At 70.3% G+C, this 57,068-nt stretch carries 53 protein-coding genes (2 of these 53 running past the window's edge); 16 read left to right on the top strand and 37 right to left on the bottom strand.

Annotated elements, in window-relative coordinates:
- The 12 genes from ACWEVP_RS10210 to ddaH form a co-directional block, all read right to left on the bottom strand.
- Positions 1 to 904, bottom strand: partial view of a right-handed parallel beta-helix repeat-containing protein gene (locus ACWEVP_RS10210; RefSeq protein ID WP_452062260.1) — the 5' portion only. The gene continues 620 nt to the left of window position 1, outside the view; only the first 904 of its 1,524 coding nucleotides appear in the window; it begins with the start codon at positions 902 to 904; its stop codon lies beyond the left edge, outside the window.
- Positions 905 to 913: 9 nt separating this feature from the next.
- Entirely contained in the window at positions 914 to 2,860 is a 1,947-nt protein-coding gene (locus ACWEVP_RS10205) for an alginate lyase family protein (RefSeq protein ID WP_452062476.1), read from the bottom strand.
- 145 nt (positions 2,861 to 3,005) lie between these two features.
- Positions 3,006 to 5,183, bottom strand: coding sequence for a bi-domain-containing oxidoreductase (locus ACWEVP_RS10200; protein ID WP_452062259.1), 2,178 nt, complete (start codon positions 5,181 to 5,183; stop codon positions 3,006 to 3,008).
- Positions 5,180 to 7,090 (bottom strand): asparagine synthase (glutamine-hydrolyzing), encoded by a 1,911-nt coding sequence (asnB, locus tag ACWEVP_RS10195; protein WP_452062258.1) that lies wholly within the window; start codon positions 7,088 to 7,090, stop codon positions 5,180 to 5,182. The genes ACWEVP_RS10200 and asnB overlap by 4 nt, the downstream gene beginning before the upstream one ends.
- A 34-nt stretch (positions 7,091 to 7,124) precedes the next feature.
- A complete protein-coding gene (locus ACWEVP_RS10190) occupies positions 7,125 to 8,885 on the bottom strand; it encodes a Wzz/FepE/Etk N-terminal domain-containing protein (protein WP_452062257.1) in 1,761 nt (586 codons plus the stop codon).
- Positions 8,882 to 10,240, bottom strand: coding sequence for an exopolysaccharide biosynthesis protein (locus tag ACWEVP_RS10185; RefSeq protein WP_452062256.1), 1,359 nt, complete (start codon positions 10,238 to 10,240; stop codon positions 8,882 to 8,884). Before ACWEVP_RS10185 ends, ACWEVP_RS10190 begins: the two co-directional genes overlap by 4 nt.
- A 111-nt stretch (positions 10,241 to 10,351) precedes the next feature.
- Entirely contained in the window at positions 10,352 to 11,533 is a 1,182-nt protein-coding gene (locus ACWEVP_RS10180) for a glycosyltransferase family 4 protein (RefSeq protein WP_452062255.1), read from the bottom strand.
- Positions 11,523 to 12,839, bottom strand: a complete 1,317-nt coding sequence (locus ACWEVP_RS10175) for a nucleotide sugar dehydrogenase (protein ID WP_452062254.1) — start codon at positions 12,837 to 12,839, stop codon at positions 11,523 to 11,525. Before ACWEVP_RS10175 ends, ACWEVP_RS10180 begins: the two co-directional genes overlap by 11 nt.
- A gap of 185 nt (positions 12,840 to 13,024) precedes the next feature.
- Entirely contained in the window at positions 13,025 to 13,288 is a 264-nt protein-coding gene (locus tag ACWEVP_RS10170; RefSeq protein ID WP_452062253.1) for a helix-hairpin-helix domain-containing protein, read from the bottom strand.
- A 66-nt stretch (positions 13,289 to 13,354) separates the two neighbouring features.
- Positions 13,355 to 14,053: a glycoside hydrolase family 75 protein gene (locus tag ACWEVP_RS10165; protein ID WP_452062252.1), complete on the bottom strand. Its 699-nt coding sequence runs from the start codon at positions 14,051 to 14,053 to the stop codon at positions 13,355 to 13,357.
- Positions 14,054 to 14,246: 193 nt separating this feature from the next.
- Positions 14,247 to 14,897 (bottom strand): polysaccharide deacetylase family protein, encoded by a 651-nt coding sequence (locus tag ACWEVP_RS10160; protein WP_452062251.1) that lies wholly within the window; start codon positions 14,895 to 14,897, stop codon positions 14,247 to 14,249.
- A gap of 81 nt (positions 14,898 to 14,978) precedes the next feature.
- Positions 14,979 to 15,806 (bottom strand): dimethylargininase, encoded by an 828-nt coding sequence (ddaH, locus tag ACWEVP_RS10155; RefSeq protein ID WP_452062250.1) that lies wholly within the window; start codon positions 15,804 to 15,806, stop codon positions 14,979 to 14,981.
- A gap of 83 nt (positions 15,807 to 15,889) precedes the next feature.
- Here ddaH and ACWEVP_RS10150 point away from each other — a divergent pair, with 83 nt between their 5' ends.
- Entirely contained in the window at positions 15,890 to 16,336 is a 447-nt protein-coding gene (locus tag ACWEVP_RS10150; RefSeq protein ID WP_155548792.1) for an Lrp/AsnC family transcriptional regulator, read from the top strand.
- Positions 16,337 to 16,521: 185 nt separating this feature from the next.
- Here ACWEVP_RS10150 and ACWEVP_RS10145 read toward each other — a convergent pair whose 3' ends face one another.
- Positions 16,522 to 16,890, bottom strand: coding sequence for a hypothetical protein (locus ACWEVP_RS10145; RefSeq protein ID WP_452062249.1), 369 nt, complete (start codon positions 16,888 to 16,890; stop codon positions 16,522 to 16,524).
- Positions 16,891 to 16,912: 22 nt separating this feature from the next.
- Between ACWEVP_RS10145 and ACWEVP_RS10140 the strand changes: the two genes are divergently transcribed.
- The 4 genes from ACWEVP_RS10140 to ACWEVP_RS10125 all read left to right on the top strand — a co-directional run bounded on the left by ACWEVP_RS10140 (position 16,913) and on the right by ACWEVP_RS10125 (position 21,340).
- Positions 16,913 to 17,665 carry an enoyl-CoA hydratase gene (locus ACWEVP_RS10140; protein WP_452062248.1) on the top strand — a complete coding sequence of 251 codons (753 nt, stop codon included), beginning with the start codon at positions 16,913 to 16,915 and terminating at the stop codon, positions 17,663 to 17,665.
- Between the two features lie 262 nt (positions 17,666 to 17,927).
- Positions 17,928 to 19,853 carry a 2-oxoacid:acceptor oxidoreductase subunit alpha gene (locus tag ACWEVP_RS10135; RefSeq protein ID WP_452062247.1) on the top strand — a complete coding sequence of 642 codons (1,926 nt, stop codon included), beginning with the start codon at positions 17,928 to 17,930 and terminating at the stop codon, positions 19,851 to 19,853.
- On the top strand, positions 19,850 to 20,914 hold the full coding sequence (locus tag ACWEVP_RS10130; RefSeq protein WP_452062246.1) for a 2-oxoacid:ferredoxin oxidoreductase subunit beta: 1,065 nt from the start codon (positions 19,850 to 19,852) through the stop codon (positions 20,912 to 20,914). Before ACWEVP_RS10135 ends, ACWEVP_RS10130 begins: the two co-directional genes overlap by 4 nt.
- 96 nt (positions 20,915 to 21,010) lie before the next feature.
- Positions 21,011 to 21,340 carry a VOC family protein gene (locus ACWEVP_RS10125; protein ID WP_452062245.1) on the top strand — a complete coding sequence of 110 codons (330 nt, stop codon included), beginning with the start codon at positions 21,011 to 21,013 and terminating at the stop codon, positions 21,338 to 21,340.
- 2 nt (positions 21,341 to 21,342) lie between these two features.
- Here the strand turns inward: ACWEVP_RS10125 and ACWEVP_RS10120 are convergent, their stop codons facing one another.
- Together ACWEVP_RS10120 and ACWEVP_RS10115 are read right to left on the bottom strand one after the other, a co-directional pair.
- Positions 21,343 to 22,557 carry a sunset domain-containing protein gene (locus tag ACWEVP_RS10120; RefSeq protein ID WP_452062244.1) on the bottom strand — a complete coding sequence of 405 codons (1,215 nt, stop codon included), beginning with the start codon at positions 22,555 to 22,557 and terminating at the stop codon, positions 21,343 to 21,345.
- 17 nt (positions 22,558 to 22,574) lie between these two features.
- On the bottom strand, positions 22,575 to 23,627 hold the full coding sequence (locus tag ACWEVP_RS10115) for a polyprenyl synthetase family protein (protein WP_452062475.1): 1,053 nt from the start codon (positions 23,625 to 23,627) through the stop codon (positions 22,575 to 22,577).
- A 238-nt stretch (positions 23,628 to 23,865) separates the two neighbouring features.
- Between ACWEVP_RS10115 and ACWEVP_RS10110 the strand changes: the two genes are divergently transcribed.
- The 5 genes from ACWEVP_RS10110 to ACWEVP_RS10090 all read left to right on the top strand — a co-directional run bounded on the left by ACWEVP_RS10110 (position 23,866) and on the right by ACWEVP_RS10090 (position 27,636).
- Positions 23,866 to 24,522, top strand: coding sequence for a hypothetical protein (locus ACWEVP_RS10110; protein WP_452062243.1), 657 nt, complete (start codon positions 23,866 to 23,868; stop codon positions 24,520 to 24,522).
- 144 nt (positions 24,523 to 24,666) lie between these two features.
- Positions 24,667 to 25,092: a hypothetical protein gene (locus tag ACWEVP_RS10105; RefSeq protein ID WP_452062242.1), complete on the top strand. Its 426-nt coding sequence runs from the start codon at positions 24,667 to 24,669 to the stop codon at positions 25,090 to 25,092.
- Entirely contained in the window at positions 25,092 to 25,712 is a 621-nt protein-coding gene (locus ACWEVP_RS10100; protein WP_452062241.1) for a DUF3558 domain-containing protein, read from the top strand. The genes ACWEVP_RS10105 and ACWEVP_RS10100 overlap by 1 nt, the downstream gene beginning before the upstream one ends.
- Before the next feature lie 17 nt (positions 25,713 to 25,729).
- A complete protein-coding gene (locus ACWEVP_RS10095; RefSeq protein WP_452062240.1) occupies positions 25,730 to 26,968 on the top strand; it encodes a PPE domain-containing protein in 1,239 nt (412 codons plus the stop codon).
- A complete protein-coding gene (locus ACWEVP_RS10090) occupies positions 26,965 to 27,636 on the top strand; it encodes an ESX secretion-associated protein EspG (protein ID WP_452062239.1) in 672 nt (223 codons plus the stop codon). Before ACWEVP_RS10095 ends, ACWEVP_RS10090 begins: the two co-directional genes overlap by 4 nt.
- A gap of 30 nt (positions 27,637 to 27,666) precedes the next feature.
- Here the strand turns inward: ACWEVP_RS10090 and nuoN are convergent, their stop codons facing one another.
- The 18 genes from nuoN to ACWEVP_RS10000 form a co-directional block, all read right to left on the bottom strand.
- Positions 27,667 to 29,235, bottom strand: coding sequence for an NADH-quinone oxidoreductase subunit NuoN (gene nuoN / locus ACWEVP_RS10085; RefSeq protein WP_452062238.1), 1,569 nt, complete (start codon positions 29,233 to 29,235; stop codon positions 27,667 to 27,669).
- 2 nt (positions 29,236 to 29,237) lie between these two features.
- On the bottom strand, positions 29,238 to 30,788 hold the full coding sequence (locus ACWEVP_RS10080; protein ID WP_452062237.1) for an NADH-quinone oxidoreductase subunit M: 1,551 nt from the start codon (positions 30,786 to 30,788) through the stop codon (positions 29,238 to 29,240).
- A complete protein-coding gene (gene nuoL / locus ACWEVP_RS10075; RefSeq protein WP_452062236.1) occupies positions 30,788 to 32,689 on the bottom strand; it encodes an NADH-quinone oxidoreductase subunit L in 1,902 nt (633 codons plus the stop codon). Before nuoL ends, ACWEVP_RS10080 begins: the two co-directional genes overlap by 1 nt.
- Before the next feature lie 11 nt (positions 32,690 to 32,700).
- Positions 32,701 to 33,000 (bottom strand): NADH-quinone oxidoreductase subunit NuoK, encoded by a 300-nt coding sequence (gene nuoK / locus ACWEVP_RS10070; protein WP_003081840.1) that lies wholly within the window; start codon positions 32,998 to 33,000, stop codon positions 32,701 to 32,703.
- On the bottom strand, positions 32,997 to 33,863 hold the full coding sequence (locus ACWEVP_RS10065) for an NADH-quinone oxidoreductase subunit J (RefSeq protein ID WP_452062235.1): 867 nt from the start codon (positions 33,861 to 33,863) through the stop codon (positions 32,997 to 32,999). The genes nuoK and ACWEVP_RS10065 overlap by 4 nt, the downstream gene beginning before the upstream one ends.
- The gene (nuoI, locus tag ACWEVP_RS10060; RefSeq protein ID WP_003081846.1) at positions 33,860 to 34,384 is read right to left on the bottom strand and encodes an NADH-quinone oxidoreductase subunit NuoI; all 525 of its coding nucleotides are present in this window, start codon (positions 34,382 to 34,384) and stop codon (positions 33,860 to 33,862) included. The genes ACWEVP_RS10065 and nuoI overlap by 4 nt, the downstream gene beginning before the upstream one ends.
- Positions 34,371 to 35,711, bottom strand: a complete 1,341-nt coding sequence (gene nuoH / locus ACWEVP_RS10055) for an NADH-quinone oxidoreductase subunit NuoH (protein WP_452062234.1) — start codon at positions 35,709 to 35,711, stop codon at positions 34,371 to 34,373. Before nuoH ends, nuoI begins: the two co-directional genes overlap by 14 nt.
- 5 nt (positions 35,712 to 35,716) lie before the next feature.
- A complete protein-coding gene (locus ACWEVP_RS10050; protein ID WP_452062233.1) occupies positions 35,717 to 38,191 on the bottom strand; it encodes an NADH-quinone oxidoreductase subunit G in 2,475 nt (824 codons plus the stop codon).
- On the bottom strand, positions 38,188 to 39,471 hold the full coding sequence (nuoF, locus tag ACWEVP_RS10045; protein WP_452062232.1) for an NADH-quinone oxidoreductase subunit NuoF: 1,284 nt from the start codon (positions 39,469 to 39,471) through the stop codon (positions 38,188 to 38,190). Before nuoF ends, ACWEVP_RS10050 begins: the two co-directional genes overlap by 4 nt.
- Entirely contained in the window at positions 39,471 to 40,343 is an 873-nt protein-coding gene (gene nuoE / locus ACWEVP_RS10040; protein ID WP_452062231.1) for an NADH-quinone oxidoreductase subunit NuoE, read from the bottom strand. The genes nuoF and nuoE overlap by 1 nt, the downstream gene beginning before the upstream one ends.
- Positions 40,340 to 41,719: an NADH-quinone oxidoreductase subunit D gene (locus ACWEVP_RS10035; RefSeq protein WP_452062230.1), complete on the bottom strand. Its 1,380-nt coding sequence runs from the start codon at positions 41,717 to 41,719 to the stop codon at positions 40,340 to 40,342. The genes nuoE and ACWEVP_RS10035 overlap by 4 nt, the downstream gene beginning before the upstream one ends.
- Positions 41,716 to 42,465, bottom strand: a complete 750-nt coding sequence (locus ACWEVP_RS10030) for an NADH-quinone oxidoreductase subunit C (RefSeq protein WP_452062229.1) — start codon at positions 42,463 to 42,465, stop codon at positions 41,716 to 41,718. The genes ACWEVP_RS10035 and ACWEVP_RS10030 overlap by 4 nt, the downstream gene beginning before the upstream one ends.
- A 4-nt stretch (positions 42,466 to 42,469) precedes the next feature.
- Positions 42,470 to 43,018, bottom strand: coding sequence for a NuoB/complex I 20 kDa subunit family protein (locus tag ACWEVP_RS10025; RefSeq protein ID WP_086678877.1), 549 nt, complete (start codon positions 43,016 to 43,018; stop codon positions 42,470 to 42,472).
- Between the two features lie 4 nt (positions 43,019 to 43,022).
- Positions 43,023 to 43,442, bottom strand: coding sequence for an NADH-quinone oxidoreductase subunit A (locus ACWEVP_RS10020; RefSeq protein ID WP_125310189.1), 420 nt, complete (start codon positions 43,440 to 43,442; stop codon positions 43,023 to 43,025).
- Between the two features lie 433 nt (positions 43,443 to 43,875).
- Positions 43,876 to 45,162: a geranylgeranyl reductase family protein gene (locus ACWEVP_RS10015; protein ID WP_452062228.1), complete on the bottom strand. Its 1,287-nt coding sequence runs from the start codon at positions 45,160 to 45,162 to the stop codon at positions 43,876 to 43,878.
- Between the two features lie 10 nt (positions 45,163 to 45,172).
- Positions 45,173 to 45,862: a demethylmenaquinone methyltransferase gene (locus ACWEVP_RS10010; protein ID WP_452062227.1), complete on the bottom strand. Its 690-nt coding sequence runs from the start codon at positions 45,860 to 45,862 to the stop codon at positions 45,173 to 45,175.
- 23 nt (positions 45,863 to 45,885) lie between these two features.
- Positions 45,886 to 46,989, bottom strand: a complete 1,104-nt coding sequence (locus tag ACWEVP_RS10005; RefSeq protein ID WP_452062226.1) for a glycosyltransferase family 4 protein — start codon at positions 46,987 to 46,989, stop codon at positions 45,886 to 45,888.
- 1 nt (position 46,990) lies between these two features.
- Positions 46,991 to 48,061, bottom strand: coding sequence for a glycosyltransferase family 4 protein (locus ACWEVP_RS10000; RefSeq protein ID WP_452062225.1), 1,071 nt, complete (start codon positions 48,059 to 48,061; stop codon positions 46,991 to 46,993).
- Positions 48,062 to 48,238: 177 nt separating this feature from the next.
- Between ACWEVP_RS10000 and ACWEVP_RS09995 the strand changes: the two genes are divergently transcribed.
- Entirely contained in the window at positions 48,239 to 49,075 is an 837-nt protein-coding gene (locus ACWEVP_RS09995; RefSeq protein ID WP_125310201.1) for an inositol monophosphatase family protein, read from the top strand.
- Between the two features lie 30 nt (positions 49,076 to 49,105).
- Positions 49,106 to 49,696: a GNAT family N-acetyltransferase gene (locus ACWEVP_RS09990; RefSeq protein WP_452062224.1), complete on the top strand. Its 591-nt coding sequence runs from the start codon at positions 49,106 to 49,108 to the stop codon at positions 49,694 to 49,696.
- A 156-nt stretch (positions 49,697 to 49,852) separates the two neighbouring features.
- Here ACWEVP_RS09990 and ACWEVP_RS09985 read toward each other — a convergent pair whose 3' ends face one another.
- The 3 genes from ACWEVP_RS09985 to menD all read right to left on the bottom strand — a co-directional run bounded on the left by ACWEVP_RS09985 (position 49,853) and on the right by menD (position 53,630).
- Positions 49,853 to 50,302 carry a DUF3592 domain-containing protein gene (locus ACWEVP_RS09985; protein WP_452062223.1) on the bottom strand — a complete coding sequence of 150 codons (450 nt, stop codon included), beginning with the start codon at positions 50,300 to 50,302 and terminating at the stop codon, positions 49,853 to 49,855.
- A 22-nt stretch (positions 50,303 to 50,324) separates the two neighbouring features.
- Entirely contained in the window at positions 50,325 to 51,836 is a 1,512-nt protein-coding gene (locus ACWEVP_RS09980) for a M1 family metallopeptidase (RefSeq protein ID WP_452062222.1), read from the bottom strand.
- Between the two features lie 117 nt (positions 51,837 to 51,953).
- Positions 51,954 to 53,630, bottom strand: a complete 1,677-nt coding sequence (menD, locus tag ACWEVP_RS09975) for a 2-succinyl-5-enolpyruvyl-6-hydroxy-3-cyclohexene-1-carboxylic-acid synthase (protein ID WP_452062221.1) — start codon at positions 53,628 to 53,630, stop codon at positions 51,954 to 51,956.
- Between the two features lie 57 nt (positions 53,631 to 53,687).
- On the opposite strand from menD, the gene ACWEVP_RS09970 reads away from it, so the two are divergent.
- Genes ACWEVP_RS09970 through ACWEVP_RS09955 form a run of 4 tightly spaced genes read left to right on the top strand, consistent with a single transcriptional unit; the run spans position 53,688 to position 56,848 of the window.
- Positions 53,688 to 54,611, top strand: a complete 924-nt coding sequence (locus tag ACWEVP_RS09970) for a 1,4-dihydroxy-2-naphthoyl-CoA synthase (protein ID WP_452062220.1) — start codon at positions 53,688 to 53,690, stop codon at positions 54,609 to 54,611.
- A gap of 1 nt (position 54,612) precedes the next feature.
- Positions 54,613 to 55,746, top strand: a complete 1,134-nt coding sequence (gene menE, locus ACWEVP_RS09965; protein ID WP_452062474.1) for an o-succinylbenzoate--CoA ligase — start codon at positions 54,613 to 54,615, stop codon at positions 55,744 to 55,746.
- A gap of 51 nt (positions 55,747 to 55,797) precedes the next feature.
- Positions 55,798 to 55,941, top strand: a complete 144-nt coding sequence (locus ACWEVP_RS09960) for a hypothetical protein (protein WP_452062219.1) — start codon at positions 55,798 to 55,800, stop codon at positions 55,939 to 55,941.
- Between the two features lie 37 nt (positions 55,942 to 55,978).
- Positions 55,979 to 56,848: a 1,4-dihydroxy-2-naphthoate polyprenyltransferase gene (locus ACWEVP_RS09955; RefSeq protein WP_452062218.1), complete on the top strand. Its 870-nt coding sequence runs from the start codon at positions 55,979 to 55,981 to the stop codon at positions 56,846 to 56,848.
- On the opposite strand, the gene ACWEVP_RS09950 is transcribed toward ACWEVP_RS09955, so the two are convergent.
- Positions 56,845 to 57,068: the 3' portion of a PLP-dependent cysteine synthase family protein gene (locus ACWEVP_RS09950; protein ID WP_452062217.1), read on the bottom strand. Its footprint extends 862 nt past the window's final position; only the last 224 of its 1,086 coding nucleotides appear in the window; its start codon lies beyond the right edge, outside the window; the stop codon is at positions 56,845 to 56,847. The two genes, ACWEVP_RS09955 and ACWEVP_RS09950, sit on opposite strands and share 4 nt — an antisense overlap.

Here is a 57,068-nt window from a genome sequence, read left to right as displayed (position 1 = left end):
GGATCGTGTTGTCGCGGATGACGGCGTTGTAGCTGATCTCGTAGATGAGCGCGGCGCTGTCGTTGTTTTCGATGAGGTTGCCCTCGATGAGGAAGTCGTTGTTGTTCGTGTCGGCCCACAGCCCGGTGCCGTGGTTGTCGTGCACCCAGTTGCCGCGCACGTCGGCGCCGTTGACGTCCCAGAACTTGACGCCGCCGGTGCAGCCGCAGCCGTCGATCTTCGCTTCCCAGTTCCCGGTGTTGTTGCCGGCGATCTCGTTGCCCTCGACGACCAGCGCGGTGATCGGCGTGCTGCCGGAGAAGGCGTTCATCCCGTACTGGCCGTTGCGGCGCAGGCAGTTGCCGCGCACCTGCTGGCGCGCGCCCGCCATCAGGCCGGCGCCGTCGTTGTCCTGGATGGTCGAGTGCTCGATCACCCAGCCGTCGCCGGAGTCGTGGTTGACCACGCCCTCGTCGCGCGGCGCCGCGAAGCCCTGCACGGTCAGGTAGGTGAGCTTGACGTTCGCCCCGTGGCCGGTGAACGCGTACTGGTTGATCTTGCGGCCGTCGACGACCGCGCCGGGGGCGCCGACGTAGACGTCGCCGTCCTTGGGCGACACCTGGTCGTACTTGTCGTCGCCGAGGATGTGCTTGCCCGGCTTGAGCCAGAACGTCGTGCCCGAGCCGGCCGCCCGCGTCTTCGTGGCGAGGTCGCCCGGCACCGCCGGGTCGACGACGACCGCGCCCGGCGGCGCCGCGGCCGGGCCGGCCGGCTCCTTGTCGCACACCGCGGCGACCGACCCGCTGGGAGCCGGGGTCGCCTGCGCCGGGCCCTCGGTGTCGGGCCCGCTCGAGCACGCCGCGACCGTGAGGAGGACGCCGAGCAGCGGAGCGGCGCGGCGGAGTCGGAGGCGGCGGGCTGTCACGGGCGGGTCCTAACTGAAGCGGAGCAGGGTCGTGAGGTGTCGGGGGGTGCCGGAGCCGACGAGCGTGGTCGAGGGCTCCTTCCGGCCGAAGCCCGCGGAGTACCAGCCGAGGGGTGGCTCGATCTCACCGCGGTGGGCGGTCCACGACAACTCGGGCGGCAGTTCCATGACCGCGGTGTGCACCGGGGCCACGGAACCCGTGGCGGCACCCTGCCAGCGCAGGTGGGCCACGTTCCCCTCGAGCCGCGCGGTGATCGCCGGGCCGAGGTGGAACGCCAGGCGCCCGGCCGGGCCGAGGTCGCCGAGCACTTCGTCGACGATCTTCAGCACGTCGCCGTCGAGCTCGACCGTGCGGCGGTGGACCGCGGGTGCGTAGCCGTCGTGGGCCGCCGTCCAGCGGGAGGGGCCGTCCGGCGGGGTCTCGACGGCCAGCACCTTCGTCACCGCGTGCCGCGTCCACAGGAAGGGGCCGCCGGACACCGACTGGTCGGTCCCGCCCAGTTCGAGGGTGTTGTGGCCGAGCGTCGAGCGGAAGTACGACCGCCACCGCGGCTCGCCGTGGTAGCAGAACGTGCCGGGGTCGGCGAGGACGTCGACGCCGTCGTGGCGGACCTCGACCGACAGCGCGTCCGCGTGGGCGTGGGCGGCGATCGACAGGAAGCCGTGCGGCCCGCCGTCGCAGCGGGCCCAGACGCGGCCCGACCGCAGGATCGTCATGCCCGCGTCCCGCAGGTGCGCGGGACGCCGGGCGGGCCGGACGCCCGAAACACGCGGTGTCCGGGAGACCAGCGAAGCCAGCAGCGGCATGCGGACGTCGTCGCCGGGCACGCGCGGCCACCACTCCAGGCGGCCGAACAGCGCCTCGCCGGTCGCCAGCAGCGACGCCCAGCGGTCGGTTTCGGTGCCGTCGACGATCAGGCCGAAGCCGTCGTCGGCGTCGCCCTGCCGCGGCGGATGGACCTTGGTGTCCACAATGGACGCGAGGGCGTCGGTCATGCGGAGCAGGACGTCCCACGTCGAGTCCGGCACCGGCGTGCCCGCCGCGTCGGCCTCCACCGCCGCCGCGAGGCCGAGCTCCAGCACCAGGCCGTGGTACTCGGACGCCAGTTCGGCGTTCAGTCCCGAGGGGAAGGTGTTGCGGGCCAGCTGGACGTCGAGCGACCGCATCGCCTCGGCCCGCCAGCCCGCCGACTCCGGGAACCAGCCGAACGCACACGCCGCGGCGAGCAGCCCGGCGTCCTCGGCGATGACGTGGTTGTTGGCCGACGAGCCGTGGCTGCGCAGGGTCGCCAGCCAGTTCTGGTGGTGCCAGAGCTGGAGGTGGAAGTCCGGGTTGTCCTCGAACAGCTCGCCGACGCCGTCCCAGTTGTCGAGCAGGCGGCGGGTCCAGACCCAGGACAGGAGCCGGATGCCCAGCTCGATGCCGCTGATCCAGTGCGGGCCGCGCAACGGCGGGTTCGCCGCCCACCACGAGCGCAGGTGCGCGGCCACGCGGTCCGCGTAGACGGCGGAGCCGGTCAAGGCGAAGGCCGCGGCCAGCACGGTCAGGTGCTGGTGGCGCGACGGTTCCCAGATCTGCTTGATGTCGCCGACGGTGTCTTCCGAGCGGTACGGCACGTCGAAGGCGTACGGCGCCGAGGGTGCGCTGCGGCCGGTCTTCGGGTCGAGGAACCAGTCCGGCGCGGCCAGGTCGTCCCGGACGACGCCGAAGTACTCGGAGCGGCCGGCCAGCAGCTCGTCGGCGGTGGCCAGCAGCCGCTTGACCGCCTCGCCCGACACGGTGTCCAAGGCGCCGGCCGGCAGCACGGCGGTGAAGCGCGGGTGCGCGGGCCAGTCGGGCGGGGCCGGCAGCGCGGTCCGCCACTGCCGCTGGACGAGGGCGTGCCGAGCACGGCCGACGACCTCCGCCGGCCCCATCCGGGAAAGCCGGCGCAGGTACCAGCCGGGACCCATCATGGCCGCGCACCTGCCTCCGGCACGGGCGGTGCCGCGCTCGGCGTGGCCGGGCGCAGCACCGAGCCGCTGCTCGTCGAGGCGGGCGGCTTCCCCGGCAAGGACGCGGCCGCGCACCCCGCCGTCAGCCTGCTTGGGGCGACGCTTCTCATGCCGGGGCACCCGCCTTGGCCGGCAGCTCGATCCGGACCGGAGCCGCGTTCGCGGCGCTCGTCTGGGCCGCCAGCGTCGCCAGTGTCGTCGCCGCCAGCGAAGCCACCGAGATCGGCATCGGCCCGCCGGAGCGCACCGCCTCCAGGAACGCGTTCACCTCCGCGGCCTGGCCCTTGTCACGGCCCTTGGGAATCCGCGAACTCGCCCACTTCTTGCGCGAGTACACCGATGCGCGCACGAAGTCGTCGAACTTCAGGACCTTGCCGTCCGCCGTGAGGTCGAGGGTCTCCTTCGGGAAGCCCGACGAGCCCGTCTCGGCGTACGTGATGACCGCCGTCGAGCCGTCCGGGTAGCCCAGGGTCACCTGGAGGTCTCCCGTCGCGTACACCGAGACCGGGTCGGCGTCGAGGAGCCAGCTCACCGTGTCGATGAAGTGCCCGCCCTCGCCGGCGAAGCGGGACCCCTCGGAGTCGGTCTGGTTGTACCAGCTGCCGTGGTCGAGGCGGCCGGCGTTGACCAGGTAGCGCACGCTGGCCGGGCCGACGCGCGGGCCGAACTGCGCACGGGCCTCGTGCAGCAGCGGCGCGAACCGGCGGTTGAAGCCGACCTGGAGCCGGTCGTTGCCGGACTCCTCGATGGCGTCCAGGACCTTCTGCAGCTCTTCGGGCGACAGCGCCAGGGGCTTCTCGACGAACACCGTCTTGCCCGCCAGCAGCGCCTGCCGGGTCAGCTCGGCGTGCGAGCTGTGCCGCGTCACCACGAACACCGCGTCGATCGAGGAGTCGCCGAGGACGTCGTCGACATTGGTCGACGCCGCCGCGAAGCCGAACTTGCGGCGAGCGTTGGCGCCGGACAGGGCCGACGTCGTCGCGACGTGCTTGAGCTGCACGTCCGCGCGCTCGACCAGGTGCGGCAGCAGCATCGACGACGCGTAGTTCCCCGCCCCGACGAAGCCCAGCCGCACCGGCTGCCCGGCCGGCAGAGCCGCGGCGGAAGACGAAGCCACCGCGACCCGCGCGGACGTGACCACGGGCTCGGTCCGGGCGACCCCGTCCGGGTAGCGGAACAGCACCGCCACGGCCTTCAACGCGCCCTCGTTCAGCGACTGGTACGTCGAGACGGCGTCGGAGAAGTCCGAGACGTGCGTGATCAGCGGCTCGACGTCGAGGCGGTCGCGCGCGATCAGGTCCAGCACGCATTCGAGGTTGCGGCGCTCGGTCCAGCGGACCTGGCCGATCGGGTAGTCGCGCCCCTCCAGCTCGTAGGAGGGGTCGTAGCGGCCCGGGCCGTACGAGCGCGAGAACCGGACGTCCAGTTCCTTCTCGTAGTAGGCGTTCCACGGCAGGTCGAGCTTGCACTTGCCGATGTCGATCACCCGGCCGCGGTCGCGCGACAGCTTCGCCGCCAGCTCCACCGGGTCGTTCGTGTTGCCGCCCGCGGCGAGGTACGTCTGGTCGACGCCCGCGCCGTGGGTCAGCTCGTCCACCGCGGTGTCGACGATGCCGGACGCCGGGTGCGCGCAGGTCAGGGCGCCGAGGCTCTCGGCGAGCTTGCAGCGTTCCGGGTCGGGGTCGACGCCGACCACGCGCACGCCGGACGACGCCAGCAGCTGGACGACCAGCTGGCCGATCAGGCCGAGGCCGATGACCAGCGCGACGTCGCCGATCTGCGGCTCGCCGCGGCGGACGCCCTGCATGGCGATCGATCCGACGGTGCCGAACGCGGCGTGCCGCGGGTCGACGCCGGCGGGCACCGGCGAGTAGAGGTTCTTGGGCACCCAGTTCAGCTCGGCGTGCAGCGCGTGCTCGTTGCCCGCGCAGGCCACCAGGTCACCGACCTTCACGTCGGTGATGCCTTCGCCGACCTGCTCGACGATGCCGCACAGCGAGTAGCCGAGCGGGGTGTAGGAGTCCAGTTTGGACGTCACCTTGCGGTAGGTCGCCGAGAGGCCGTTCGTGGCGACGCTCTGCATCACCTTCGCCACCTGGTCCGGGCGGGCCTTCGCCTTGCCCACCAGGGACATGCTGGCCTCGGACACCTTCATCATCTCGGTGCCGGTCGAGATCAGCGAGTACACCGTCCGCACCAGCACGCCACCCGGCTTGCAGGCGGGCTCGGGGACCTCGAGGAGCGCCAGTTCCCCGCTCTTGTAGTTCTGGACTACCTGCTTCACTTCGCTCCCGCTCCAGACATCGCGTTCCGGTACCAGTACTCAAGGGTCAAGACGTGCCAGAGGTGCTTGCCGCGGTCTTCCTGGCCGGCGGCGTCCTCGGCGACCATGCGCTGCAACGCCTCCCGTTGCAGGAAACCCGACGAAACGAGCACGCCGTCGTTGACGACTTCGCGCACCAACGGCGCCAGGTCGCGGCTCATCCACGCCCGCAGCGGCGCGCTGAACAGGCCCTTCGGCCGGTGCACGATCTCGCCGGGCAGGATGTTCTCAGCGGCCTTCTTCAGCGCGACCTTTCCGGCGCGGCCGACGATCTTCTTGTTCCCCGGGATCTTGAACGCCGCCCGCACGACCTCGACGTCGACGAACGGCGTCCGCACCTCGGTGGACGCCGCCATCGTCGAACGGTCGGTGTAGGTCAGGTTCAGCCCGGGCAGGAACAGCCGCGAGTCGGCCAGGCACATGCGGTTGACGAAGTCGTCCAGCGCCTGGTCGTGGTAGGTGTCCGCGTGCTCGGTCAGGACGTCGTCGACGACCGGCGCGAGGTCCGGGTTCACCAGGTCGAGCAGCTCCGCGCGGTCGTACATCGTGTAGCTGCGCCGGAACGCCGTCTCCTCGGGCAGGCCCGCGAAGGACAGGAACCGCTTGGCGAACCGCACCGACCGGTACCCGCGCTTGGCCGACGCCACCGGCAGCCGGTCCACAATGGACTCCACCGGCCTGCGGACCGCGCCCGGCACCTTGTGGTAGCGCAGCGCGATCAGGTTCGCGAGGTGCTTGCGGTAGCCGGCGAACAGCTCGTCGGCGCCCATCCCGGACAGCATCACCTTGACACCGGCGTCGCGCGCGGCCGTGCAGATCAGGAACGAGTTGATCGCCGCCGGGTCGCCGATCGGCTCGTCGAGGTGGTAGGTCATCTTCGGCAGCAGGTCGAGCACCTGCGGCGCGATCTCGATCTCGTGGAGGTCGACGCCGAACTGCTGCGCCACGATCCGGGCGTACTTGAGGTCGTCCGGCATGGCCTCGAACTTGGCGTCCTCGGCGCGGAAGCCGATGGTGTAAGCCGAAATCCCGGGCCGCGAACGCGCGGCCAGCGCCGTCAGGTAGCTGGAGTCCAGGCCACCCGAAAGGAACGTCGCCACCGGGACGTCCGAGATGAGGTGCTTGGCGGTCGACTCGGCGATCACGGCGTGCAGGTCGACCTCGCCGTCGAAGGCCGCGCCCTCTTCGGCGACCTCCCGCAGCGACCAGAACCGGCCGCGGTCGACCTGGCCGTCCGGGCGGCAGCGCAGCCACGTGCCCGGCGGCAGCTTCTCCGCGCCCTGGTAGGCGCACCGGCTGTCGGGCACCCAGTAGTAGAGCAGCGACGCGATCAGCGCCCCGCTGTCGACCTGCAGCGACCCGCCGAGCTCACCGGCAAGGGCTTTCAGTTCGGACGCGAAGGCGACTCCGCCGCCGCGCTGGACGAAGAACAGCGGCTTGATGCCCAGCTGGTCGCGGACCAGGAACAGCTCGCCGGTGCCCTCCTCGAACATGGCGAAGGCGAACATCCCGCGCAGCTTGGGCAGGCAGTCGGTGCCCCAGCGCCGCCACGCCTGCAGCAGCACCTCGGTGTCGGACGTCCCGCGGAACCGGACGCCCGCGGATTCGAGCTCGGCCCGCAGCTCGGGTGCGTTGTACAGCTCGCCGTTGTAGCTCAACGCCAGGCCGTCGAGGACCATCGGCTGCGCTCCGGTCTCGGTCAGGTCGACGATCGAGAGCCGCCGGTGGCCCAGGTGGACGGACCCGCCGCCGACCGCGTGGTCGTACCGGCCGGAGCCGTCCGGCCCGCGGTGGGCCAGCGTCTTGGTCAGCCGGTCGGTGAGCGGCCCGCCGTCCGGCCAGAGGTAGGTGCCTGCGATGCCGCACATCTCGAGCGGTTCCCCTTCATTCGCGGCGCGGTGGTCAGGAGACCTCCGCGCTCTTCTCTGACTCGAGCCCGGCGTTCAGTTCGCCTTTGTGCGTCGGTTCGCCGTGGTCGCGCTTGAACGGCGTCGGCCGCTTCGGGGGCTTGACCGGGGCGAACTTCTTCGTCGGCGCGTCCAGGTGGTCGACGCTGACCTTCCCCGGCTCCGGCAGCGGCGCGGCGGGCGGTTTGGCCAGTGCGGGCGGGACGACCGGCCGGACCGGCGCGATCCGGCGCGTCGGCGGCTCGGCGACCGCGACGCGCTCGGCGATCCGCGCGGCCAGTTCGTCCATGCGGTCCTCGTTCTCGACGACGGAGACGCGGTGCACCGACGGCGCCGACTTCGCGCGGCCGCGCAGGGCCGTGTGCAGGCCGTCCCACAGCGTGCCGTCGGACTTGTCGCGCGGGTCCGGGTCGACCAGCACCACGCCGACGATCGGGATCTGCTGGTCGGCGAGCTGCCGGGCCACCGTGTGCAGCCACAGCGTGTTCGCGTGCCCGGCCTTGACGACCAGCACGGTCTCCTTGCCGAGGTGCTCCAGGTCGGTCCACGCGGTGCCCGGCGACACCGTGCCGACACCGACCCGGCGCTCGTCCGGCTCGGCGGCGGGGTCACCGGCGCCGACGACGGCGACCTCGCTCTTCGTCTCGGTGACGAGCTTGCGGACGTCCTCGTTCGGCAGGTCGTCGAGGACGCTCGCCGTGCCGTCGGCGGCCAGCTCCTCGGCGATGTCGAGGGCGAGCGCGGCGGCGACCTTGGGGGCGCCGAGCTCCAGCAGGGACACCTGGGGCTTGTCCTTCTTGATCGCGCGCACCAGCGTCGTGGCGACGCGCTTGCGTTCGGACACCGCGCGGGAGCGCCGCCACAGGCGAGCCGGACCGCGGGGCTTCGACGGCAGCTGGGCCAGCACGGACGCGCCGAGGTGCGTGGAGATCTCGCGGCGCAGCACCGGCCGGTCGCGCGAGACCGCGCCGACGGCGGCGAACGCGAGCCCCACGGCCAGGCCGAGCGCGAAGCCGATGCCCGCGTTGGTCGCGGTGGTCTTGAGGAACGCCTTGGGCAGCGCGCGCGGCGCGTCGACGATCTGGGTGCCCGCGGCGACCTGCGGGCTGCCGATGCCGGCCTGCTGGGCGCGGGAGTCGAAGTCGGAGATCTGCGACGCGAGCGCCGCGCGGCGGCCGTAGAGGCCTTCGAGGGTGCTGGCGTTGGCGTTGCGGCCCTTGCCGGTCTCGTCGGCGATCTGCTGGTCGACCTTGGTCAGCTCGTCCTGGGCGTTCTTCCGCTGGTCGAGGATGGCCTTGGACTGCGCGGCCGCGGCGGCCTGGCTGCGCTGGACGTGGTCGGCGATGAACACGTCGGCCAGCGCCTGCGCCTGCGCCACGGCCTCTTCGGTGCTCTTGGCCTTGACGGTGATCTGCATGACGTTGTTCGTCAGGCCCAGCCCGGCGTAGTTCTTCATGAACTCTTCGGGCGACTCGGTGCTGCCGAGCTTCTTCAACGCGCCCTCGGCGATCTTGGTCGTCGAGAGCACGGCGACGTCGGTGCGCATCAGCGTGCCGCTGTCGGTCGGCGAGTCGTCCTGGTGGACCACGATCACCTTGGTGACCGCGGTCGGCGGGGCCGGGAGCACGACCGCCACCGCGGCTCCGGCGATCAGCCCGAGCAGGGCCGTGGCCAGCCACAGGCGCTTGCGGCGGCGGATGGCGACGAAGAGGCGCTGGAGGTCGACCAGCGGCGCGGTTTCGGAGGTAGTCGTCACGCCGAACCTGCCAGGGCTTTCTCGGGGGCTTCCGCCGCGGGTCCGGGTTCCGCCGGCACCGCGGGCCGGACGGGATGGGTGAGGACGGCACCGACGACCTCCTGGCCGGCGTCGGCGCAGGCCTCGGCGAGCCGCACGAGCTCCCACGCGGTGCGGGAACCGGCGCTGAGCACCACCAGGACCCCCGACTCGCGGCCGGCGTCCGGCACGGTCGGGCGGTCCGCGGTGAACTCGAAGGTCCGCAGCGGCACCGACAGCCGGTCGGCCAGCTCGGCGAGCTGGCCGGCGGCCAGCTTGCCGGTCTCGTCGTCGGCGGCCACGAGCAGCAGGACGTCGGCGGGTCCGGTGGCCAGCCGGGCCAGCACGCGGCGGTAGCGGATGTCGCGGTTGACCTCGTCGGCCGACGTCGCGATCGGCGGCAGCACCCAGGGCCGGTCGCTGCCCAGCAGCCGCCGCACCTTGCCGAGGAAACCGGTCGCCGGGAGGCGGTCGCCCTCCGGGGTCGTGACGTCGACGCCGGCGAGGATCGGCGAGCCGAGCGCCGAGGCGATCTCCGGCTCGCCGCGCAGCCGCCGGTCGGCGCGGGCGGTGAAGAGGTGGCCGATGACGCCGACGAGGAAGAACAGCACCGCGCCGCCCGCGACCAGCTGCACCAGCGTCGGGGCGGCCGGCCCGGTCGGGCGCTCGGACGGCCCGAGCACGACGGTGTTGCCGATGCCGGTCGCGAGGTCGGCCTGGTTGAGGTCGTTGATGGCCTGCTCCAGCGACGTCCGCAGCCCTTCGAGCTGCGTGCGGACCTGGACGCTTTCGACGGTCAGGTCGCCGCCGACGCCCTTGGCGATGTCGCTGATCTTCTCGGTGGTCAGCTTGACCTGGTTGCGCAGCGACTCGCGCTGCTCCTGGGCCAGCTGCACCGAGGCGTCCGCGGAGTTGCTGGCCAGCTGCGTCGAGTACTTGACGAACTGCTGCGCGACCTGGTCGGCGAGCTGCTGGGCGTGCTCGGCGGTGTCGGCCGAGACGGTGATCGTCACGACGTTGCCGTTCGCCACGGACGTGGTGACCTGCTTCTTCAGGTCGGCGCCGTCCGGGTGCCAGGCCAGCTGCGCGGCGGCGCGGTCGAGCACGACCGAGCTGGTCGCGACCTCGGCCTGCGTCAGCAGCTCGTCCGCCTGCCGCGGTCCCTGCAGCAGCACGCTCGACGTCGTCTTGTAGCCGGGCGAAAGCAGCAGCGAAGCGCCCGCGCCCACCAGCGCTCCCAGGACGGCGAGGGCGGCCAGCAGCCGCCATCGCCGTTTCAGAACCTGCCCGACCAGGGCCAGGCGCACCGTGTCGTCAGTCAACGGCGGTATCTCCATTCCTGAGCCGGGTACGCCGAACGGATCTGTAGTCGATCGGCCGGTTACCCGAACCGTCGTCGGACCGGGAGCTTTGGTTACACGTCCGGTGACTTCTTGACCTAACGGCGATCAGGACTTCACAGCGTGCTCATACGCGGCGAGCAGGTTCTTGGCCGAGTTCTCCCACGAGAGCGCGCCGGCGACCCTGGCTTGCCCCAGCTTGCCCATCCGGACCCGCTCCTCCGGGTCGTCGAGCAGTTGCGAAACGAGCTTCGCGAACGCCGACTCGTCGTTGGCCGGGGCGTAGACCGCCGCGTCGCCGGCGGAGACGCGCGCCTCGCGCAGCTCGAACGAGACGATCGGCTTGCTCATCGCCATGTACTCCATGACCTTGTTCATCGTGGAGACGTCGTTGAGCGGGTTCAGCGGGTCCGGCGACAGGCAGACGTCGGCGGTGGACAGGTAGCGGACGAGGTCCTCGTCGGAGATCCGGCCGGTGAACTCGACCTGGTTGGCCAGCCCGAGCTTCGCCGACAGCGCGACCATGTCGTCGAAGGCGTCGCCGGAGCCGACGAACACCGCGTGCCAGTCGGTGCGCCCGACTTCGTCACGCAGCTTCGCGAGCGCGCGCAGGGCGTAGTCGACGCCGTCCTGCGGGCCCATCACGCCGAGGTAGGCCAGCAGATGCGGCTTGCCCTTCTTCAGCTCGGGCTCGGCCGGGACCTCGTGGAACCGCTCGACGACCGGGGCGCTGCGCACCACGAAGACGTCCTCGGGCTTCTTGCCGCCGCGGATCCGGGCGACCTCCTGGTAACTTTCGTTCGTCGAGATCACGACGTCGGCCGCGCGGTAGGTGGCGCGTTCGAGCGCGCAGACCCCGCGGTAGAGCAGGTCCTGCCCGCGGTCGAACCGCGAAAGGTAGAGCTCCGGGCACAGGTCGTGCTGGTCGAAGATGAACCGCGCGCCCTGGCGCTTGAGCACCTTCGCGACCAGGTACAGCAGGTCCGGCGGGTTGCAGGCGTGCACGACGTCGACCGGGCCGACCTTCCGCGCCAGCCGCAGCGTGTGCCACAGCGCGCTGCCGTACTCCTGGAGGTAGCCCGCGGGGCCGCCGGTCGCCGCCTTCAGCGGGTAGCGGTGGATGTGGACGCCGTCGACGACGGCTTCGGCCTCGGTGTCGCGTTTCGTGCCCTGCGGGCAGATCACGTGGACTTCCCACCCGGCGTCGCGCAGGGTCGTGGACTCCTGCCACACACGCCGGTCGAAGGGGACGGAGAGGTTTTCGACGAGGATGAGCGCTTTACCAGGCAAGGCCGGCGTATCCCTCTTCAAGGCGACGCTCGGCGGCGTCGGGCAGGCGGACGAGGTCGACGAGCACCCGGTCGCCACCGTGCGGCAGCGCCGCCAGCACGTCCGGGTCCTTGGTGCCGACGAGCAGGACGTCGGCGTGGTCCATGACTTCTTCGACGGACGCGGCGAGCAGCTGGCCGAGGTGCGGCAGGCGCCCCTCGATGTACTCGCGGTTGGCGCCCATCAGCCGCGAGAGGCTGACGTTGGCGTCGTAGATCTTCAGGTCGTAGCCCTTGCCGAGCAGCTTCTCGGCCAGCTCGACCAGCGGCGACTCGCGCAGGTCGTCGGTGCCCGGCTTGAAGGAGAGGCCGAACAGCCCGACCTTGCGCTTGCCGGTGCGCGCGACCAGGTCGAACGCGCGCTGCAGGTGGTCGGCGTTGGACGCGAGGACGTGCGACAGAATCGGCACGCTGACGTCGTTGCGGTGCGCGGCGTAGACCAGCCCGCGCAGGTCCTTCGGCAGGCACGAGCCGCCGAACGCGAACCCGGGCTTGAGGTAGGCGGGGCTGATGTTGAGCTTGGTGTCGGCGAGGAAGACGTCGATCACCTGGTGCGAGTCGAGCCCGAGCGCCCGGCAGATCGCGCCGAGCTCGTTCGCGAACCCGATCTTCAGGCCGTGGAAGGAGTTGTCGGCGTACTTCGTCATCTCCGCGACCGGGATCGGCACGCGGAACACCGGGCCGGGCAGCCCCTCGTACAGCCCGGCGACGGCGTCCCCGCTGGCGGTGTCGATCTCGCCGATCACGGTCTTCGGCGGGTCGAAGAAGTCCCGGACGCTGGTGCCCTCGCGCAGGAACTCGGGGTTCACCGCGACCCCGAAGTCGACGCCCGCCGTGCGGCCCGAGGACTTCTCCAGGATCGGGATCAGCAGGTCCAGGCAGGTACCGGGCAGCATCGTGCTGCGGAAGACGACGGTGTGCCGCTCGGTCTTGTTCGCGATCGCCTCGCCGATCTCCTCGGCGACGCGCTCGAGGTAGACCGTCGAGAGGCTGCCGTTCGGCGCCGACGGCGTGCCGACGCAGACCAGCGAGATCTCGCTGTCGGCGACGGCTTCCGCGACGTCGGTCGTGGCTCTCAGCGCGCCGCTCGCGACGACTTCGGCGGTCAGCTCGCCGATGCGCTCCTCGACCACCGGGGCCTTGCCCTGGGTGATGAGATCGATCTTGACCGGGTTGACGTCCACGCCGACCACCCGGTGCCCTTGCCCCGCCAGGCACGCGGCGGAGACACAGCCGACGTAACCGAGCCCGAAGACACTGATCTTCACGCCAAAACCTCCGCTATTCCGCGCGACCCTCAAGTTGGTCGGCGGGGCCCCCTGGATCGTTACCGGGAGGGCGGCGAACGGGGTAATGCGTGAGACAGCCGTCAGGCGTAACGGTTTTCGCGTAAAAATCGGGTCTCGAATTGCATCTTGCACGTGGGTGATCAACCCGGTGGACGCGGTTCCGGTCAGCGGCTCCCGAGGAGGCGTTTCCGTTCCGGCGTGTAGGTCCACCACGGCCGCGGCGGCGCGCCGTCGGCTTGGTCGACGGCCGACATGAACGTGTCGAGGACGCAGGGGTCGTGCCGGACGCCGTCGAGCTCGCAGAGCCGTTCGTACAGCTCGACCGCGTCACGGCCGCACAGCTGGGCGGGCTCGGTGATGCCGAGACGCGCGAAGTCCCGGACCATCGCGGGTCCGATATTGGCGAGTTTCCGCAGTTCCTTGCTCATGTCCCCCAGCACAGCAGCCGGGGCCGGCCCGTGTCTTGAACGGATCGGCCCCGGTTCGGCCGTGCCTCAGTTGTTGTTCACGAACGTGGTGGCGAGGCTCTGGCCCTTGCTCACCGCGTTGGCGTGGTTCTCGATCGGGGAGACGGTCGAGTTCTTGAAGCAGATGTAGGTGACGCCGGAGTCGGTGCCGCCGTTGGACGGGTCGGGGTTGATGCCGAGGTCCTTCGCCGTCGCGTACGAGGCTTCCCCGATGATCTGCGTCGGGCCGGTGTCGCCGATGACCGCGTACTCCACCTTGCCGTTGTAGATCACGGCGCAGGAGCCGCCGCCCTTCAGCTGGGACGAGCTGTACTTCCAGATGCTGCTCGAGCTCGGCACGACGATGTAGGGCAGCTTCGCGGCGTTGAGCGGCTTGCCGTCGGACTGGTGGAACGCCGTGTCGTCCTGGTAGCAGCAGTCGGTGTCCTCGTTGCACTGCGAGGACCGCTGGCCGTCGCAGTCGATGTCCATGTCGGCCTTCCAGAAGACCGCGCCGTTCGCGTCGCAGACCGCGACGGTCTTGGCCGAGACGTCCTCGTCGGTCTTGTACTTGCCGTTGGAGATCTGCTTGCAGCTGTTCGTCTTCGCGAGCAGCTGGGCCGCGGTCGGGGCGGCCGCGGTGGTGGCGGGCGCGGCGGGGGCCGGCGCCTGCGCGGCGGACGCGAGCGCCGAGGGCATGACGGCCGCGGCGAGCGCCATGGTCGCGAGCAGGATCAGTTTCCGCATTCCTGGTGCTCCCTTTAGTTAGGAAACTTTCCTTACGGCGGCGAGGCGATCAGGATGCACCCGGACCGGGACACGTTCAAGACCCCGCGGTGCGGGAATTTCCCATCATGCGGCCGGTCTTGACGAAAACGCTGCTCACCGGGGGCGGGTCCGGAAAATTGGTCTGGACCGCGTCCCGATCATCGGGAAGGGGTCAGTCCCGCCGGAAGAGGCGGCCCGCCCAGGTGCCCCGCCGCCGGCCGGCCGCGAGCACGCCGTCGAGTGACTCGCTGTCGAGGTCGTGACGCAGCTCGGTGCGCGCCTGCAGCCAGCCGTCGCGGCTCGCCGCGCCGCCGCCGCTCGTGTAGACGCGCGTCGCGCCCGCCTGCCGCAACCGCGTCAGCACCCGGCGGTCGTAGGCACCGAACGGCAGCGAGTACCGCCGGACCGGGCGGCCGCACAGGTCGCCCAGGAGCTTCGGGGCCTCGGTCAGCTCGCGGCTCGCCTGGCGGTCGTCGAGGCGGCGCCAGTCGCGCGGCTCCCAGCCGTGGGAGCCGATCTCCATGCCGGCGCGCGCGAGCTCGCGCAGCCCGTCCCGGTCGAGGTAGCCGCGCTGCCCGAGGCGGCCGGCGAGCGGGAAGAACTCCGCCGTCAGCCCGCGGTCGACGAGCCGGGGCAGGGCGATCTCGACGTCGGACTCGTTGCCGTCGTCGAACGTGAGGTGGACGTCGTCGCGCTCGGCGACGGACTCGAGCACCTGCTCGAACTGCTCGACCGTCACCCAGCGCTCGTCCTCGCCGGGGTCGAGCTGCCGGGCCGGCCGGCCGATCCCGTGCAGGGCGAGGTTCACCGCCACCGCTTCCACCGCCTGCCACCGCGAGTAGTCGATTTGTTACTTCGATTAATCGCCGTGGCAAACGGGTGAGTTACAGGTTTTCGCCGGCAATTACCCTTTCCGGATTTCGAGCGTGCAGCACTTCGGGCCGCCGCCGGCTTTCCGCAGCTCAGAGATGTCGACGTAAACGGGCTCGTACCCCCGGCCCGCGAGAAGTTCACCCAATCGGGTGGCCTCGACCGGGAGAACGACATTGCGGCCGTCGGACACTCCGTTGAGGCCGAAGCACTCGGCGTCATCGCGGGTGGCGAGCACGGCGTCCGGGAACAGCCGCTCCAGCACGCGGCGTGAGCCCGCCGAGAACGCCTCGGGGTAGTAGACGATCTGCGCGCGCGTCGTGTCCGTCGCCTCGGCGAGCACGAACAACGCCGTGTCGAGGTGGTAGTAGCGCGGGTCGACCAGGTGCAGCGAGACGACCGGGACGCCCAGGACCTCCTGGGCCTCGGCGTGCGCGGCGGGGTCGGTGCGGAAGCCGGTGCCGGCGAGCAGCAGGGCGCCGGTCCAGGCGAAGTCGCCTTCGGCTTCGTTGATCTTCTCCGGCATGGTGATGTCGCGGTAGCCGTGCTCGACGAACCAGCGGCGGAAGTGCTCGGCCTCGGCGGCCCGCTGCGGCGCGCGGAACCGCGAGCCGAGGACGCGGCCGTCGACGACCGTGCCGGAGTTCGCGGCGAAGACCATGTCGGGCAGGCCCGGCTGGGCGTCGATCTCCTCGACGGTGTGGCCGAGGCGGCGGTAGGTGTCGCGCAGCTCGGTCCACTGCGCCATCGCGACCTCGGCGCTGACCGGCTGGGTCGGGTCCATCCAGGGGTTGATCACGTAGTCCACCGCGAAGTGACGCGGAGGGCACATCAGGTATCGACGGGTGGTCGGTACGCGCATCGCCTGCATGGTTGCAGGGTAAGGGGCGCCTAATATCGCAATCAATCGCTGTTCGCTGCGCGTATCTGTGCTATCTGTTGCGTGTGAACACCATCGACCAGCGAATCGTTTCGTGTCTCGTGGCGAACGCGCGATCAAGCTACGCGGAGATCGGCAAGGTGGTCGGTCTGTCCGCGCCGGCGGTGAAGCGGCGGGTCGACCGGCTGCTGGAAACGGGGATCCTGCGGGGCTTCACGGCGGTGGTCGACCCGGAGGCGCTGGGCTGGGGCACCGAGGCGTTCGTCGAGGTCACGTGCCAGGGCAACATCACGCCGGCGCGGATCCGGGCGCGGCTGGAGCCGCTGCCGGAGGTGGTGGCGGCCTACACGGTGTCCGGGGCGGCGGACGCGATCGTCCACCTGCGGGCGGCGGACATCCACCACTTGGAGACCGCGCTGGAGCGGCTGCGCGGGCTGGAGATCGTGGACCGGACGGTGTCGACGGTGGTGCTGTCGCGCCTGCTGGAACGGCCGCCGACGCCGGAGAGCTGAGGCCTCCGCCCCCCGTCTTCCAGCGTATCGGCGGGGTCCGACGGTTCCGGGCCGGTGCGCGGCCGGTACCGGCGGTTGTCCACACGCCCGGCGGCTTGTGGAGTACCAGCCGGCCCGGGCCGCCGGATCCGCGCGACTGTCGGCCCCCGCCGATACGCTGGCGACCGGGGGCCGGAGGCGCGCCCTCACCCCGCCAGCCCCCGCAGCACCAGCGGCGCCTCATCCGGGTGCAGCCGCAGCTCGGTCCGCCCGCCCGCCGCGTGGAACGTCACCGCCTGCCGGTCCACCGCCTGCATCGTCAACTCCCCCGGGTCGAACGCGACCGGTGAGCCGCCCGGGACCCGCCACGTCGCCGGCCCCTCGCCCACCGCGATCCAGCCACGCAGCTCGCGCCCGGCCGTCACGTCGTCGGAGCGCACCACGCACGGCACCGAAACCGGCTCACCACGCGCGAAAGCCGCGGCCCGGGCCCGGCGGCGGCGGGCGCCGAACAGTTCCGACATGTCGATCATCGTCAGCAGGTTGCCGACCAGCACCACCAGCAGTTCCCCCACACCCCACCAATACCCTGACCCGATGACCGACAGCATCGTCAGCGAGCACTCCGACGGCATCGCGCTGCTGACCGTCGACGCCCCCGGCAGCCGCAACGCGCTCACCCTCGACCTCTCCGCCCAGCTCGCCGCCGCCGTCGAAGCCGCGGAACGCGACCAGGACGTCCACGCCGTCGTCGTCACCGGTACCCCGCCCGCCTTCTGCGCCGGCGCCGACCTCACCGCGCTCGGCCGGGCCGACGAGACCGGCCTGCGCGCGATCTACGAAGGCTTCCTCGCCGTCGCCCGGTGCAGCCTGCCGACCATCGCCGCGGTCAACGGCGCCGCCGTCGGGGCCGGGCTCAACCTCGCGCTGGCCGCCGACGTCCGGCTGGCCGGGCCGCGCGCCAGGTTCGTCGCCCGGTTCCTCGAGCTCGGGCTGCACCCGGGCGGCGGGATGACGTGGATGACGCAGCGGCTGGCCGGCCCGCAGGTGGCCGCCGCGATGACGTTGTTCGGACAGCCGCTCGACGCCGAGGCGGCCGTGCGCGCCGGGCTCGCCCTGAAGGTGGCCGAGGACGTCGTGGCCGCCGCGAAGGAGCTCGCCGCTCCCGCGGTCGCCGCGCCGCGCGAAGCGCTGCTCGCCACCAAGCGCAGCCTGCGGACCACCGCCTCGCTGGCCGCGCACGCCGACGCCGTCGACGTCGAGATCCAGCCGCAGCTGGCGTCGCTGGCCTCACCGGAGTTCGCCGAGCGGCTGGCCGTCATCCAGGCGCGCATCCGGTCCCACCCCTGATCCCAGCAGGTGGACCCCTGAGTCCGAGACCCGCATCACAACGAAGACTGGGGTCTACCCGTTACCATCGGTCACAGGTATTTGTCGGACCAGCACAGAAGAAGCGTCAGCGCAGTATTGAGGTCGTTCGGGACCCCGGGACTCTAGGAACATCGTTGTCGAGCGCGAGCTAACCTCGTGATAGGGCCTGGTGATCCGCGTGTCACGACACCGGGCAGGTGTCCGATGGCCGCAACGTCGGGAGAGAGGGAATCCCTGACCCATGAGCACGAGTGCGAACGGCAACGGCGCTGGTCACGGCTCGCTCGCCGCGACCAGGCCGACCGAGGTCAGCAAGCTCGACCGGGTCGTGATCCGGTTCGCGGGCGACTCGGGTGACGGCATGCAGCTGACCGGTGACCGGTTCACGTCCGAGGCCGCCGCGTTCGGCAACGACCTGTCGACGATGCCGAACTTCCCCGCCGAGATCCGCGCGCCGCAGGGCACCATTCCCGGCGTCTCGAGCTTCCAGGTGCACTTCGCCGACTACGACATCCTCACGCCGGGCGACCGGCCGGACGTGCTGGTGGCGATGAACCCGGCCGCGCTCAAGGCGAACCTGGGCGACGTCCCGCACGGTGGGACGATCATCCTGAACACCGACGACTTCATCAAGCGGAACCTGACCAAGGTCGGCTACGCGAACGACCCGCTCGACGACGACACGCTCGCGGCCTACCAGGTCCACCGGGTCGCCATGTCGACGCTGACGCAGGGCGCGCTGGCCGACACCGGCCTCGGCAAGAAGGACGCCGAGCGCTGCAAGAACATGTTCGCGCTCGGCCTGCTGTCCTGGATGTACCACCGGCCCACCGAGGGCACCGAGCAGTTCCTGCGCGAGAAGTTCGCGAAGAAGCCGGACATCGCCGAGGCGAACATCCTGGCCTTCCGGGCGGGCTGGAACTACGGCGAGACCACCGAGTCGTTCGCGACGACGTTCGAGGTCGCCCCGGCCAAGCTGGCCCAGGGCACCTACCGGCAGATCACCGGCAACACCGCGCTCGCCTACGGGATCGTGGCCGCCGGGCAGCGCTCCGGCCTGCAGATCCTGCTCGGCACGTACCCGATCACGCCGGCGTCGGACATCCTCCACGAGCTGTCCAAGCACAAGAACTTCGGCATCATCACGTTCCAGGCCGAGGACGAGATCGCCGGCATCGGCGCCGCGCTCGGCGCGTCCTACGGTGGCGCGCTCGGCGTCACCTCGACGTCCGGCCCCGGTGTGGCGCTGAAGTCCGAAGCCGTCGGCCTCGGCGTGATGGTCGAGCTGCCGCTGGTCGTCATCGACGTCCAGCGCGGCGGCCCGTCGACCGGCCTGCCGACCAAGACCGAGCAGGCCGACCTCCTGCAGGCGATGTTCGGCCGCAACGGCGAGTCGCCGGTCCCGATCGTCGCGCCGCTGTCCCCCGCGGACTGCTTCGACGCGGCCGTCGAGGCCACCCGCATCGCGCTGAAGTACCGCACGCCGGTGCTGCTGCTCTCGGACGGCGCGATCGCGAACGGCTCCGAGCCGTGGCTGATCCCGGACGTCGAGACGCTGCCCGACCTGCGCGTCGAGTTCGCGTCCGAGCCGAACGCGGACAACGACTCCGGCGAGTTCTGGCCGTACGTCCGCGACCCCGAGACCCTCGCCCGCGCCTGGGCGATCCCGGGCACGCCGGGGCTGCAGCACCGCATCGGCGGGCTGGAGAAGGCCGACAAGACCGGTCACATCTCCTACGACCCCGCCAACCACGACAAGATGGTCCGGCTGCGGCAGGCCAAGATCGACGGCATCGACGTCCCGAACGTCGTGGTCGACGACCCGTCCGGCGGCAAGGCGCGCGTGCTGGCGCTGGGCTGGGGCTCGTCCTACGGCCCGATCGGGGCCGCGTGCCGCCGGGTGCGCAAGCTCGGGATGCCGATCGCGCAGGCGCACCTGCGTCACCTGAACCCGTTCCCGGCCAACCTCGGCGACATCCTGCGCAGCTACGACAAGGTCGTGGTGCCGGAGATGAACCTCGGCCAGCTTTCCCTGCTGCTGCGGGCGAAGTACCTCGTGGACGTCCACAGCCACACCAAGGTCGCGGGCATGGCGTTCAAGGCCGAAGAGCTGCAGGACCTGTTCGCGGAGATCATCACCAGCGTTACTACGGAGGCGGCGAAGTGACCGCAATCGACATCGGGCTCCCGACCATCGGTGGCCTGGACCTTGTGCCCACCACCGACGAGCCGCAGAAGGCCAAGGACTACAAGTCGGACCAGGAAGTCCGCTGGTGCCCCGGCTGCGGCGACTACGTCGTGCTGAACGCGGTCCAGTCGTTCCTGCCGACGCTCGGCCTCAAGCGCGAGAACATCGTCTTCATCTCGGGCATCGGCTGCTCGTCGCGCTTCCCGTACTACCTCAACACCTACGGCATGCACTCGATCCACGGCCGCGCGCCGTCGATCGCGACCGGCCTCGCCACCACGCGGGAGGACCTGTCGGTGTGGGTCGTCACCGGTGACGGCGACGCGCTGTCCATCGGCGGCAACCACCTGATCCACGCGCTGCGCCGCAACGTCAACATCAAGATCCTGCTGTTCAACAACCGGATCTACGGCCTGACCAAGGGCCAGTACTCCCCGACGTCGGGCCAGGGCATGGTCACCAAGTCGACGCCGATGGGGTCGGTGGACACGCCGTTCAACCCGCTCTCGCTGGCGATCGGCGCCGAGGCGTCGTTCGTGGGCCGGGCGCTGGACTCCGACCGCAAGGGCCTCACCGAGGTCCTCGAGGCCGCGGCGAAGCACCGTGGGTCGGCGCTGGTCGAGATCTACCAGAACTGCCCGATCTTCAACGACGGCGCGTTCGACGTCCTCAAGGACGCCGACGAGGCCGCCACCCGGCTGATCCCGCTGCGCGCCGGCGAGCCGATCCGCTTCGGCCCGAACCAGGAGTTCGGCGTCAAGCGCGGCGACTGGGGCGGCCTGGACGTCGCGAAGGTCGCCGACATCGGCGAGGACAACGTCGTGGTGCACGACCCGTCGATCGCCGACACGTCGTACGCGTTCGCGTTGTCGCGCCTGGGCGACCAGAACCTGAACCACGTCCCGACGGGCATCCTCCGCCAGGTCGAGCGCCCGACGTACGACGACGGCGCCCGCGCCCAGGTCGCGCAGGCCCGCGAGGCCCGCACGCCGGACCTGCAGGCCCTGCTGCGCGGCAAGGACACCTGGACGGTCGCGTAGTTTCCGTCTCGCCGAAGGCCGCCACGCTCCCCCGCGTGGCGGCCTTCGCCGTTCGGGGGCTTGCCTGATTGGGACACGTGTCCTAAGTTTTGGGTCATGCGACCTTTCGTGTTCTTCGACGTCCGGACGTCCGATGTGGACGGCACCAAGCGGTTCTTCGGCGAGCTGCTGGGCTGGGAGTCCAACGGGCCACTCTTCACCGCGGACGGCGCACCCTGGGGCGGCCTGACCGAGCTGCCGCCCGGAGACGACCGAGCGCCGCAGTGGCTGCCCTACGCGCCGGTGTCCGATGTGGACGCGGCGGCGGCGAAAGCCGTGGAGCTGGGCGGAAAGGTCGTCCGCGAGCGCACGGACCTGCCCTTCGGCTCCCTGGTGGTGGTCACCGACCCCGGCGGCGCGGCCATCGTCCTGTTCCAGGGCGCCTGACGTCAGCTGAGCGGGCGGAACCCGACCCGCTCGGCGTCCTCGGCGGTCCGGAACCACACTTCGGCCACCATCTTCGGAAACTGCGCCGAGTCTTCAGTGCAGTACCGCAGCGCCGTCACGCTGGCCTTGACCTCGAACGCGTCGCTCGGCCGCCCGCCACCGGGGCGCGGCATCGCCGAGCCGGGGCCGAACGGGCCGGGCGGGACGGCGTCGCCCGCCGCCTGCCGTGCGGGCGGCGGTTCCGGCGCCGCGACGGCCGCCTGGTTCGGCTGCACCGACGGCTCGAACAGCGAACCGCTGTGGGCACCGGCCAGGTCGGCCTCGCGCCGCTCGACCGTGCGCATCGACGGCTGGATCGGCTGCGGCGTCTCGAACCCGCCGCGCAGCGCTTCGCGCGGCTGCCGCTTGGGCAGCACCTGCGTCGCTTCGGCGGGGGTCTCCGGCGGCACGTCCAGGTCGCCGTTCGCCGCGTCATCGCCGCCGAACGCGTACTGCGGCGTCTCCTCGGCCTCTTCGGGCGCTTCGCCGCCGACCGAACCGAGGTAGCGCGTGCGCTCCATCGGCTCCTCGAACGCCGACCGCTCGGAGGGGGCGTTGTCGTCGTCGAACCAGTCCGGCGCCGCCTGGTCCTCCGCCGGGGTCTGGAACAGCGAACCGGCGGCGGGCTCCGGGTCGAGCTGCTGCTCGAGCCGCGAAAGCGCCGGCGTCGCGGGCTCGGGCTCGTCCTCCGGCGTCAGGTACTCGGTCGCGGCGGCGCGGTACGGGTCTTCGGGCTCCGGCTGGGCGACCGGCGGCAGGAACTGGGTCTCCGCCGCCCGGTCTTCCGGTTCCGCCGCCGGCCGGAAGGCCTCGTCGGGGTCGTGCGTCCCCGGCGGCACCTGGGCGTCCAGCTCGGCGAAGTCCGCGTCGATGTCGTCGTGGACGTCGTCGCGGTTGAACGGCGCCGCGGCGACCAGCGTGCCGGGGTAGGAGGTCTCCTCCCGCGCCGGCACCGGCTCGGGCCGCGGCTCCGGACGGCTGTACACCTCGGTGCCCGGCGCGGCCAGCCCGGCGGCGTTCGCGGGCGTGCGCGCGGCGTCGGCGTGCGCCTGCGCCAGCGAGCTCTCCAGCTTGCGGACGTTCTTGCGGAGCGGCAGCACCAGCACCAGCCAGGTGAGCAGCACGCCGACGAAGAACGCCGCGAGACTCCACAGCCATACCTGTCCGAAAATGGACATCTCTTTCCTGCCCCTGTTTAGTGCGTGCGCGCGACCAGGTAGTCGGCGACCGACTCGCAGGCGTCCCGGGCGGGTGACGCCGGCAACGCGGCGAGCTCGGCTCGCGCGCGCTGAGCGTAGTCGGAAAGGGTGACGCGTGCGCGTTCGAGTCCGCTACTGGCCCGCAGCAGCTCCAGCGCCTCCCGCACGAGCGCGTCGTCGGCGATCGGGCCGGACAGCAGCTCGACCAGCCGGGGGTCGGTGTCCGGGTCGGCCAGCGCGTACAGCATCGGCAGCGTCCGGACGCCTTCCCGCAGGTCGGTGCCCTGCGCCTTGCCGAGCTCGTCGGACGGCGAGGCGATGTCGATGATGTCGTCGGAGATCTGGAACGCGGTCCCGATGATGTCGCCGAAGCGGCGCAGCGCCTGGATGTGCTCCTCGGCGGCGCCGGACATCATGCCGCCGAAGCGGCCGGACGTGGCGATCAGCGAGCCGGTCTTCTGGGCGATCACGGTGAGGTAGTGCGCGACGGCGTCGTCACCCGGTCCGGGGCCCACGGTCTCGCGCATCTGGCCGGTGACCAGCTCGCCGAAGGTCTCGGCGATGATCCGCGCAGCGTCCGTGCCCAGGTCGGCGACCAGGCGCGAGGCGTGCGCGAAGAGGAAGTCGCCGGTGAGGATGGCGATGGTGTTGTCCCACCGCGCGTTGACGCTCTCGGCGCCGCGGCGCATGTCGGCCTCGTCCATGACGTCGTCGTGGTAGAGCGTGGCGAGGTGCACCAGCTCGACCGCGGCGGCGGCGATCACGACGTGGTCGTCCTGCTTCGGGCCGAACTGCGCGGACAGCAGCGTGAAGAGCGGGCGAAAACGTTTGCCCCCCGCCTCGACCAGGTGCAACGCGGCGTCGTTGACGGCCTGGACGTCGCTGCGGACGACGTCGCGCAGCAGCTTCTCGACGTCGGCCAGCCCGGACGCGATCGAGCGCAGCAGGGTCTCGTCGGCGATCTGCAGGCCGACGGACGCGCGCAGGTCCTCGAGGGCGCCACCCGGCGCAGCGGGGAGGGATCCCGCCCCGGGGGCTGGGGAAGGCACAGACACGTCGGCTCCGCTCTACTCGTGCACCGGTCGGGTTATGCCTTGAGCGTAGTGGCTACCCCGCGCGGTCGTTTACCCGCTGTCCAGCGGAAACGGTGATGAACACGACACCCCCGCCCCCGCCACCGACGGGTGGTTCGCGATCCACGAAGGGGTGATCGCCGTTTTCGGGCGCAACGGACGTCTCCGGCGGGCGGATATTGCCCTCAGGGAGATCACTCAAGGAGGACTCGCAATGCGCAACACGATCGCTCGGCGGGGCGGGCTCGCCGGAACACTGCTAGTAGCCGTGCTGTGCGCGGGCGTCACACCGGCGAACGCCGAGCCGCAGCCGGGGGTGGCGAACATCGGCTCGGCATCGTTCACGAAGGCGGGTTCGACGATCACGGTGCCGACGCAGGGCCACTGTTCGGTGGACGGCCCGACGAGCGCGACGGCCCAGGTGGTGACGAAGACGGGCATCACGTTCGGCGGCGGAACGTCGTCGTGCACGACGACGGTGACGGACCCGAACACGGACGCGACCACGACGACGTCGACGGCAACGGGCAAGAACTTCGAGCTGTCGGCCTTGGTGAGCGCGGGCGGCCCGCGCGTCAAGCTGTCGACGTTCACGGTGAAGTGCGTGGCGACCCAGACGCAGACGAACGCGAATTGGAGCTACGGAGGGATGTCGGGCATCCCGAACCCGCCGAGCCCGGTGCCGGTGGGGTACGTGTCGCAGCTGAAGAAGTCGAACGGAACGGTGCTAGCGAACGCGGTGTTCAACATCCAGAACCTCCCGGGCGACGGAAGCATCGGGTTGACGATGTTGAGGATCGACTTCCTGCCGGCTTCGGGGATCAGCGGGCAGGTGGTTTTGGGCCACACCTCCTGCTCACCGACGCCATAGGTGGTCCGGGGGCCGCGGCCGGGTTGGTGCGTGCCGCGGCCCTCGTTCGTTCGGCTTTTCGGAGGCGGGAACCCTGGTAGTGTGCTGGCCGTCGGATACGCAGGGTGCAGGGGTTGAAGCACACTGCAAGCTAGGGGAGAGCTGATGACGACGGGGCCGGTTTACGACCCACACGGCACACGGCGGGCACCGTTGAAGCCGGTGACTCGGCATGCGGGGTCTTATGGGGGTTCGTCCGGGGCAGGTGCCGGCGGGGCTGGGTTCGAGTACGACGAGACCACGCTGCACGAGCTGGTGCGTGAGTGGCGGGACCTTGCAGGTGAGTTTCGCATCGACGCGGCACAAGCGGAAACACTTGCTCGCGCACAAGGACCCGGCCTGGAGTACGCGAGCACGGGTAACGCCGAACTGGTCCGCGCTTCAGGCAATGCCCTGACCGACACCTTGCGGCAGCGGGCGAAATACTGCGACGAGATGGCTGACAAGTTCGTCGCCGCACTAGGCAAGTACGCGAATGCCGAAGAGACTCACGCCATCGAGATCGGCAAAACCACGAAAGGCAACCTCTAGTGCGCCGCGTTCTGCTCTTGGCATGCGTTGGGTCGCTGCTTCTCTCCGCATGCTCGTCGGAGACACCCGGTACAGCGTCCCCGGTGAACGCGCCGAGCTCGTCCGAAGCCTCGAGTACGGGGCAAGAAGTACCTGGCCCGGGTGTGCCACCGGTCGAAAACCCGATTGATACCGCACGGTCAGCCTCAGAGCCCTGTTTCGTGTTGACCGAGTCGCAGATCAACGATCTGTTCGGTGGCCCAGTTACACCCAAACCTGATCTCAAAGCCCCTGCAGGCCCAACCTGCACTTGGGATCCGGCAGACGGTTCTGGCGCCAGTGTGAACATCATCTTTGCGACTGTCGACAACCTTGGGCTGACGGGTGTCTACCGCGCGCGAGGAACCAATTACAAGCTGTTTGAGCCGCTGGAGCCGATCGAGGATTACCCGGCGGTCATCTTCGGTACATCGGATCGCAGGCCTGAAGGAATGTGCTCGCTGGCCATCGGTACGAGTGATCATTCCACGGTCGATCTGACAGTTACACAGTCTCGCGGAAACGTCGGCAAGAGCGACCCCTGCCAAGCGGCCAAGTCTGTTGCCTCCAAAGTGGTCGTATCGCTGAAGGGGAACAAATAATGGCTACCGAAGGTCCATTGACTGCAGCCCAGATCTACGAACAGATCACCGGCGGCGAAGGCATCGGCTCCTTGTCGGATGCCGAAGTCAGTGCGAGGAACTTGACCACTCGGATGGTTGAACGGGCTCAGCGGATCAGTGCCCTCCGTGCCAAGACCCTCTCCGGCTGGAAGGGTGGCGCCGGGGAGGCGGCCGCTGATGCCACCCTCCCCCTTGTTCAAGCCGCCGCTGATGATGCTGTTCATCTCAAGACCGCTCAAACTGCCGTTGGCTCTCAAATGGATGCCTTCGGGACCGCCAAGAACTCCGTCAAGCCCGTTGCCCCTCAGCCTCCCGAACTCACCGCTCAAGACATTCTTCACGTCTTCACCGGGGACGGCACTGGCTCCTACGCCACCAAGGTCGCCACCTGGCAGGCTGACAGCCAAGCCAATATCGAAGCCTTCGGCGCCTATCACTCCGCCAGCAGTACCAACGGTGGTCAGATGCCTGCCCACTACGCCCAGCTCGGCGACTCCGGTGCCCCCGTCTCCATGAGGACTGCCGGGGATGGGACGCAAAGCAAGACCAACACCGTCGGACCCACTGATACCGGTGAGTGGGCCAGGAACACCAACCAGCCTCAGGTTCCCGCGCAGCAGAACCGGCAGAACGTCCAACCTGGACAACGGCAAGTTCAACACCAGAACCCCAGCCAGCAAGCCGGCAACACCACAACCACAACCACCAACACCGACACCACGCACGCCAACAGCTACGTCCCCCAGCCCGTCATGCCTCCCGTCGCTCAGGGTGGCTACCAGTTCGGCCCCACCGGGCAGCCCGTCAGCAACCTCGGCGACAACTACTCCTTCGGGCCCGGCGGAAGCAGCTACACCGGCGGGTTCGGCCCCGGGACCGGCGGCTACGGCAGCAACACCGGCACCGGATACCGGCCAGGCATCGGAATGGGAACGGGACCCGGCACAGGACCAGGGACAGGGCCAACGCCAGGCACACGCGGCCCAGGGGCGAACACCGGCGCCCGGCTCCCCGAAGAACGGCTCCCCGGCACCCCCGCCACCCGCGGCGCCGCCGGTCCTCGGGGTGCCAACGGCATGCCCATGGGCACCCCCCTCAACAGCCGCGGCAAAGAAGAAGACCGGGAAAAGAAAAAGGCCCCCTACCTGCAAAACCCCGACCCCGACGAAACCTTCGGCGGTTTCATCGAAAAGCCCATGCCGCCGGTGATCGGCGAGAACCGGCCCAAGAAGTGATCGACGCCGACCTCTCCCTCACCGCCCTGCTCGCCGCCATGCGCAACGTCGGCTGTGGCGACCCGCACCCCGTTCTCGCCGGTGGGCTCAGGTACGTCCCGCCCTCTGCGAAAACCCGGGAAGATCGCGCCGTCTTCGAAGAACTCAGCGAATACGGCTTCACGCAAGGCGACGGCTACACCCCCGAATTCGAAGACGTCCTCCACCGCCTCGGCAATCCCCGCTTCCACGCCTACGCCCGCGACGACACCGGGCAGATCGGCATTCTCTCCACCAACGGCGTGCTCGTGGTCTGCCGGGGCGATCGCGTGACACTCCGAAGCCACGACACCCATCCCGCCGACGCCCTCGTGGCTCATCTGCCCCCGTACCCGGCGGCGAACATCAAGCCCTTCACCCTGTCCCAAGAGGACTTCAAAGGCCCCCAGGACGTCAGCGACGTCTTCGACGACGCCCCGGCGCGCAGCCGGGAAGCCGAGGAACTCGACGCCCTCTTCCGGCGACCTCACGAAGGACTCGGGCAGCTCTACGCCGGCACCACCACCGTCAGCTACCTCGACCTCGACGAAGGGCGTGTCGGGTTGGCGCTCACCGATGGCTACATCAGCGTCGTGCCCGGGGATCGACGGCAACTCAGCCACAAACTGAAGGCCGCCACCCCCCAATAGAACCAGGGGGTGGCGGCCTTCAGAACGAAATCAGGAAGCGAAACCGCCCGCTCCGGCCCAGCCCAGTGCGAACGCCGGGACCAGGCCCAGCACCAGCGTCACCGCCGTGCCGAGGAAGATCGCCGTTCCCGTGCCGAAGCCCGGGACCGATACCGAGGGCCCGTCCGCCGCCGGCTCGGAGAAGTACATCAGCACGATCACCCGCAGGTAGAAGAACGCCGCCACCGCGCTGAACACCAGCGCCACGACCACCAGCGGGGCCATTCCGTCCGACAGCGCCGCCGAGAACACCACGAACTTGCCGACAAAACCCGATGTCAACGGGATCCCGGCCAAGGCCAAGAGCAAGAACGTGAAGACCCCGGCCAGCAACGGCGAACGCTTGGCCAGACCGGCCCACGCCGACAGGTGCGTTGCCTCGCCGGAGGAATCGCGGACCAGGCTGATCACGCCGAACGCCGCCAGCGTCGTGAAACCGTACGCCAGCAAGTAGAACAGCGTGCTCGACAACCCGTCGCGAGTCATCGCGATCGCGCCCACCAGCAGGAAGCCCGCGTGCGCGATCGACGAGTACGCCACCATGCGCTTGACGTCCGTCTGCGTCAGGCCCAGCACCGCGCCGATCACCATCGAAATGATCGCCACGCCCCAGAGCACTCCGCGCCACTCCCACGACGTCGACGAGAACGCGACCGACAGCACGCGCAGGATCCCGCCGAACGCCGCGACCTTCGTGCACGCCGCCATGAACGCCGTCACCGGTGTCGGCGCGCCCTGGTACACGTCCGGGGTCCACGTGTGGAACGGGCCGACCGAACCCTTGAAGAGGAGCCCGACCACCAGCAGGCCGAGCCCGGCGAACAGCAGCGTGTCCGACCGGTCCGACCCCGCCGCCGCGGCCGCGATGTCCGCCAGCTTCACCGAGTTCGCGTAGCCGTACAGCAGCGCCAGCCCGTACAGGAAGAACGCCGACGAGAACGCGCCCAGCAGGAAGTACTTCACCGCCGCTTCCTGGGACAACAACCGCCGCCGCCGCGCGAGGCCGCACATCAGGTACAGCGGCAGCGACAGCACTTCCAGCGCGATGAACATCGTCAGCAGGTCGTTCGCCGCGCAGAACGCCATCATGCCGCCGAGCGCGAACAGCGTCAGCGGGAACACCTCGGTCTGCATGACCGTCGCCGTCTGGGCGCGGTCCTGGACCGTGCCCGGGCGGATGCCGGCCTGCGCCACCAGCGCGCCGCCCGGCTCGACCACGCGGTCCGAGATCAGCAGCACCGCGCCGACGGCCAGGGCGAGCAGCGTGCCCCAGAGGAACAGCGCCGGCTTGTCGATCGAGATCGCGCCGCTGAACGTCTTGACGCCGCCCGCGGGCGCGCTGCCCGTCGCGTAGATGATCAGGCTGACGCCCGCCGCGACGATCGCCGCCAGGCTCAGCCCCACCTGGAGGCTGAACCGCGAGCGCTTCGAAGCGAACGCCTCGACCAGCACGCTCACGCACGCCGCGCCGAAGACGATCAGCACCGGCAGCACGGCCGGGTAGTCGACCGACGGCACCTGCACCGGCTCCGGCGCCTGGGTCAGGAGGATGTCGAGCACGGTTACTTGCCTCCCTGGACCGCGGACAGCGTCTGCTGCACCGTCGGGGTGACTGTGTCGAGCACCGGCTTCGGGTAGAAGCCGAGGACGAGGACCAGCACGACCAGCGGCGCCAGGATCGCGATCTCGCGGCCGTTCAGGTCCGTGATGGCCTTCTTGGCGCCCAGTTCCGGTGCCATGGCGGTACCGGGACCGCCGCCGACGCCGATCAGGGCGTCACCGCGGACCGGACCCTGCATGACCCGCTGGTAGAGCCACAGGACGTACGCCGCGGCGAGGACCATGCCCACCGTGGCGAGGATCGTGTAGACCGGCTGGTCCACATAGGACCCGATGAGCACCAGGAACTCCGAGACGAACGAGTTGGTGCCCGGCAGCGAAAGCGTCGAGAGACCGGCGAGGAGGAACAAGCCCGCCAGCAGCGGGGTCACCTTCGCCATGCCACCGTAGTCCGAGATCTTCGAAGACCCGCCGCGCGCGATCACCAGGCCGATCACCACGATCAGCATGCCGGTCGCGATGCTGTGGTTGAGCATGTACGTCGCCGAGCCGACCATCGCCTGCTCGTTGAACGCGAAGATGCCCAGCGAGATGAACCCGAAGTGCGCGATGGACACGTAGGCGATGAACCGCTTCATGTCCCGCTGCCCCGCCGCCAGGATCGAGCCGTAGAGGACACCGATCACCGAGAGCACCAGCACCAGCGGCGCCAGGGTCTTGCTCGCGTCCGGGAACATCGGCAGGCAGTAGCGCAGGAACCCGAACGTGCCGACCTTGTCCAGCACGCCGACCAGCAGGACGGCGACGCCGATCGGCGCCTCCCCCGCCGCGTCCGGCAGCCAGGTGTGGAACGGCACCAGCGGCGCCTTGATGGCGAAGGCCAGGAAGAACCCGAGGAACAGCCAGATCTGCGTGGACAGCGGCGCGTCGCGCACCACCGTCACCAGCGTGGCCCAGTCGAACGTGCCCTTGCCGAGCTTGTCCGACGCCAGCGAGTACGCCCCGATCGCCGACGCCAGCATGATCAGGCCGCCGAGGAACGAGTACAGGAAGAACTTCACCGCCGCGTACTGCCGGTTCGCGCCGCCGTAGCCGCCGATCAGGAAGTACATCGGGATCAGCATGATCTCGAACAGCACGTAGAACAGGAAGACGTCGGTCGCGGCGAACACGCCGATCGTGAGCGCTTCCTGCAGCAGGATCAGCGAGAGGAACCCGCCCGCGCTGCGGCCCGGCGGCAGCTTGTCCAGCGTGCCGAGCCCGCCGACGACGATCGGCACCAGCAGCGCGATCACCGCGATCATGATCAGCGCGATGCCGTCGGTGCCGAACGCGATGTGCACGCCGAACGTCGGGATCCAGTCGAAGCTCGACGTCATCTGCAGCCGGGGACCGGACGCGGAGTAGCTGAGCCAGAACGGGATCACCAGCAGGAACTCGAGGATCGAGAACCCGAGCGCGGCCAGCACCGCGGCGCGGTCGTTCCCCTTCAGGAACGCCAGCACCAGGGAGCCGGCGAGCGGCACCAGGATGAGGATGAGCAACCAGGTCATCAGGAGAACCTCACCAGCAGGAGAGCCGCCAGAAGCAGGAACGTGCCGCCCAGCATCGACAGCGCGTAGGACCGGACGAACCCGGTCTGCAGCCGCCTCAGCCGGCCGGAGCCGCCGCCGAGGCCGGCGGCGAGGCCGTTGACCGCGCCGTCGACGCCGCGGTTGTCGACGTACACCAGCGCCCGCGAGAGCCAGGTGCCCGGGCGGGCGACCAGCGTCTCGTTGAGGGCGTTGCCGTAGAGGTCCTTGCGGGCCGCGCGGGTGACGAACGAGACCCGCTGCGGCTGCTCGACCGGGATGTCACGGCGGAAGATCAGGTACGCGATCAGCACGCCCAGCACGGAGAACACGATCGCGGCGACCGAGATCACCCAGGCGTCGAACGGCGCGTGGTGCGCTTCCTCCAGCTCGCCGACCGACGGGGTCAGCCAGTGGGCGAAGCGGTCGCCGAGGGCGAAGAACGCGCCGGCCCCGACCGAGCCGACCGCCAGGATCGCCATCGGGATCCACATGACCGGCTTGGCCTCGTGCGGGTGGAAGTCGTGGCCGTCGGCGGACTTGAGGTCCTTCCAGCGTTCCTTGCCGAAGAACGTCATCATCATCAGGCGCGTCATGTAGAACGCGGTGAGCCCGGCGCCGAGCAGCGCCGCGCCGCCCATCACCCAGCCGCGCCAGCCGCCCTGGCCGAACGCCGCTTCGATGATCGCGTCCTTGGTGAAGAAGCCCGACAGCGGCGGGATGCCGATCAGGGCCAGGTAGCCGAGGCCGAAGGTGATGAAGGTGATCGGCAGGTGCTTGCGCAGGCCGCCGAACTTCCGCATGTCGACCTCGTCGTTCATGGCGTGCATGACCGACCCGGCCCCGAGGAACAGCCCGGCCTTGAAGAAGCCGTGCGCGACCAGGTGCATGATGCCCAGCGCGTACGCGATCGGCCCGAGGCCGACGGCCAGCATCATGTAGCCGATCTGGCTGACCGTCGAGTAGGCGAGGACCTTCTTGATGTCGTCGTACGCGCAGCCGATGATGCACCCGAGCAGCAGCGTCACCGTGCCGACCAGCGTGACGATCAGCCGGCCGTCCTCGGTGGCGTTGAAGATGTCCTTGGAGCGGGCCACCAGGTAGACACCCGCGGTGACCATCGTTGCCGCGTGGATCAGGGCCGACACCGGGGTCGGGCCCTCCATCGCGTCCGGGAGCCACGCCTGCAGCGGGAACTGGCCGGACTTACCGCAGGCACCCAGCAGGAGCAGGATCGCCATCGCGGTGATCGCGCCCGGCGAGAACTTGCCGTCACCGACCGCCTGGAAGACCTGCGCGTAGCCGGTCGAGCCCGCGTACTTGAACATGATGAAGATGGCCAGTGCGAGCCCGACGTCACCGACGCGGTTCATCAGGAACGCCTTCTTCGCCGCGGTCGCGGCGGACGGGCGGCCCTGGTACCAGCCGATCAGCAGGTAGGACGCGAGACCCACGCCCTCCCAGCCGAGGTAGAGCGTCACGAAGCTGTTGCCCAGCACCAGGACCAGCATCGAGGCGACGAAGAGGTTGAGGTAGGCGAAGAAGCGGTACCGGCCCTCGTCGTCGGCCATGTAGCCGATCGAGTAGTAGTGGATCAGCATGCCGACGCCGGTGATGAGCAGCACGAACGTCAGCGACAGCGCGTCGATCCGCAGCCCGAAGTCCACCTGCAGCTGGCCGACCGGGATCCACGAGTACACCTTGGTGTCCACAGTGGACGACGTGTCGGCCGTGAAGAACAGGATCAGCCCGTAGACGAAGGCGAGGGTGACGGTGGCACAGCCGAGCAGATGCCCCCAGGCCTTCGCGCGCTTCCCTGCCAGCAGGAGGATCAGGGCGCCGAGGCCAGGAAGGGCCACCAGCAGCCACGATGATGCGGTCACTCGGAGGTCTCCTAGTACTTCAGCAGGTTGGTGTCGTCGACCGAGGCCGAGCGCCGGGTGCGGAAGATGGCCATGATGATCGCCAGGCCGACCACGACCTCGGCGGCCGCGACGACCATGACGAAGAACGCCATGATCTGGCCGTCGAGCCCGCCGTTGATCCGGGCGAAGGTGACCAGCGACAGGTTCACGGCGTTGAGCATCAACTCGATGCACATGAACACGACGATCGCGTTGCGCCGCACCAGCACGCCGACCGCGCCGAGCGCGAACAGCAGCGCCGACAGCAGCAGGTAGTACGTGGGGGTCATGCCTTCTCCCCTTCCGAAGCGTCCGTGCTTTCGGAGCCGACCAGCGCGTGCGCGTCGGGGTGCGGGGTGTCGTCCGCGACGAGCTTGCGTTCCTTCGCCAGTTCGATCGCCGAGGTGGACTCGATGATCGCCGACAGCGACTCCGGGGCGACCGAGCCGTCCGGCAGCAGCGCCGGCGTCGCCACCGAGTTGGCGGTGGCGAAGACACCCGGGCCGGGCAGCGGCGACGGCCGGTCGTGCTCGCCGCGGAAGCGCAGCAGCACCAGTTCCTTCTGCGACAGCTTCCCGCCCTTGGCGTGCCGGTCGGTGAAGGCCAGCACCATCGCGCCGATCGCGGCGGTGATGAGCAGTGCCGAGGTCAGCTCGAACGGGAAGAGGTAGTCGGTGAAGATCAGCTTGCCGAGCCCCTTGGGCCCGCCGCCCGCCGGTGTCGCCGAGTCGAGCGGGGTCGCCGGGGTGACGTTCTCCATCGCGCGGTAGATGCCGGTGGCCAGCAGCGCGGCCATCCCGATGCCGAGCACGGTGGCGGCGAGCCGCTGGCCGCGCAGGACTTCGACGACCGAGTCCGAGCTCTCCCGGCCGACCAGCATCAGCACGAACAGGAACAGCATCATGATCGCGCCGGTGTAGACGATGATCTGCGTGAAGCCGAGGAACGGCGCCGACTGGATCATGTACAGCGCGCCCAGGCTCAGCATCGTCAGCACCAGCCACAGCGCCGAGTGCACGGCGTTGCGGGAGAAGATCATGCCGAGCGCGCCGAGCAGCGAAAGCGGGCCGAGGATCCAGAACGCGACAGCCTCACCGGTGGTGACACCGGCGGCGGCCCCGGTCGGGGCCTGGGCCAGGAGGGCGGCGATCACTTGACGCCCTCCCCGCGAGCCAGTTCGGGGCCGTTCACGTAGTAGTCCTGCTCGTTCTCGCCGAGCCGCATCGGGTGCGGCGGCTGCTCCATGCCGGGCAGCAGCGGGGCGAGCAGGTCTTCCTTCGTGTAGATCAGCCGCTGGCGGTCGTCGTCGGCCAGCTCGTAGAAGTTGATCATCGTCAGCGACCGCGTCGGGCACGCCTCGATGCAGAGGCCGCAGCCGATGCAGCGCAGGTAGTTGATCTGGTAGTCCGCGCCGTACCGCTCGCCCGGCGAGTACCGGGCCTCCTCGGTGTTGTCACCGCCCTCGACGAAGATGGCGTCCGCCGGGCACGCCCACGCGCACAGCTCGCAGCCGACGCACTTCTCGAGGCCGTCCGGGTGGCGGTTCAGCTGGTGGCGCCCGTGGTACCGCGGGGCGGCGGGCGCGCCGGCCTCGGGGTACTCCTCGGTGGCGACCTTCTTGAACATCATCCCGAAGGTGACGCCGAAGCCCTTGACGGGATCAAGAAACCCCATCTTGCGCTCCTTCCTTTGCGGTACCGACGGCCGCCGGCTTGCGGCGGGCCGCCTTCGCCTCGGCCTTGGCCAAAGCCTTCTGACGCGGGGTGGTCTGCGGGACCTTGAGGTCCAGCGGCGGGACCGGGAAACCGCCACCGGTCACCGGCACGGTCTCGCTCTCCTCTTCGCGGCCCGCCGCGCGGACGTAGAAGAACAGGGCGACGACGATGAAGATGGCGACCGCGGCGATGATGATGGACGCGGTGTTCCAGGCGATGACCTTCGCGAAGGTCACCATGATGATCCACACGAGGTTCAGCGGGACCAGGACCTTCCAGCCCAGGCGCATGAACTGGTCGTAGCGCAGGCGGGGCAGCGTGCCGCGCAGCCAGATGAACCCGAAGAGCAGGATGAACATCTTCGCGAAGAACCACAGCACCGGCCACCAGCCGGTGTTGAGGACGTTGTTCCCGATCAGCGACAGCGGCCACGGGGCCATCCAGCCGCCGAGGAACAGCGTGGTCGCGAACGCCGAGACGATCACCATGTTGACGTACTCGGCGAGGAAGAACATCGCGAACTTCATCGAGCTGTACTCGGTGTGGAAGCCGCCGACCAGCTCCGACTCGGCCTCGGGGAGGTCGAACGGGGCGCGGTTGGTCTCGCCGACCATCGAGATCAGGTAGATCACGAAGCTCGGGACCAGGTAGAGGAACCACACCTTGTGCTGCGCGCCGACGATGTCGGCCAGGTTCAGCGACCCGGCCTGCAGGATCACCGCGACGATCGACAGACCCATCGCGATCTCGTAGGAGATCACCTGCGCCGCGCTGCGCATGCCGCCGAGCAATGGGTACGGCGAGCCGGACGACCAGCCCGCGAGCACGATGCCGTAGACGCCGATCGAGGAGCAGGCCAGGATCACCAGCGCGCTGACCGGCAGGTCGAGCAGCTGCAGCACGGTCCGCTCGCCGAAGATCGACACGACCGGCCCGAACGGGATGGCCGACAGCGCGATCAGCGACGGCACCACGCACATGACCGGGGCGAGGAAGTACACCTTGCGGTCGGCGGTGTCCGGGATGATCTGTTCCTTGAACGGCAGCTTGATCGCGTCCGCGAGGGATTGCAGGTAGCCGCCGGGGCCGACCCGGTTGGGGCCGGGCCGGTTCTGCATCCGGCCGACCGCCTTGCGCTCCCAGACGATCAGGAAGATCGTCATGATCGGCCCGATCAGCAGGATGACCACGCACTTGAGCAGGATCAGCCACAACGGGTCGTCCGCCAGGAGCGCCGCCCGGGTGGCCGCGTCCGGGACACTGCCCACGGCGGCTTCGGTCACCATCGGAGTCACTGTTCACCCCCAGCGAGGTTCACGACGGCGCCGTGCCCGGCGCCGAGCGTCTTGAACACGGCGGAGCCGTCGGAGTTGCCCGGCAGCCACACGACGCCGTCGGGCAGGTCCGCGATCTCCACCGGCAGCGTGATCGCGCCGCGTTCGGTGCTCACCCGCACGGTGACGCCCAGGCCTTCCGCGGTCTTCGCGGACAGCCGCGCGACCGGCGTGCGCTGGGTGCCCTTGAGGTGCGGCTCGCCGTCCTGCAGGGACCCGTTGTCGATGAGCTGGCGCCAGGTCGACAGGACGGCCTGGCCCGCGCCCGGGGCCTTCGTGGCTCCGCCGGCTTGCGCTTCGACGGGACCCCAGCGCAGCGCCGAGGCCGGGCCGAGCTTCTCGAAGTCGCCGCGGGCGGCCGCCGGCGTCTGCGTGAACAGGTCCGCGTCCATCTCGACGGCGAGGGTGTCGAGCACCCGGCAGTCCGGCAGGGCGCCGGTGCCTTCGAGCGTGACGTCGAACGGGCGGGTGCGGCCCTCCCAGTTGAGGTAGCTGCCGGCCTTCTCGTCGGACGCGGCCACCGGGAGCACGACGTCCGCGCGCTCGGTCACCGCGCTGTGGCGGAGTTCGAGGCTGACGACGAAACCGGCGTTGTCCAGCGCGCGCAGCGCGAGGTCCGGGTCCGGCAGGTCGTACGGGTCGACGCCGCCGACGACCAGGCCGCCGAGCTCGCGGCCCGAAGCGGCCTGGAGGATGCCGGTGGTGTCGCGGCCCGGCGTGGCCGGGATCGGGACGCCCCAGGCGTTTTCGACGGCGACGCGGGCGGCGTCGTCGCCGACCCGGTGCCCACCCGGCAGCAGCGTCGGCACGCAGCCGGTTTCGAGGGCGCCGCGGTCGCCGGCGCGGCGCGGGATCCAGGCGAGCCGGACACCGGTGCGCTCCACCAGGTCGTGCAGGGCCGAGAACAGGCCGGGCACCTGGGCGGCACGCTCGCCGACCAGGACGACCGCGTTCTCGCCGCGCAGGGCCTCGTCGAGGTCCGGCGCGTGCTTGGCGATGCCTTCGACGGCCGCGGCCTCCTGGCCGGGGACGCAGGCGAGCAGCTCGCCGAACGTCTTGCGCACCGACGACGTCGTCCACTGTCCCAAGTGGACGACCCGGGTGCGGTTCTTGCGGGCCGCCTTACGCAGCCGCAGGAACACGATCGGGGCTTCGTCCTCGGGCTCGAAGGCGACGCACAGGACCGTGCGGGCCCGCTCGATCTCGCCGAAGGTGACGCCGGACTCCGGTGTCACGCCGACGACGTGCGAGGTGAGGAACGCGAGTTCCTCGGCCGAGTGCGGGCGGGCGCGGAAGTCGACGTCGTTGGTCCGCAGGGCGACGCGGGCGAACTTCGAGTACGCGTAGGCGTCCTCGACCGTCAGCCGGCCACCGGGCAGGACGCCGACGCCGCCGTTCGAACGGGCCGCGGTGAGGCCCTCGGCAGCGGCGCGCAGCGCGTCGGTCCAGGACGCCTCTTCCAGCTCGCCGGTCTCGGGGTTGCGGACCAGCGGACGCCGGATGCGGTCCTCGGCGCCGGTGTAGCGGAAGGCGAACCGGCCCTTGTCGCAGAGCCATTCTTCGTTGACCTCGGGGTCGTCGCCGGCCAGCTTGCGCTGGACCTTGCCGCGCCGGAAGTCGGTGCGCTCGGCGCAGCCGGACGAGCAGTGCTCGCAGACGCTCGGCGAGGACACCAGGTCGAACGGCCGCGACCGGAACCGGTAGGCCGCGCTGGTGAGCGCGCCGACCGGGCAGATCTGGATGACGTTGCCGGAGAAGTAGGACTGGAACGGCTGGCCGGACGTCGTGCGCGACGCCAGGTCGAGCACGTCCGCCGTCTCCGCGGTGCCGATCTGCTGGTGGGCGCCGCGTTCGAGGAGCTCGATGAACGGGTCGCCGGCGATCTCGCGGGAGAACCGGGTGCAGCGCTGGCAGAGGACGCAGCGTTCGCGGTCCAGCAGCACCTGCGTCGAGATCGGCAGCGGCTTCGGGAACGTCCGCTTGGTGTCGACGAACCGCGACTCGGTGCGGCCGTGGGCCAGCGCCTGGTTCTGGAGCGGGCACTCGCCGCCCTTGTCGCAGATCGGGCAGTCCAGGGGGTGGTTGATGAGCAGCAGCTCCATCACGCCCTGCTGGGCCTTGTCCGCGACCGGCGAGGTCAGCTGGGTCTTGACGACCATGCCGTCGGCGACGGTCATCGTGCAGGACGCCTGCGGCTTCGGCATCGGCCGGCCGCCCATCTCGACCTCGACGAGGCACTGGCGGCAGGCGCCGGCCGGGTCGAGGAGCGGGTGGTCGCAGAACCGCGGGATGACCGTGCCGAGGCGTTCGGCCGTGCGGATGAGGAGCTCGCCCTTGGGGGCGATGACCTCTTCGCCGTCGATGACCAGCTTGACGTGGCCTTCGGGGACCGGGGTTTCGGCCGTTTCCGGCTTGTCGGGGGCGATCGTCATGATGCCTGCGCTCCCACCAGTTCGCGCTTGTTCGACTCACAGAGAGCCAGGAATTCGTCGCGGAAGTACTTGATGCCGCTCTGGATCGGCGACACCGCGCCGTCGCCGAGGGCGCAGAACGACCGGCCGAGGATGTTGTCGCAGACGTCGAGGAGGGTGTCGATGTCCTCCTCGGTGCCGTGGCCCTCGACCATCCGCTCGAGGATCTGCGCCAGCCAGTACGTGCCTTCGCGGCACGGCGTGCACTTGCCGCAGGACTCGTGCTCGTAGAACTGGGTCCACTTCATCACGGCCCACGGCACCGACACGGTCTCGTTGAAGACCTGGACGGCGGTCGTGCCCAGCATCGACCCGGCTTCCGCCGCGCCTTCGAAGTCCAGGGGAACGTCGAGATGCTCGGCGGTGAACATCGGGGTGGACGAGCCGCCCGGGGTCCAGAACTTGAGCGGGATGCCGTCCTTCATGCCGCCCGCCATGTCCAGCAGCTCGCGCAGCGTGGTGCCGAGCGGGCACTCGTACTGGCCGGGCTTCTCGACGTGGCCGGAGATCGAGTAGATCTTCGGGCCGGGCGACTTCTCGCGGCCCATCTCGCGGAACCAGCTGGAGCCGCCGTTGACGATGAACGGCGCGCTCGCGATGGTCTCGACGTTGTTGACCGTGGTCGGCGCGGCGTACAGACCCGCGGCCGCCGGGAACGGCGGCTTGAGCCGCGGCTGGCCGCGACGGCCTTCGAGCGAGTCCAGCAGCGCCGTCTCCTCGCCGCAGATGTACGCGCCCGCGCCCGCGTGGACGGTGATCTTGAGGTCGAAGCCGGAGCCGAGGATGTTCTCGCCCAGGTAGCCCGCCGCTTCGGCTTCACGCACGGCCGCGTTGAGGCGGCGGATGCAGTGCAGCGCCTCGCCGCGGACGTAGATGAAGCAGTGGTTGGACCGCATCGCGTACGAGGCGATGATGCAGCCCTCGATGAGGGAGTGCGGGTCCGCCATCATCAGCGGGATGTCCTTGCAGGTCCCGGGTTCGCCTTCGTCGGCGTTGATCACCAGGTAGTGCGGCTTGTCGAAGTTCGGCGGCATGAAGGACCACTTGATGCCGGCCGGGAAGCCCGCGCCGCCGCGGCCGCGCAGGCCGGAGTCCTTGACCAGCTGGACGAGCTGCTCCGGCGTGCCGGCCAGTGCCTTGCGGACGGCGGTGTAGCCCTCGAGTGCTTCGTACGTCCCGATCTGCCAGGAGTTCGGCGACAGCCAGCGCTTGGTGAGGACCGGAGTGATGGGATCAGCCATTACTTCTTCTCCCCTTCTTTAGAGGGCAGAGCGGGGAGCGGAACGTCCTGGGCGACCGGGGCGACCCAGCCGCGGTCCTGCGCGAGCTTCGCGCCCCGCAGCGTCTCGACGGCCTGCGACGGGCCGTCGACGTCCCGGCGGAAGGCCGTCTCGTCCTCCGGGAAGAACCCGGCGAGCTGCAGCTCGGCACCCTTGAAGTTCGTCAGCGGGGCACCGCGCGTCGGGGCCGGCTTCTTGCCCGCCTGCAGCGCGTCGACCAGCGCGACGGCCTTCTCCTCGGTCTGGTTGTCGAAGTACTCGTAGTTGACCTGGATGACCGGCGCGAGGTCGCAGGCCGCGAGGCACTCGGCGTGCTCGAGGGTGATCGAGCCCGGCTCGTTCGGCGTGCCCGCGGTTTCGTTGTGCCCCAGCGGTTCCTCTTCGGACCCGAGGTGCGTCTGGAGCTTCTTGTAGATCGCGTCGCCGCCCATGGCCGCGCACAGCGTGTTGGTGCAGACGCTCACGAGGTGCTCGCCGCACGGCTTGCGCTTGTACATCGTGTAGAACGTCGCGACCGCGCTGACCTCGGCGTCGGACAGGTCGAGCTGCTTCGCGCAGAACGCGATGCCTTCCTGGCTGACGTACCCCTGCACCGACTGCACGAGGTGCAGCAGCGGCAGCAGCGCCGAGCGGGACATCGGGTAGCGCGCGATCAGTTCCTGCGCCTTCGCGTGGATGTCCGCGTCGAAGATGTCTTCCAGCGGCGTCTCGGTGATGATGCCGGCGGCGACTTCCGGGTCGGGCGCGATGGCGACGACGTCGGTGTCGGGCCCGGCCGCGGCGTACGTCGTCGCCGCGTCCTTCGAGCCCGGCTCGGGAACTGCTGTGCTCATCGGTCCACTCCCCCCATGACGGGGTCGATCGAGGCGATCGCGGCGATCACGTCCGCGACCAGGCCGCCTTCGGCCATTGCGGGCATCGACTGCAGGTTCACGAAGCTCGGTTCGCGCACGTGGACCCGCAGCGGCCGGGTGCCGCCGTCGGAGACCAGGTGCGCGCCCAGCTCGCCGCGCGGCGACTCGACCGACGTGTAGACCTGTCCGGCCGGCACCTTGAAGCCCTCGGTGACCAGCTTGAAGTGGTGGATCAGGGACTCCATCGACTGGCCCATGATCTTCTTGACGTGCTCGAGCGAGTTGCCCATGCCGTCGCTGCCGATGGACAGCTGCGCGGGCCACGCGATCTTCTTGTCCTCGACCATGACCGGGCCCGGCTCGAGCTTCTCCAGGCACTGCTCGATGATCTTGAGGCTCTCGTGCATCTCGTGCACCCGGATCAGGTAGCGCGACCAGCAGTCGGCACCGTTGTCCACCGGCACGTCGAAGTCGAACTCGTCGTAGCAGGAGTACGGCTCGGTCTTGCGCAGGTCCCACGGCAGGCCCGCGGAACGCAGCACCGGGCCGGTGACGCCGAGCGCGAGGCACGCGTCGACCGGCAGGTAGCCGACGCCCTTGAGCCGGTTGCGCCAGATCGGCTGGCCGGTGAAGAGCTTGTCGTACAGCGGAAGGCGCTTCTTCATCGTCTTGACGAAGTCGGTGACCTTCTCGTGGTAGTCGGCCGGCATGTCCTGCGCGAGGCCGCCGGGGCGGATGAACGCGTGGTTCATCCGCAGGCCGGTCAGGTGCTCCAGCAGGTGCAGCACCTCTTCGCGCTCGCGGAAGCCGAGCGTCATCGCGGTGGTGGCGCCGAGCTCCATGCCGCCGGTGGCGATGTAGACCAGGTGCGAGCCGATCCGGTTGATCTCCAGCAGCATCACGCGCAGCAGCTGCGCGCGGCGCGGGGCTTCGATCTGCAGCAGCTTCTCGACGCCGAGGCAGTACGCCATCTCCGTCGAGAGCGGGGCCAGGTAGTCCATGCGCGTCACGAACGTGACGCCCTGGGTCCAGGTCCGGTACTCGCAGTTCTTCTCGATGCCGGTATGCAGGTAGCCGATGACCGACCGCAGCTGCGTGACGGTCTCGCCCTCCATCTCCAGCACGAGCCGGAGCACGCCGTGCGTCGACGGGTGCTGCGGGCCCATGTTGATGACCATGCGCTCGTCGTGCTGGGCGTCGGCGACGACGTCGTCCCAGTCGCCGCCGGAGACCGTGTAGACGCGGCCTTCGGTGGTGTCGCGGGAATCCGCGTAGCTGACGTCGTCGGTGCTGTCCGAGCCGGCGGCGGTGGTGTCGGTGCCGGTCGTGACGTCGGAAAGGTTCTCGGTGCTCACGAGTACGACCTCCGCTGGTCCGGCGGCGGGATCTCCGCGCCCTTGTATTCGACCGGGATCCCGCCGAGCGGGTAGTCCTTGCGCTGAGGGTGGCCGTCCCAGTCGTCCGGCATCAGGATCCGGGTCAGCGCCGGGTGACCGTCGAAGACGATGCCGAACATGTCCCAGGTCTCGCGCTCCTGCCAGTCGGCGGTCGGGTAGACCCCGACCAGCGACGGCACGTGCGGGTCCTCGACGTCGAGGGTGACCTCGAGGCGGATCCGGCGGCGGTAGGTCAGCGACGTGAAGTGGTAGACCGCGTGCAGCCGCTGCGGGACGTCGACGCCGTAGTCGACACCGGACACCGAGGACAGCAGCTCGAAGCGGAGGCCGCCGTCGTCGCGCAGGACCTTCGCGATCTCCGCCAGCTTCTCGCGGTCGACGTAGAAGGTGATCTCGCCGCGGTCGACCGTCGTCTGCAGGATCGACTCGGCGGGGATCTTGTGGTCGGCCAGCGCCGCGTAGAACTCGTCGGCGAACTGGTCGAACCAGCCGCCGTACGGGCGCTCGGCCGGCGCGGGGCTGTAGGCCGGGAGCCGGACGCCGCCGTAGCCGGAGGTGTCGCCGGTGCCGTGGACACCGAACATGCCCTGGCGTTCGCGGCCGGTGACGACGGGCTCGGCGGGCCGGGTGCCGGTCGGCTCCAGGCCGCCTTCGGCACGCTCGGCGCTGGACTGCTCTTCGCCGGGTTGGGGGTTCTCAGTCATCGCTCTACTTCTTCGCGTACTTGATCGACGACGCGACGAGCTCGGTGCGCGCCCCGCTGGCGGCGCGGATGGCGGCGCGGCGGGCGTTGATCGGCTCGTCCTGGATCTTGGCGTGCAGCTTGAGGATCGCGTCCAGCAGCATCTCCGGCCGCGGCGGGCAGCCCGGCAGGTACATGTCGACCGGCACGATGTGGTCGACGCCCTGGACCACGGCGTAGTTGTTGAACATGCCGCCGGAGGAGGCGCAGACGCCCATCGCGAGCACCCAGCGCGGCTCGGCCATCTGGTCGTAGATCTGACGCAGGACCGGGGCCATCTTCTGCGTGACGCGCCCGGCGACGATCATCAGGTCGGCCTGCCGCGGCGTCGCGCTGAAGCGCTCCATGCCGAAGCGGGCGATGTCGTAGCGGGAGCCGCCGACCGTCATCATCTCGATCGCGCAGCAGGCCAGGCCGAACGTGGCGGGCCACAGCGAGTTCTTGCGCGCCCAGTTGACGAGGCCTTCGAGGCTGGCCAGCAGGATGCCGTTGGGGAGTTTCTCTTCGAGGCCCATGGGTCTAGTTCCAATCCAGGCCGCCGCGCCGCCACACGTAGGCGTACGCGAAGCCGACCGTCGCGATGAACAGCAGGATCTCCACCAGGCCGAACGTGCCCAGCGCGTCCGCCTGCACGGCGAACGGGTAGAGGAAGACCATCTCGATGTCGAACAGGATGAACAGCATCGCGGTGATGTAGTAGGCCACCGGCATCCGCCCGGCGCCGACGAGCGGCTGCGGGGACGGCTCGATGCCGCACTCGTAGGCGGAGAGCTTGGCCTTGTTGTAGCGGCTGGGGCCGACGAGCGGGCCCAGCAGGACCGACAGCACGGCGAACGCCAGGGCCAGGACGAACAAGATCACGATGGGCAGGTAGGGCTTGAGGCTCGGGGCCTCTTGCGCCAGCTGCACCGTTTCGGTCCGGGTCAGCAACGTCAGCACGGGTCTTCGCCATCCTTTCCGCGCCGCTGCGGTTGTGCTTGTGGTGGGGAACCGCTTGGCCTCGTCGGCACCCTAAGGGACCTGGGTCACACCGCCGAGGGTCAGGGTCTCCTTACGGCCCGTGCCCGGGCCGGAGGGTGCTTGTGAAATAGTTCACAAGCCACTCGGCGCGGATGTGAAGCGATTCACAAAGCATGGGGGGAGTGTAGGACGCGACTCACATTCTTGTCCCTAGGCCCCCGTGTTATGAGGGTGCCCTAACTTCCGGCGCCATCGTTGTCACGGCCCGATGACGGCCCGCGCGCGACCTGCGCGAAGACGCTTCAAGATCGGGTTTCGGCCGGACAATCCGGGCACCGGCCTGTGAGCTATCCCACTGACCGCACGGCCAACTTGTTAGGCCACTCGTGTGTCCGCGCGCGAGCAAGCGGAGTCAGCGGGGGCTGGGCGTGACCTTCGCGAGGGCTGAGATGAGGCGGTCGACGCCGTCGCCGCCCTTGGCGTCGTAGCAGCCCGACAGGCCCTTGTAGACCAGCGGCAGCAGCTTGTTGATGCGCAGCCCGTACTTCGTGCACGCGTGCATGATCTTCGGCTTGCCGATGATCTTCGCGAACACGTTGCCCAGCTGGTAGTAGCCGCCCATCAGCTCGCCGACGGCCCGCGGGTACGCCTCCAGCGCCCGCTCCCGGGAAGCGCCTTCGCGCCGGGCCAGGGCCTGCACGACGACCTCCGCGGCGATCTGCGCGGACTCCATCGCGGCCGAGATGCCTTCGCCGTTGAACGGGCTGACCATGCCGCCCGCGTCGCCCAGCAGCAGCAGGCCGTCGCGGTAGTGCGGGGTGCGGTTGAAGCCCATCGGGAGGCCGGCGCCGCCGACCTTGCCGATCGCGTTCTCCTCGCGGTAGCCCCACTCCTCCGGCGTCCCGTCGAGCCACTGGCGCAGCAGCGCGCGGTAGTCGGTGTTCCGGAACGACGCCGACGTCGACAGCATGCCGAGGCCGACGTTGACCGTGCCGTCGCCGAGCGGGAACGCCCAGCCGTAGCCCGGCAGCAGCTTCGGGTTCCGGGGGTCGGACTTGTCCCACAGCTCGAGGTGGCCCTCGATGAACGGGTCGTCGTGCCGCGGGCTCTTGTAGTACTGCCGCACCGCCACGCCCATCGGGCGCTTCTCGTTCTTCTGGATGCCGACGCTCAGCGCGAGCCGCGCGGAGACGCCGTCGCAGGCCAGGACGAGCGGCGCGCGGTAGTGCACCGGCGTCTTCTCCGGCCCGACCTTCGCCTCGACGCCGACCACGCGCCCGCTCGCGTTCGTGATCGCGCTGGTGACGGTGGTGCGCTCGTACAGCCGCGCGCCGGCCTTCACCGCGAGCTTCGCGAGGAGATCGTCGAAGTCGTGGCGGGTGCGGGAAACGCCGTACGGCGGGTAGCTGGTCAGGTCCGGCCAGTCGAGCTCCAGCGTCAGGTCGCCGGTGAGGATCCGCAGGCCGCGGCTGTGCACCCAGCCGGCGTCCTCGCTGGTGTCGATGCCCAGGTCGATGAGCTGCTTGACGCCGCGCGGGGTCAGGCCGTCGCCGCAGACCTTCTCGCGCGGGAACTCGGTCTTCTCGAGCAGCAGGACGTCGACGCCCGCGCGCGCCAGGTAGGTGGCCACCGTGGAACCGGCGGGCCCGGCGCCGACGACGATGACTTCGGCGTCTTGGTCTGCGGTGCGTCGCGTCATGAACGCGAGTTTAGGCAGGCTTGCGCGCCCGGTGGATCGCCACGACCCCGAATGTGAGGTTCAACCACTCGACGTCGGTCCAGCCCGCGCTCGCGATGATCTCGCCGAGCGTGCGCTGGTCGGGCCAGGCGAGCATCGATTCGGCCAGGTAGGAGTACGCCTCGGGGTTCGACGACGTCCGCTTGCCGACCCAGGTGAGCAGCTTCAGCATGAACCGCCGGTGGATGAACCGGATCGGGGGGAACGGTGGCGTCGAGACCTCGCAGATCACCAGCCGGCCGCCCGGCTTGACGACGCGGGCGATCTCGGTGAGCGCGGCCTTCGTGTCGACGAAGTTGCGCAGCGCGAGGGAGATCGTCACGGCGTCGAAGCTGTCGTCGGCAAAGGGCAGGTTGAGCGCGTCAGCCGCAACCATCGGCACGTTCCGGTGCTTGCCGGCGCGGAGCATGCCGAACGAGAAGTCCGCGGCCAGGCACCAGGCGCCGCCACGGGCGTACTCGACGGTGGAGACGCCGGTGCCGGCCGCGAGGTCCAGGACCTTCTCGCCGCGGCGGGCGTCGAGCACGCGGGCGGTGGTGGTGCGCCAGCGCCGGTCGAAGCCGAAGGTCATGAACGAGTTCGCCCGGTCGTACCCGTCCGCGACGCCGTCGAACATCGCGGCGACTTCGTGCGGGTCCTTGTCCAGGCTTGCGCGTGACATGACCTGAGATTAGTCGGGTTCGTTCAATGGAACGTGGCCAGCATCCCCGCCACCGCCGCGGGCCAGGTGAACTCCTCGGCCCGCGCTCTCGCGGCCGCCCGGCGCAAGTCCTCCGGGCTGTCCAGGAGGCTCGTCACGGCGGTGGCGAACGCGGGCGCGTGGTCGTCGACCGCCGCGCCACACCCGGGCCGGACGATCTCCCGCAGCGCCGACGACGCCGACACCACCACCGGCGTCCCCGAAGCCAGGGCCTCCAGCGCGGCCAGCCCGAACGTCTCGTGCGGACCGGGCGCCAGGGAGACGTCGGCACTGGCCAGCAGCCGGGCGACGTCACCGCGGCCGGACAGGAACCCCAGGAACGTCACCGGCAGCCCGCGCGCCCGGCGTTCGAGGGCTCGACGGCGCGGCCCGTCCCCGGCCACCACCAGCCGGACCTTCACCCCGGCATCGGTCAACGAAGCGACGGTGTCCACACTGCGTTCCACGTGCTTCTCCGGAGACAGACGTCCACAGTGGACTAGCAGGGCGTCCGCACCGGAGGCCAGGTCCGTGCGCCAGCCGTCGTCGCGCATCGCGGGCCGGAAGGTCGCCAAGTCGACCCCGAGCGGCACGCGGCGGACGTTCGGGGCGGCGATCCGGTCGAATTCCGCGCGCGCGAACGCCGTCGTGCAGACGACCGTGTCGTAGCTCGCCGCCATCCGCCGGTTCGCGACGTCGGCGACACGCCGCGCGACCGGCTCGGGCAGCAGGAACTGCTCCAGCAGGCGGTCGAGGCGCTCGTGGGAGATGACCGTGCTCGGGACGCCGTGCCGCCGCGCCCAGCCACCCATCCCCCGCAGCGTCAACCGGTCCGACACCTCCAGCCGGTCGGGTTCGAGTCTGCGCAGGACCGCGCGCACGCGATGCGGGTCGACGGCCCGGTAGCCGCCGGTGCCGGGGATCTTCGGGGCGGGCAGCGAGAACCGGCGCACGCCGGTCGGCAGGACCTCCTCGGCGTAGCGGGTGCCGGGCACGACGAGCGTCACGGCGTGGCCGCTCGCGACGTAGCCGGCGCCGAGGTGGTGCAGCGCCGTGCGCAGGCCGCCCGAGCGCGGCCCGTAGAAGTTCGCGAGCTGGACGATGTGCATGTCAGGCCGCGCAGGCGGCCCGGCCCCGCACGGCTTCGTAGTGCCCGAGCAGCTCGTGGCAGACGGCGGGCCAGGTGCGGCCCAGCACCAGCTTGCGCGCCTTCTCGCCGAGCCTCGCGCGCAAGGCGGCGTCTCGCAGGGCGTCGACCTTCTCGACGAGCGCCGGGCCGAAGCTCTCGCGGTCGGCGGGCAGCAGGTAGCCGGTGCGACCGGGCAGGACGAGGTCCTTCGGGCCGCCGGCGTCCGGCGCGAGCACCGGCAGGCCGGACGCCATCGCCTCCTGCACCGCCTGGCAGAACGTCTCGTGCGGGCCGGTGTGCACGAAGATGTCGAAGCTCGCGTACGCCCGCGAAAGCTCGTCGCCGTACTTCGCGCCGAGGAACGCGGCGCCGGGGAGCTGTTCTTTCAGCGCGGGCAGTTCGGGTCCGTCGCCGACGACGACCACCCGGATCCCCGGCACGCCGGCGAGGGCGGCCAGCCGGTCGACCTCCTTTTCGGGCGCCAGCCTGCCGACGAACCCGACGAGCAGCTCGCCGTTCGGGGCCAGCTCGGCCCGCAGCGCGGCGTCGGCGTGGTCCGGGGAAAAGCGCTCGATGTCGACCCCCCGGGCCCAGCGGTGCACGCGCGGGACGCCGTGCAGCTCGAGCTGCTCGACGGAGTCGCTGGACGGCGCGAGGGTCCGGTCGGCCCGCGAGTGCAGCCGCCGCACCCAGCGCCACGCGGCGCGCGCGGCGATGCCGAAGCCGTACGCCTGGGCGAACCCGGCGATGTCGGTCTGGTAGACGGCAATGGACGGCACTCTCAGCCGTCGCGCGGCGGCGAGCCCGCGTGCCCCGACCACGAACGGCGAGGCCAGGTGCACGACGTCCGGGCCGAACGCGGCGAGCGCGTTCAGCACGGTGCGCGTCGGCACGCCGATCGGCAGGGAGTTGACCCCGGGGAAGTCCAGCGCGGGGATCCGCACGACGGGAGCGCCGCGGTAGGAGTCCGGGCCGGGGCCGGGGGCGATGATCAGCACGTCGTGCGCGCGTTCGCGCAGGTGCTCGACGACCCGCAGGACGGAGTTGGTCACGCCGTTCACCTGGGGCAGGAAACTTTCGGTGACTATGGCGACTCGCACGTCTTGGACGATCGCACCCGTTCCTGGCGCTCGTGTGACACCGCGGCCAACGCTGCCGGAACAGATCGGCTACGACATGTCATCTCAAGGTCGTGTCCCGGAAACCAGCGGGGCCCAGACTAAGCAGGCATGACCCTCTTGTCCTCCCGGCCGCCGCGGCCCGTCGAGCCCGGCCTGCTGTCGAGGGCGCTCGAAGTGGCCGGGCGGCTGGCCAACGACGCCACCGACGTGATCACCGCGACCGCCGGCCGCGGCGCCCACCCGTCCACGCTGGACTCGCCGTTCGACTGGGTCACCGACACCGACCGCATCCTGGAGCGGCACACCCGCCGCGTGCTGACGGCGGAGTTCCCGGGCATCCCGGTGGTCGGGCACGAGTTCGGCGCGGATCATGGAGCGGACGTCGCGGAGTACCGGTGGGTGGTCGACTCGGTCGACGGCACGGCGAACTACGTGGCGGGCGTGCCGTGGTGCGCGTACAGCCTGGCGCTGGTGGACGAGGCGGGACCGGTGGTGGGGGTGGTGGCGGACCCGTACCGGGCCCAGATCTACGCGGCCGCGCGCGGACGAGGGGCCCGCGCGAACGGCAAGCCGGTCCGGCTGACGGACCGCTGCGTGACGGCGGGGGCGCTGGTGTGCACGGAGTTCGCGCGCAAGGGCCCGTGGCCGGGGATGGGCGGGTTCATCGAGCGCGCGGCGGCGGCGCACGCGGGAGTGCGGGTGCTGGGGTCGGCGGCGTTGTCGATCGCGCAGGTGGCGCTGGGCCACGCCGCGGCGGCGGTGCTGCACAGCTATCACGAATGGGACGTGGCCGGGTCGGTGGCGATGGCCATCGAGGCCGGGGCGGTGGTGCTGGACAAGCACGGCGAGGACACGGCGTTGCCGACCGACGGCCTGCTGGTCGCGGCGCCGGGGGTGGCGGACGAGGTGCTGGGCTGGTGGCAGGAGACGGCCCACGCGGGGTAATCCGGTTGCGCGCCCGGCGACGATCGACCCATGCCCACCCTCCACACCGCACGGCTGACCCTCGTGCCCCTGGCGGACGAGCACCTGGACCTGGAGTACGAGCTGGACTCCGACCCGGAGGTGATGCGCTACCTGACCGGCCGGCCCTCGACTCGCACCGAGGTCGAGCGGGCACACAAGCGCCGGCTGGACGTCGCACCCGGGTTCGGCTTCTGGATGGGCTTCGCCGAGCAAGACTTCATCGGCTGGTGGATCCTGCGCCCACCGCACGGCCCGGACCAGCCGGACGTCGAAGGAGAGGCCGAGCTGGGCTACCGCCTGCTGCGCAGGCACTGGCGCCAGGGCTACGCGAAGGAAGGCTCACGCGAGCTGATCCGCTACGGCTTCGAAGAACTGGACCTGGCCCGCATCTTCGCCCAGACAATGGCGGTCAACACCCCATCCCGGGCAACGATGACCTCGGCAGGCCTGACATTCGCCCGCGCGTTCACGTCAGCCGCAGACTACGACGACCCGATAGAGGGAGCCGAGCAGGGCGAAGTCGAATACGAGATCAAGAGGGAAAGGTGGCTGAAGACAAGGAGCCAACCCGAACACCAGAAGGCCGAAGGCCGCACCTAGACCTCCCCCGAACCTCGTCCCAGCCGCAGTCAGCACCGGAGACCCGGGGTCAAGGGTGAGCGAAGCTCATCGCGAAGCGACGCCGAAGGCGCCCTTGAGGCCGGGTTTCGGTGTTGAACAATCGAAGACGAGGAGCGGGGAACCCAAAACCCCAGGTCAAACGGCGGCTGGCTCCTCAACACGAGCGCGCTTGTTCACCCGCCGAATCCACCAAAGCAACGGCCCAGCGACGAGCCAAGTGAAGAACACAAAGCTCCCCAGCGGCAGCAGCGTCAAAGCAGCCGACCGCCCGGCAACCCGAGCCAACTCGGGATCGGAAGCGTCGTACTCGATCCGAACCAGCTGCCCAGCAGCCAGCCCATCCGGGTAGAGAACCCCGTTCGCCGGGCTGTGCACGATCCCGTCCGGAGTCTCGAAGTGGATGATCGTCCGATCGAAGGCCACCGAGTCAACCGTCGCATTGGCCGTCCCCAGCTGCGCCGAGATGGCCCCATCGTTCCGGATCGCCGCGAAGAGCAGGCAGACACACATCACGGTGAGGAGCGAGGCGACGCCGAGGGCGGTCCACCACCCGACGCGCCTCACCCGCTCACCTCTCGTGCTCACGCGGCGAGCGTAGCGGTCTCGCTCAGTGCGTGTGTTCCGCGGCGAGATTCCGGTGGTTCGCCTGGATCTGGTCGAACGACTTCGGCTTCACCGACGCCACACGCGCGGTGAAAGCCGCAGCCCCGTTCGGCCCCACGGACGGCTTACCAGCCGTGTACAGCCACGTCTGGAACAGGTCGTGCAGCGGCTTGCCCGAGATCTTCTCCGCCAACGCGATGAACTCGAGGATCCGGCCGTCCTTGCCACCCTTCTGCACCTGCCACGTCTGCAGGATCTTGAAGAACGCCTCGTCACCGACAGCCGTCCGCAGCGCCTGCAGCGTCAGCGCGCCACGGTCGTACACGGCGTTGTCGAACTGGTTGTCCGCACCCGGGTCGGCCGGGACGAGCTTCCACAGATCACCGTCGGCCGGGTTCGAGTCGTACGTGTACTGCGCCAGCTCCGCGACCGTGCCCTCGCCCTCGTGCTCCGACCAGAGCCACTCGGCGTAGGACGCGAAGCCCTCGTTCAGCCAGATGTCGCTCCAGCGGCCCAGCGAGACGTTGTCGCCGAACCACTGGTGGGCGTTCTCGTGCGCGATCAGCGTCGTGTTCGAGCCGGCGCGGAAGTTCCGGGCGCCGTAGGTCGGGCGGGTCTGGTTCTCCAGCGAGAACGTGATGCCGCTGGTCACGACGCCGCCCTCGGCCTCGAACGGGTACGGGCCGAACTGCGTCGCCAGGAACTCGTCGATCTCCGGCGTGCGCTCGACGCTGGCCTTCGCCGCGTACAGCGAGTCGCCGAGGTCGGCGCCGTACGCCGTGATGAACGGCTTGCCGTCCGGCGTCGTCGACTGGTTCAGCTCGTACTTGCCGACGATGAACGACGTCAGGTACGTGGCCTGCGGCTTCGTGCTCCGCCACTGCCAGCGGGTCCACCCCGCCCGGCTCTTCGTCGTGCGCACGAGCGACCCGTTGGAGATGGCAACGTTGTCGTCCGGGGCTTCGATGGTGACGTCGTAGGTCGCCTTGTCGGTCGGGTGGTCGTTGGCCGGGAACCACCACGCCGAGCTCTGCGGCTCGTCGATGCCGAGCGCGCCGAACGCGCCCTTCTTCCAGGCGTTGATGCCGTCCACGGTCTCGGTCGACGGCGTGTCCGAGTAGGCGACGACGACGGTCGCGGTCTGGCCCTTGAGCAGCGGCTGCGCCGGGGTGACGACGAGTTCTCCGTTGCCGGTCTGGTTCGTGAACTGCGCGGGCCGGTTGTTCACGCGCACGCTCGAGGCCTTCAGCGCGAAGTCGAGGTCGAACCGCGAGAGGTCCTGCGTGGCGGTGAGCAGCAGCGTCGTCGTGCCCGCGAGGACGTCGGTGGCCGGCTGGTAGGTCAGGCGGATGTCGTAGTGGAGCACGTCCGTGCCGCCGTTGCCGGCGTTCGGGTAGTACGGGTCGCCGACACCGGGGGCACCGGGTGCCGGGGCCGCGGCGGCGGTACCGGCGAGCAGCACCGAGACGACGCCGGCCGCGAGCGCACCGAAACCGGTGCGCGTTCTTGCACGCATTCGAATCCCTCCAACGGGTGAGGTTCAGCGCGCTCGAACGTAGCCAGCCGGGCAGCACCCAGGTACCGGCGAAGGAAGGTTCTTACCTCCTGGGACCGGTCCCGGAAAGCGCTTGACTCAGACCGCGGAGACCGCCGATGAGACCGCCGCGCGCAAGCGGCCGTGCAGGTCGCGGTGCCGCGACCGGTCCACCCGCACCTCCACGACCCGCAGCCCCGGCGCGGGCCGCAGCGCCGCGCGGAACTCCGTCAGCGTCTCCGCGACGACGTGCGGAACGCGGTAGCCGGCGCACAGCGCGCCCAGGTCGGCGCCGTGCGGCGTGCCGAACACGCGCTCGAAGCTCGCCTCGTGCTCGGGCGCACCCTGCTCCAGCAGGGAGAAGATCCCGCCGCCGTCGTCGTTGCACACGACGATCGTCAGGTCCGGGCGCTGCTCGGCCGGGCCGGTCAGCAGGCCGGACGCGTCGTGCAGGAACGTCAGGTCGCCCAGCAGCGCGTACGACGGCCCGCGGTGGACGTACGCCGCGCCGATCGCCGTCGAGACCGTCCCGTCGATGCCCGCCACCCCGCGGTTGCGGTGCACCAGGACGTCCGGGCGCAGCCGGCCCGCCAGCGCGACGTCGCGGGTCGGGTTGGACGAGCCCACGACCAGCAGCGAGTCCGGCGGGAGCGCGTCCACCAGCTCCGACGCCAGGCGTAGCCCGGAGGGCCACGGTTCGGCGGCCAGCACCGACGTGACGGCGTCGGACGCGGCCGCGTCGGCCCGGCGCCAGCTCGCCAGCCACTCCGGGTCGGCCGGCTTGGTCGGCTCGTCGAACCACTGCCCGACCTGCCGCACGTTGTGCGCGGGCGCCGGCCAGTCCGAGTCCGGGCGGACCAGCAGGACCTCGACCGACGGGTCCGAGATCACCTTCTGGATCTGCCGGAACACCGTCGGCCTGCCGAGGCAGAGCACCTGCTCCGGCTTGTGCTTCGCGATGAACTCCTCGACGCCCAGCAGCCACGCGCCGGACGAGATCGCCGTACCGCCGGACAGGCCGAGGCCACCGGTCTCCGACACGACCGGCCAGCCGTGCTGCTCGGCCCACTCGCTGGCCGCCTGGACGCCGGTGTCGCACGCGATGACCAGGCCGTGGCGCGCCGAGGGCACCACGAACGACGGCAGCGCGCCGAAGTCCGGCAGCTCGGTCCAGCGGGAGCCGTCGGGGCGGCCGTCCAGGGATTCGTACCACTCGCCGTCGTCGTCGAGGTCGGGCACGAGCGGCTCGCGGAACGGGATGTTCAGGTGCACCGGACCGCAGCGCCATTCGCCGTAGGCGGCGTTCCAGGCCCGGCAGATCTGGCTGCGCCAGTACGAGTTCTGGCCCGCCCGCCGCTCGGCGACGGCCAGCTCGTCGAAGTAGCGGGCGGCGTCACCGTAGAGCTGGTGCTGGTCGATGACCTGGGACGCGCCCGCGGCTCTCAGCTCGGGCGGCCGGTCGGCGGTCAGGACGATCAGCGGGACGCCGGCCCGGTCGGCCTCCAGGACGGCGGGGTGGAAGTTCGCGGCCGCGGTGCCGGACGTGCAGAGCACGGCCACCGGCCGGCCGGTGCGGGCGGCGATGCCGAGGGCGAGGAACGCGGCCCCGCGCTCGTCGATGCGGACGTGCAGCTGGAGCTTCCCGGCCGCCGCCGCGTCATACAGCGCGATGGACAGCGGCGCGTTGCGGGAGCCCGGGCAGAGGACGACGTGCGAAACGGTGTTGCGGACGAGTTCGTCGACGATGACCCTGGCCTGCGCGGTGGAAGGGTTCACCGGCAGGCCTCGCATCCATCGAGATCAGTTGAGTCCACAGGTCCTATTCTCCCAAACGTGGATGACGCCCGAGTTTCCGAGCTGTTCGACCCCGCCGCGTGGACCGAGGTCGAAGGTTTCGCCTTCACCGACATCACCTACCACCGCTCCGCTGAGAGCCGCGGCGGCAAACGCGTGGTGCGCATCGCGTTCGACCGCCCGGAGGTCCGCAACGCCTTCCGGCCGCACACCGTCGACGAGCTCTACCGGGCGCTGGACCACGCCCGGATGAGCGCCGACGTCGGCTGTGTCCTGCTCACCGGGAACGGCCCCTCACCCAAGGACGGCGGGTGGGCGTTCTGCTCCGGTGGTGACCAGCGTATTCGCGGACGCTCCGGCTATCAGTACGCGAGCGGCGAGACCTCCGACACGGTGGACCCCGCGCGGGCCGGCCGGCTGCACATCCTCGAGGTCCAGCGGCTGATCCGGTTCCTGCCGAAACCGGTGATCGCGGTCGTGCCGGGCTGGGCCGCGGGCGGCGGGCACTCCCTGCACGTCGTGTGCGATCTCACCCTCGCTTCGGCCGAGCACGCGAAGTTCAAGCAGACCGACGCCGACGTCGGCTCGTTCGACGGCGGCTACGGCTCGGCCTACCTGGCGAAGATGACCGGCCAGAAGTTCGCCCGCGAGATCTTCTTCCTCGGCCGCGAGTACTCCGCCGAGCAGATGCACCACATGGGCGCGGTCAACGCGGTCGTCCCGCACGCCGACCTCGAAAAAGAGGCGCTGACCTGGGCGTGGGAGATCACCCGCAAGTCGCCGACGGCCCAGCGGATGCTCAAGTACGCGTTCAACCTCACCGACGACGGCCTGGTCGGCCAGCAGCTGTTCGCCGGCGAGACCACCCGCCTGGCCTACATGCAGGACGAAGCCGTCGAAGGCCGTGACGCGTTCCTCCAGAAGCGCGACCCCGACTTCAAGGACGTCCCCTATTACTACTGAGCTGCTCCCGATCGAACTCGACAGTTCGCCGTCCGCGCTGGTCACGCTGCAGAACGCGATCGCGACCGCGTTGGACGGCGGCCCGGCCGTGCTGCCGTTCACCGATCCGGCGCTGCGGGACGCGATGGCCCCGGACGAACCCGCCGAGCCGGACACCGCCGTGGTCATCGCGACTTCGGGTTCGACCGGCGCACCCAAGGGCGTGCTGCTGTCGGCCCGTGCGCTGACCGCGTCCGCCGAGGCCACGCACGCTCGCCTCGGCGGCCCCGGCCAGTGGCTCCTGGCGACCCCGGCGCACTACATCGGCGGGCTCCAGGTGCTGGTCCGGTCGCTGCTGGCGGGCACCTCTCCGGTGTTCCTGACCGGTACCGGCTTCCGGCCGGACGACTTCGCGGCCGCGGCGGCGACCTTGAGCGGCGGCCGGCGGTACACGGCGCTGGTGCCGACGCAGCTGGTCCGGCTGCTCGACGACGGCGGCGCCGGCCTGGCCGCGGCGAAGACGTTCGACGCGATCGTGGTCGGCGCGGCGGCGACCTCGGCGGCCCTGCGTGAGCGCGCGGCCGACGCGGGCGTGGCGATCGTGCCCGCGTACGGCATGAGCGAGACGGCGAGCGGCTGTGTCTACGACGGCTTCCCCCTCGACGGCGTCCGCGTCGACGTGGCCGGGGAGCGCATCCGGATCGCCGGCGACGTCCTCGCCCACGGCTACCGGCTGCAGCCCGAGCTGACCGCGGAGTCGTTCGCCGACGGCTGGTTCACGACGTCCGACCGTGGGGTTCGTCACGACGACGGCCGGATCGAGGTCCTCGGCCGGGCCGACGACATGATCAACACCGGCGGCGTGAAGGTGTCCGCGAACGCGATCGAACGCGTGCTGGGCGCCCAGCCGGGCGTCCGGGACGCGTGCGTGGTCGGCGTGGCGGACCCCGAGTGGGGCGAGGCCGTCGTGGCGCTGGTCGTCCCAGAGGGTGAACCGCGCGAAGCGGACGAACTACGTGCCGCGGTCCGGGCCGAACTGGGCGCCGCGTCGACGCCGAAACGCGTCGAATACGCCCCTGAGCTGCCGCTTCGCGGTCCGGGCAAGATCGACCGGGCGGCCGTGAAACAGCGACTTGAGTCGGGTTTGAGCGCCTGAATGGCCGCACTTCGTTGACATGTACGGCGCGCACCCGCTTGGCTACGCACCATGACGCGCTGGATCAGAACCGCCCTCATCGGCACCGCCGTCGCCCTGGGGGTCCTCCTTCCCGCGGGTGCGGCTCTGGCAGACGGCCCCGGGGCCGACCCCAACAGCGGCCAGCTGACCTGGCAGCTGCCGACCACGAACTGACTGCCGGGCACTGATCGACATGGCGTTGAATGGCGCCATGGCGACAGTGAACGAGTGGATCGAGGGGGCCCGGCCCCGGACGCTGCCGAACGCGGTGGCGCCGGTAGTGGCGGGAGTCGGCGCGGCGATCGCGCTGGACGCGTTCTCGTGGTGGCGCTCCGCGCTGGCGCTGCTCGTCTCCCTCTCGCTGATCGTCGGCGTCAACTACGCCAACGACTACTCCGACGGCATCCGCGGCACCGACGAGAACCGCGTCGGCCCGCTGCGGCTGGTCGGTTCGGGCGTCGCCGCGCCGAAGGCCGTGCTGACCGCCGCGCTGGTCGCGCTGGGCCTGGCCGGGGTGCTGGGGCTCGTGCTCGTCCTCAGCAGCGGGCACTGGTGGCTGCTGGTGATGGGCGCGCTGTGCATCCTCGGCGCGTGGTTCTACACCGGCGGCAAGAAGCCCTACGGCTACTACGGTTTCGGCGAGATCGCGGTGTTCGTGTTCTTCGGGCTGGCCGGCGTGCTGGGCACGGTGTACGTCCAGGCGGGCCGGGTCAGCTGGGCCGGGCTGGCGTGCGCGGTCGCCGTCGGCAGCTTTTCCACGGCGGTCCTGACGGCCAACAACCTCCGCGACATCCCGACGGACATCGAGTCCGGCAAGCGCACGCTGGCGACCCGGCTCGGCGACGGCGGGACGCGCCGGCTGTACCTGGTCCTGGTGGCCGTGCCGTACGTGCTGAGCATCGTGCTCGGCGTCTTCCACCCGCTGGTCCTGATCACGCTGGTGACGGCGCCGCTGCTGCTGAAGTCGGTCCGCGCGGTCGGCGGCGGCGCGCACGGCCGTGAGCTGATCCCGGCGCTGCGGGACACCGGCCTGGCGATGCTCGCCTGGGCCGTGCTCGCCGCCGTCGCGCTGGGCTTCTAGTCCTCCGGGACGAAGAACTTCCCGGTCGTCAGGAACTCTTCGAACAACGCCGTGTGCGGCGCCAGGTCCATCCCCTGGGCCGCGATCCACTCGTCGTTGTAGTAGGTGTGCGCGTACCGCTCGCCGCCGTCGCACAGCAGCGTCACGACGCTGCCCGCCTGGCCGTCCTCGACCATCCGCGAGATGAGCCGGAACGCGCCGTAGAGGTTCGTCCCGGTCG

The sequence above is a fragment of the Amycolatopsis sp. NPDC003865 genome, assembly GCF_053605345.1.
The sequence above is the reverse complement of the archived record's forward strand: the minus strand, read 5'-3'. Positions and strand labels throughout refer to the sequence as shown.

Bases quoted from the DNA above. Each gene is read 5' to 3' on its own strand.
- ACWEVP_RS10105 (WP_452062242.1), top strand. From the start codon at position 24,667: ATGACGACGGGGCCGGTTTACGACCCACACGGCACACGGCGGGCACCG.
- ACWEVP_RS09960 (WP_452062219.1), top strand. From the start codon at position 55,798: ATGACGCGCTGGATCAGAACCGCCCTCATCGGCACCGCCGTCGCCCTG.
- ACWEVP_RS10170 (WP_452062253.1), bottom strand. From the start codon at position 13,288: ATGAGCAAGGAACTGCGGAAACTCGCCAATATCGGACCCGCGATGGTC.
- ACWEVP_RS10025 (WP_086678877.1), bottom strand. From the start codon at position 43,018: ATGGGCCTCGAAGAGAAACTCCCCAACGGCATCCTGCTGGCCAGCCTC.
- ACWEVP_RS09955 (WP_452062218.1), top strand. From the start codon at position 55,979: ATGGCGACAGTGAACGAGTGGATCGAGGGGGCCCGGCCCCGGACGCTG.
- nuoI (WP_003081846.1), bottom strand. From the start codon at position 34,384: ATGGGGTTTCTTGATCCCGTCAAGGGCTTCGGCGTCACCTTCGGGATG.
- ACWEVP_RS10205 (WP_452062476.1), bottom strand. From the start codon at position 2,860: ATGATGGGTCCCGGCTGGTACCTGCGCCGGCTTTCCCGGATGGGGCCG.
- ACWEVP_RS10030 (WP_452062229.1), bottom strand. From the start codon at position 42,465: ATGACTGAGAACCCCCAACCCGGCGAAGAGCAGTCCAGCGCCGAGCGT.
- ACWEVP_RS10010 (WP_452062227.1), bottom strand. From the start codon at position 45,862: ATGTCACGCGCAAGCCTGGACAAGGACCCGCACGAAGTCGCCGCGATG.
- ACWEVP_RS10125 (WP_452062245.1), top strand. From the start codon at position 21,011: ATGCGACCTTTCGTGTTCTTCGACGTCCGGACGTCCGATGTGGACGGC.
- ddaH (WP_452062250.1), bottom strand. From the start codon at position 15,806: ATGCGCGTACCGACCACCCGTCGATACCTGATGTGCCCTCCGCGTCAC.
- ACWEVP_RS10050 (WP_452062233.1), bottom strand. From the start codon at position 38,191: ATGACGATCGCCCCCGACAAGCCGGAAACGGCCGAAACCCCGGTCCCC.
- ACWEVP_RS09990 (WP_452062224.1), top strand. From the start codon at position 49,106: ATGCCCACCCTCCACACCGCACGGCTGACCCTCGTGCCCCTGGCGGAC.
- ACWEVP_RS10120 (WP_452062244.1), bottom strand. From the start codon at position 22,557: ATGTCCATTTTCGGACAGGTATGGCTGTGGAGTCTCGCGGCGTTCTTC.
- ACWEVP_RS10165 (WP_452062252.1), bottom strand. From the start codon at position 14,053: ATGCGGAAACTGATCCTGCTCGCGACCATGGCGCTCGCCGCGGCCGTC.
- nuoK (WP_003081840.1), bottom strand. From the start codon at position 33,000: ATGACCCCCACGTACTACCTGCTGCTGTCGGCGCTGCTGTTCGCGCTC.
- ACWEVP_RS09980 (WP_452062222.1), bottom strand. From the start codon at position 51,836: ATGCGTGCAAGAACGCGCACCGGTTTCGGTGCGCTCGCGGCCGGCGTC.
- ACWEVP_RS10185 (WP_452062256.1), bottom strand. From the start codon at position 10,240: ATGGAGATACCGCCGTTGACTGACGACACGGTGCGCCTGGCCCTGGTC.
- ACWEVP_RS10015 (WP_452062228.1), bottom strand. From the start codon at position 45,162: ATGACGCGACGCACCGCAGACCAAGACGCCGAAGTCATCGTCGTCGGC.
- ACWEVP_RS10140 (WP_452062248.1), top strand. From the start codon at position 16,913: ATGACCGACAGCATCGTCAGCGAGCACTCCGACGGCATCGCGCTGCTG.
- ACWEVP_RS10080 (WP_452062237.1), bottom strand. From the start codon at position 30,788: ATGACCTGGTTGCTCATCCTCATCCTGGTGCCGCTCGCCGGCTCCCTG.
- nuoE (WP_452062231.1), bottom strand. From the start codon at position 40,343: ATGAGCACAGCAGTTCCCGAGCCGGGCTCGAAGGACGCGGCGACGACG.
- nuoH (WP_452062234.1), bottom strand. From the start codon at position 35,711: ATGGTGACCGAAGCCGCCGTGGGCAGTGTCCCGGACGCGGCCACCCGG.
- ACWEVP_RS09995 (WP_125310201.1), top strand. From the start codon at position 48,239: ATGACCCTCTTGTCCTCCCGGCCGCCGCGGCCCGTCGAGCCCGGCCTG.
- ACWEVP_RS10135 (WP_452062247.1), top strand. From the start codon at position 17,928: ATGAGCACGAGTGCGAACGGCAACGGCGCTGGTCACGGCTCGCTCGCC.
- asnB (WP_452062258.1), bottom strand. From the start codon at position 7,090: ATGTGCGGCATCGCAGGCACCTACCTCTGGCCGGACGGCGGGCCGCTC.
- ACWEVP_RS10005 (WP_452062226.1), bottom strand. From the start codon at position 46,989: ATGCACATCGTCCAGCTCGCGAACTTCTACGGGCCGCGCTCGGGCGGC.
- ACWEVP_RS10110 (WP_452062243.1), top strand. From the start codon at position 23,866: ATGCGCAACACGATCGCTCGGCGGGGCGGGCTCGCCGGAACACTGCTA.
- nuoF (WP_452062232.1), bottom strand. From the start codon at position 39,471: ATGGCTGATCCCATCACTCCGGTCCTCACCAAGCGCTGGCTGTCGCCG.